This window comes from Arcicella sp. GW822-FHT02H01 (assembly GCF_058802005.1).
Genome location: NZ_JBXANT010000005.1, coordinates 57,672 through 115,342, shown reverse-complemented (window position 1 = coordinate 115,342; position 57,671 = coordinate 57,672). Strand labels below are relative to the sequence as shown.

The following is a 57,671-nucleotide window of genomic DNA, read 5'->3' as shown; positions in this document are numbered from 1 at the left end:
TTTTTGTTAAGATAGGAAAAGCAAGTAGTTTTACTCGATATAATACTATTTGCGAAATGCCTTATGAAATTCGTGGGGGAAAAGGATATTTTAGTCAAATTGGATTTAGAGATGATGGTTTTATTGACATAACTTGTTTTTTATATACAGACGCTTGTTATACAATTAATAACTCACCACTATTTATTGCTAAACAGAATATAGCGATGAATCCACTTTCTCCGGTTCGTGTATATACTCAGGGGGAAGATTCTTATAAAATTTATCCCGCTATTTATGTTCATAAAATGGCTACCGACAAAGCATTTGATACATTCAAACAATCTGCTTTGCTTTCTGTGCAGCTTTTAGGATACTATGGAGCTGCAAAAGTATTATTAGTAGAAGGTGGAGCTATTCTATTAAGATTAGGAGCAACAATTGAACTTGCCAAAGCTCCTTTAGACTTAGTGATGACCGATGATTTTAAAAAAGGCCTTAGAGACACTGGGAATCCATATGCTATTTGGTTTGCTGATAATTGGAAAGAAATTAGTACTTCAGTAGATATTGCCACTCTTTCTCCAAGTATCTTAGAAGCAATTTATAATTTAAAGAATCTTAGAGCATTAGGTAAGTTTTCGTCAAGCCAAATGGATGAGATAGACAAAATGGCAGATGATGCAGCTAAATGTCTTGGCAGATGTTTCCCCGCTCATACTCCTATTATTACAAAAACTGGTTTTAAAACCATTGACAATATCACTGTAAATGATGAAGTAAAGGCTTACGACCAAACTACTAAACAGTATTCATGGAAAAGGGTTCTCAGTAAGTTTGTTAGACAAGCTACAGTTCTTGCCAGTATTTATGCTGGAGGAAATTTAGTAGCCAGTGCCACACCTAACCATTTATTTTATGAAAACAGTAAAAAACAATATATTGCAGCTGAAAACCTAAAGGCAGATGATAAATTATTAGTCTATCAAAACCTTTATGCTGGGAATACCAATATTAGTGTTCCTAATAATGAAATAAGTATTGATAGTGTAGTTATTAAAGACACCACCCTTACTGTTTATAATTTTGAAGTTGAAGATCTTCATAATTATTTGGTAGGAGAGCAAGGAATTCTTGTGCATAACGATTGCCCTTTGGTTTCTTTCATTGCTAAGTTAGAGGCATTAGCAGAATATACAGAAGTAGTGAACTGGCTAAAAAGGACAGATTTGCCAGCAATTATTAAAGATAAAATTGTAAGTGGTTGGGATATTAAAGACCTTGCTATATTAGAGAAGCGTTTTAAATCTATCAGTGCCCTTAAAACAGATTTATATGATGCTGATGCCTTAGATTTAGCCTATTTACTAATTAAAAAAAGTGATGAATCTCTGGATTGGGCTTCTGCTGATTATAAATATTTTAAATCACTTATTGAAGAAGCTGGAGATAATTATTCAGCTGCTTTACAAAGGCTGGGAAACAGCCAATTTTTTAGTAAAATTAACACATTAGGGAAGGGTTTTGAAGATGTCATTATTACTAGTTTTACAGACGCTGCTAAAATTTCCTCAACAAAAAAGCTATTTTTAGACGCTGGTATCAACTTAGATGATTATGTAGTATTTAATCAAATACAACTCAAAACAGGCAAAAAGATAAAAGAGATAAAAAATGGTATAGATGTGGAAAGAGACGAATATATGATTGCTGATTTTTTATTAGTGAAAGCAGATAAAAATACCAATGGTATTATCACTGATATTGATTTTGATAACTCTATCATCTTAGAAGCTAAAGCCTCACGTAGTACAAGCTTGACGGATGCACAAAAAAGTGGACTTACACTTACAGGAAAAGGGGAAATGACAGTAAGGTCAACGATACAAGAATCTATTTATTCACCCAATAATCAGATATTTAGGCTACCTCAAACTCAAATTATTAAACATCAACAATTCTACAAAATTTGGAGTGTTGATGGATTTGGCAAAGCAATGGATAACTTACAAAATATTACTCGAAAATGACAAACAAAACACTTTTCAAGAAAAAATGCCGTAAATACTTTTCCTTTTTTGAAGAAACGGAAGGCTTCGAGGCCTTGATACACGATAATGGTATTATCTATACAAGAATGAAAGAAGAAGTATTAATAACAGCTTTGTTGTTTTTTGATACTCATCACATGCCATTTAAAATCAGTAGCTTGTGGTTTGAAAAAAAAATCACATTGGTAGAAAAGATAGTTCAGGAAGTAGTAGAAAAGAAGCCTGCAATGGAGCACCATACTATCAGAACTCATTTTGTAAGCTCAACTAAAAGCTCTCCTTTTTTGGCACTCCCAAAAGAAATGCTTGATGTTGCAAATGAAGTAATAGTTCTACAAGAATCTGATATTGAAGTGGCAGCGACAATCATCAAAGAATACTTTTATAGTAAAGAGATACAAGATTTTTTAAGCTTAACTATTGAAGACCTTAATCAACAATTATTGGAATGTGAAGACCTTGATAATTATATTGCAGGAATTTTTTGTGTTGATGGTAATGGATACTTACGCACATATATAGTTGCTAAATACTTTAATAATCAACGAGTTTTCGACTGGTTTGATTCCTTTATAATACCATGGCTAAATACTAATAAAGCGAGTGAAAAGCAAAAACGCCTTTTAGGTTATATTGAAAAAGTAAATCAACTATTTAATACAGAAAAATGAACAAGACAGGATTTGTATGTACCCATGTTTATGGGAGTGAAAAAGAGTTAGTAAATGATTTTTTCGGAGCAGATTTTGATGAGGATTGTGTAGAAATCATTTTTCAAACAAACGGTGCAGTAGTATTTGTAGAAGAAGAGGATTTAGACAGCATAGATACTACTAAAGATGGGCAAACCATTATTATTTTTAGAGTTTATGAAACTTCGATGGCTTTTAGTATTTCATGTTATAAAGATGGAAAAATGCTTTATGAGATGTCAAGCCATGATGGGCAAGCATTTATTCAGGAAGGGAATTTAGGTAGTCTTCAAGATACAGAATTAGAAACCAGTAGTCTCTTTAGTAAAATTTTGGAAGATACCAGTATAGATGTTTGGGAGGTTTTGTGAAAAATATCCTAAAAAACAAAAAAATGATCCAACCATGAAATCTACGTTCACCAAAATCATCCTTTTCTACCTGCCTATTATGTTAATAGTAATGGCTTGTAATGAAGAAATTATTATCTCAAAAAGTTCGGAAGGAAAATTACTAAATTTAGTTTTTCTGGCTTAAGACTTATGATTAATAAAGTCAGTACCAAAATTACAACTGTTATTAATTCTATAACATTAGCAAAATTTTCACTTGATGTCTATAGTTTTTACAAAATAGAGGAAAATTAAACAGTTAAAACCACCTAAAATTAATTAATGATACTAAAACTACACTTTAGAATATATTTATTTGTATACCTATTGCTACTAATAGGCATACAAAATATATATGCTCATAGAAACAAAGGAGATGAAAAATCTTCTGTCAAATCAAAGACTTCAAAAGTAGTCTCTGTTATCAATCGGACATCATTTGCTGCTAATAGGCACTTAGTATCTCCTGAGAATGATATTGATGCTGCTTATGTAAGTGAAGGAGCCGTTGATGAGCGTTTGAAGGCCACAGGAGTATTTTCTGAATTAGATAAGTCAGGGCGTTATTTAGAAGACCTTTTGGAAAAAGATATGCTTCAACTTCCTATAGGCTTTAAAAAGAAATTGGGCACCTCTGGCAATGTAGAAGTTGCTGTATCTAGAGCAGAGTTTTATGCCCAATATGCCGAACTAACGCTTTATGTAAGAATGTCATTGCCTGCTTCAGGCTCGAACAACAAAGAGAAAATCTTATATTTTGGTGCAGAAAAAGTACGTTTTACGCGTGCAGGAGGTATTAGTTCGTTCAAAGCTGTTTTATTAGGAGATGTTCCGATTGTAGATTCTCAAGATAGTTATACTGTAATTATTAAAGGGGCGAATGGTTTAAATCAAGCAGGGCAAATAACGGATCCTAATCAAACTTATGCTCAAGTAGATTGTGGAAATTTTACGGAGGCTCAAATTATAGCAGAGGTTTTAATCCCTAGAAAAACCATTATTCCACTTACAGAAGCAACACTTGAACCTATTACTGAAGGACGTGTAACTTGTGCATTTAAAGCTAAAATAAAAAATGGCGTTGATAATTTAGTTGGGTCTCTTACTTTTAAAACTCCCTTTGCTAGTCCAAGTGCCTCAGGTTTTGCATTCAAAGTTGTCAATGCGTCTTTTGACCTTAGTAATTCAGATAATCCAGAATTAATGGGTTTTCCAGGTGGGTATAAGGGAGACCAAACCTCTGCATGGCAGGGTGTATACATCCAAAACTTTACGGTTTATTTACCCAAGCAATTTAAAAAGAAAAACTCTAGTGCCAGAACTTCGCTAAGCGTATTTAATGCCTTAATTGACAAGACAGGATTTACTGGAGTTATAGACGCCAATACCCCAATCTTTTCAATCAATGAAGGAAGTGCCTCTGGTTGGGCGATGTCGCTGGATAGGATAAAAGTAGGAATTGTTCAAAATACTTTAACTGAAGGAGCATTCGCTGGTCAATTACGTTTACCAATTTCAAAGAAAACGACTTTATTATATAGTGGATACATAGAAAAAAATGAACCTTTGACTGGGCAAGATCCCAGTATAGTTTCTGGCTTAAAATACGGTGTAAAAGTTGCTAATGCTGAAGATATTGATTTTGATTTATTTAAAGCAAGAGGTACAATATATGAAGGTTCTGAGATTAAACTTGAGGTCGTTAATGATGAGTTTAAACCAGAAGCAAATCTATCAGGAAAATTAACAGTATCTACTAGTCTGGACGGTCAATATACTGCTACGGGTGGGGTAATTAGATTAGAACAAATTGAATTCATCGGTTTGAAGCTAAACACTGGTCCAGATCCAATCTGTGTAAAAAGTTTTGAGCTAAAAGGTAAAGCAGGAGTTGCAAATTTCCCTGTTAGTATAACAAAATTAGGTCTAAAAACCTCCTGTGCAAATGGTGGAAATCAAGCAACTGTAGCAGATTTATATTTAGAAGCGCAAGTATCCTTAGTTGGTGAAAATACTGAGGCGGGTGGATCTAAGGGTGTTGGTGGAACAATTGGAGTAACAGTCAGAGCCCAACAAAACACTGATGGAGATTGGAAATTTAAGGAGATTGCAAAGCCTATTAAAATCGGACTTAAAGGTGATTTATCGGCTTTCGCAATATTGGGAGAGCTAGAACTTTATGATAACGAACCCGTCTTAGGACAATCAGGTATTACCAAAAAAGGGTTTAGGGGTAAAGCAGAATTAGTTTTGAAAAGTCTTGGGGATATGACTGTTTGTGCTGAAGCCGAATTTGGAAGCACTACTTCAAATGATAATTACTTTTATGTTGCCGGTTCAGTAAAGAATTTGCCAACAGTTATTCCAGTTGGTGGGCCTATTGTTATAGATGGTTTTGCAGGGGGTATTTTCTATCATATGAAACCCACCAATGGGTCAGGTAATGGCACAGGTTTTAAAACAAGTTGTTCAACAGGACAAACCTACGTTTATAGTAATACTACAAGTTTTGGCTTTAAGGCAGGTGTAAATTTATCAGTTACAGACCCATTACCCAAAGGTTCATTTGATGGGTATGGCGGTATAGAAATGGTTTTTTCAAGTGGGGGTGGTTTAGCCAGTTTGGGAATTTATGCACAGGCTCAATTAATGGCTGATATTGATAACGATTTAGTAAATATTGCCAATGAGGGAGCAACAAAAAAAGCTGAGGCTAATCATGAGTTTGATAAGGAACCTAATCGTAATGGTATATCTAGTCATACTCAAATGGAAGATAAATTAGTGAAAACGCCAACAACAGAAACTATTTTTGATTCTCCCATGACAGGTCCATTATCGGCACGAGTTGGAATATTATTAAATTTCCAAGAGGGAACCTTTGATGCTCAGGCAGATCTTTATGTAAATATTGGCTATTTAAAAGGTATAAATGATGGGAGTACAGATATTTCTAAAAAGAATTTAGCAGGTCGTATGCTAATCCATGCAGGAAAGGGTTTATGGTATATTCATGTAGGTACCTCAGAAAACCCAGTAGGATTAGCGATAAGAGATTTACCCCAACCATTAGCTCAATCATATATTGAATCTAAGGCTTACTTGATGATTGGGGCAAATATTCCAGCCTACTTACCACCTTTGTCAAATAATGCTGCTGCTTTTTTTGGATTAACGCAAGACGCTAAAGGAATATTGAGATCTTCTAGTTCTAGTGCTACAAAATTAACCGATATAGAATCTGGAAAAGGCTTTGCTTTTGGATTAAACTTCGATGCTAAAATAAGAGTAAGTGCTGGCCCTCTCTATGCTGAAGGTAATGTTGGTGTAGGTTTGGATATTCTTTATACTACTAAAGGGAATTGTGGTGTAGCAACAGCAAAAGGGAGGGCTTATGCGTATGTTAGTGGTGAGATAGGAATTGCAGGTGTACCTATATTAGGAGCAGGTGTTGGCGTATTATTAGAAGGTGGAGCTCCAGCACCAACTTATTTCACTGGTACTGCAGTAGTAGAAGTTACTTTACTTTTTGTTACAATGAGAGAGTCATTAAAAATTAATATTGGAGATGAGAATAATTGTCCTCAACTAGCATCAGGAAATTAAACCGTATAAGTCAATGATAAAAATACACTTAATATTCAGGAAAAAAAGTAAGTTATACATCGGTCTCTTGATTACCTTTTTATTTTTTTTGCAATTTTCAATGAAGGCTCAACAAAGTACAATTTCAGCTAAAGCTCTGGCTGCTCAAGGCGGAAAAATTAAACTTAGATGGGTAATTACTGGTGATACCTCTATTTATAATTCAAATAATGGAAACTATATAGAAAATGTTTGGAAACGTTATCTTGATTATGGGTTCATTGTAGAAAGAAGACGTAGTGGAAGTACAACAGCAGAAAGATATTTTACAGCAAAACCAGATATTAGTAAACTAACAGATGGATCATTAAATTTAAGTACTCCTGTTGAAAGAAGTGCTTGTGTTGCTATGAAAATGGCGATTTTTGGAACAAAAAATGAGTTATATCCAGACCCTAGCATAATCTCTCCCAAAGTAGAAGTTAGTAATCGACATTTTGGTACAATGGTTGCTTCTGCAATTTCATATAAAGGAGCATGTTATGCGGGATTAGGCATCATTGATGATACAGCTGAACCTAACATTGTTTATGATTATATTATTCGAGAAGCAAATCCTCCAGATGCTATAGGCATCTATTCTCTAACTGTTACTGTTGAAAATATTTTCTTGATTGCTCAAACACCAGCCAATATTCAAAAAGCCAAACAGGCTAGAGTAGCTGCTGGCCAACAAATTGCTGCGGTTCTTCAAGCACCCCCTACACCAATAGCGAAATTTGGAAATAAAAAAGTGGAATTAAAATGGCGTTGGAAGAAATCAGGAGCTACTAACGCTTATCAAGACTTATACTATGGATATTACATAGAAAGAGCTTCTCAATTAGATACAACTAATTTTGTAAGATTAAATAACTTACCTTTTATTTCGACTACATCAAAATCAGATACTTTAATATTTATTGATCAAGACACTACACAAGCCAATACCATTTTACAAAATGGTAAAAAATACATATATAGATTAATTGGTAAGACATATTTTGATGATGAAATTGCAGCACTTCAAACTGTAAGTGGGAAATGCGAAGATGATTCAAGATACTTTCCTACGATTATTAGCAATACGTTACTTGCTAATAATCAAGTAGAGTTAAAATGGAGCCTTCCTTCAAAAGCTTTACCAAATCACTTTAAATCATTTTCTGTAGGTCGTGCAGAGACATTAACTCAAAATGTTACATATCAAAAAGTGCCAACAATCGCTGGAATTCAGAGCTTAGACTCGACAAAAAGAACAGCAATTGTAAATAATAATACCAGTGCAAGTAATACTACAAAATCTGCCTATTATGTTATAATTGGGAAAACTAAAACAGGAGAAGAGTTTACATCATTCCCTGTCTTAATTCAAGGAGTAGATACACTTGCTCCGAACATCCCTGTTAATGTTAAAGCCATTTGGGATGATACTAGGAAAACAGCAACAGTTACTTGGAATGCTAATACTGAAACAGATTTACTAGGATATAAAATTTTCCGCTCAATACCTGGCAGTGTTCCTGTTGTTATTTCAGATACTACCATTTCAAAGAAGACTATATTTGTAGATACAATTAAAGTAGAAAACCTGAAAATTTTATACTATATAATGGCTATAGATAAACAATTTAATCCTTCAAAATTATCTTTGCCTGGTGTTTTACAGAGACCCGATAGAACACCCCCTATTAAGCCTTCATTTAGTAACTATAAGGTTAATAATCATGGTAAAGTAGAGTTTTTTATATATAAAAGCCCTAGTGACGATGTTGCTTCTCATGAATTAAGAAGAAAAGTTGATACTATTAATACAAGTTTAACAAAATGGCTGACACCTGACCAACCTACTTCAAATATCTATGTAGATTCAAATCTAAGCAATGGAGGTTTAATAACTTATATTATAGAGGCAATTGATTCAACAGGTAATAAAAACAGCGATACCTTAAAAATCAACGTTCCATCTGTATTGGTTGCCAAGCCTCAATTCACCATTTTTAATGGGAGTTTGTCGAGGATTGACCCTAGTGTTAATTTAAAGTGGGACTATAATGTAATTTCAGCCTCAAATGAAGTACTTGAATTTGTGATTTTAAAATCAGACGTAAGTGTTGATCCTACGGGAAAATTAGGAACATGGAAAACCGTAAGTGGCGATACTAGAGAACTATCCGATTATGATGTTATTTATGAAAGAAGCTATAAATATGGTATTAAGGCAATTTTTAAAGATGGTAGTACTTCAACATGGCTTTACACAAATTTAACAATGCCAACAGTTTGTGGTGCAGTAAGATATTTAGAAGAAAGTGGTCAAATTGAATCTGGAAGTACAGTCATAAAAGAAGCCTGTGATTCTATTATATTATTACCAGGTTTTGAGGCAAAAAGGAATTCGGTTTTTGAAGCAAAAATTAAAGCTAAATAATTCTAAAAAATGAGAATACATTTAGATAATTAATACTATTTATGGCAATGGTATAATTTATAAGAAAAAGCCCCTGTAAAAATATGTATCAATTATAAATAAATTAAGGACATATTTTTCAAAATAATAAAAAGATTAAATGCTCTTTTATGTCAAACCTAAAGGCTGTTGTAAGTAAGCATAAGGCTTTTTGAAACAAGGGTTACCCCCAACTTTAGTAAACGGCGATAATTTCATCCTAATACATCAAACTGAAATGGTTAATACTGTTTTATTAAAAAAGGAATTAGTAATGCAAATCTTTTATCGAAATAAAGACATTATTTTATATAATATATGAAAACTAGAATGAATTAAACAATTAACAAAATACACAAATGAAAAAAATATACACCTTGGTTATTTTGATACTATTAATGCAGCAATCATTTGGTCAAAATACTTTTCCTACAACAGGAAATGTTGGTATAGGAACTACTAGCCCCTCAACAAAACTAGAAGTTAATGGTATTATTAAACAAGTCTTTGGAAATTATTTTTATAAGGTCAGTGATACTACAGATGTTATTATCAGAACTTCAAGAAGTGATAATAATCAAGTAGGATATTTTAAAACCAATGGCTGGGGAAAGTTTTCTTTTAGTGGTGGACTAGCTGTTGGACTTGATTTTCCAGCCAGTAACTATTCTGGATTATTAGTCAATGGGAATGTAGGTCTTAATACAACTTCTCCTTCAGAAATACTAGATGTAGTAGGAAGTATCAAATACTCACAATTATTAAAACCTAATGGCATTATAGGAACTGACAAACAAGTCTTAATGAATATCAATGGAACTTATAATGCTTGGACAACTCTAGCAACTACCCATTTGTCAGATTTTTCTACAGAGATGGCAAAGTATCTTAAAGCGAATGGAGGAACACTAACTGGAAATATAGGGCTACCCTCAGATAAAACGATTACTTTTAACGATAAAACTGCTACTTATCCAACAGCCCAAGGTGGCCTTGTTTGGGATTTGAATGGTGCAGACAAAGCTTCAATTTATGCTTATCAACCAACAGCAGATGTAACTAATTTTGTTTTTCAAGTAGCGGATGATGGTCTTGACAGATTTGTCTTTAAACGTAAAGATTGGAATGGAGCTATTAATGATGTTTATCATCTTTATATGGATGATTATAAGGTAGTATTTAATTATCCTGATTTAGACGGAACTACTGGTACTTCTAAAAATATGGATTTTTATATCATGGGAAATGGACAACCAAACAAGAATTTAAGTAGTCCTATTTTTAAAACGGTTGCCTCAACTAATAGAGTAGGGATAAATACAGGAAGTCCACAAGAAACGCTTGATATAAATGGAGGCTTGAGACTAAACGGTAAATTAAAGTATGGGACTAATGACTCTAGAACAGAAACAAGAGATAATGCGGGATTAAGAGGAGATGCAGGAGCTCAATCTGGATTTTATATGACATCAAGTCCTGTTAACTATCCCAAAAATGCTGCTGGTTTCTGGCACTTAATTGATGTTAGACACAATAATTTAACGGATAATTATGCTATGCAATTGGCAGGTTCATTTGGAGACCAAAGGTTATACTTTAGAAAAACGAATAATAGTCCAACACAAGCATGGAGAGAAATACCAACCTTAGATACTACAGGAGCTTTAACCCTTACTGGTGCCCTGACACTTAATGGTAAATTTAAATATGGTGCAAATGATTCAAGAACTGAAATCAGAGATAATGCAGGATTAAGAGGGGATGCAGGAGCTCAATCTGGATTTTTTATAACACAATCACCTGTTAATTATCCTAAAAATGCTAGTAGTTGGTGGCATTTATTAGATGTTCGTAGTACAGGTACTGGTAATAATTACGCTATGCAGTTTTCTGGTTCATTTTTTGACCAAAAACTATATTTTAGAAAAGTTAACGATAACCCTGCGCAAGCTTGGATTGAAGTTCCTACTATAGATACAACAGGCAGAATAAAATTTGATAATGATTTGGCATCTAGTAAGAAATCAGTGATCTTGGGTGGTTACACTTATGGTGGAGCCATTAAATTTAGTGCTAATAGTACGACAGCAAACAATAGAAATCTTGAATTAGGGAATATCAATAATAGCGGTGTTTTTTCTTCAAGTGTAACAATTGGTGCTGAAAATGGGAATGTGAGCATTGGAACCAATACTATTCAAAGTGCGTATAAATTGGCTATTGCTGGAGACATGATAGCTGAAAGAGTAGTGGTGAAGTTAAAAACAGCATGGCCAGATTATGTTTTTGCCCCTTCTTATCAGCTTCCTTCTTTGAACGAAGTTGAAAAATATATTACCAATAATGCTCATCTTCCTGGTATTCCATCAGCAAAAGATATTGAAGAAAAAGGAATTGACGTAGGAGATACCAATGCTAAACTTCTAAGAAAAATAGAAGAACTTACTCTTTATATGATTCAAATGCAAAAAACGAATGAAGCACAAAATGCTGAAATAGCATTGCTAAAAAATGAAATATTAAAGTCGAAAAAATAATGAGATAGTCTTTGAAGGGGTACATTTGCTTGATTATATGGCAAGATATGCTAGCGGATTTGGGGAAATTGTTCTGTAAAAGATCATGACCATTCAATAGAAGGGGGGTGACTGAACGAAAAGTATAAAGACGTAGAACGTGATGCGAAATAATACTCAACCAGCGATAAGAATCATTCCCCTATTGCTGAAGGCAAACGAACAGGTTAAATTATACATTTCAGGATTATTTACTAGCTAAAAAAGTCTAATAAATAACCCTGAAATGTATAAAAAATAAAAATGGTAATGTTTTAATTGAGTGCTCTATTGATTAACTCAATTGAAGTTAGCCTATCAGATGGTTTCATGGCAACGTTCATAAAAATCATTTCATCAATACCATAGTTTTCTTGGAAAGACAAAATGGTTTCTTGAAAGAGGTTTTTACAACCTACTAAATTGATATCATATCCTAATTTTAGATCTTTGATTACCCTTTTTGCTTTTTGAGTAGTTTCGTGACATGCCCCTGAAAATACCATATTGACTTGTGGTTTTCTATGATGTTTTTGATAAAAAAGCTCTCTAAATTCGCTTAATTTCTCTTTTTGATAGTTTAGGTCAGAGCCAAAATGAAATATTGAACGAGAAAGATTAGAACCTGTTTCAATGGCACGGGTCATGCTACTGCCATAGCCAACGCCTAAAGACCATATTTGAGGTACCACCCCTTTGAAAGGAGGAATTACAATTTGGTCATTCTCAAAAAGAGTATCTTCTTCTTGTAATAAATGCACCACTTCTTTGTATTTACGCTCAAAAGAGAGATGCACTTCTTTCTTGTCTGCCTTGATCGTATTATTGGCTACTGCTTGGCTAACGCCACCATTTGCCATGCCTAAATCAATTCTATCACCATAAAGATTATTGTATAATTTGAAGCTACAAGCCACATGATAAGGGTCATGAATACCTATAAGAATACCCGCAACACCAATCCTTATTTTTTCGGTCATTCCTGCTACAATAGGCACAAGTGAATCAGGACAATTCCACGTGAGGGTCGGGTCGCCAATATGGTGTTCGGCAAGCCATATTCTTGAATAATCTAAAGCTTCTGCATGAATAGCATATTCGATTAGGTCTTGAACTCTGAGAAGGCTATTCATTTTATTTTCCCTGATGCCAAAGTCAAGTAAACCTATTTTTATTTTTTTCATCGTGATAAAGGTTTAAGAAAGTAAAAATATAGCATCCCATTCCTGAGAACTATCTGCGTGTAATTCAGCGATTAATACTAAAGCTGTTGCTCCAAAACCTTCTAATAACTCTCCAGCTTTAGTGGTGTTGTAATACAAAAGCTCTTTTTCAAGATGTTTTAGCGTTTCGGCATACCAAAATTGAGCAGTCTCTTGATAAACAGGCAATCCCGTGATAGCATATAGCGCTTTGAAAGATTGCACCAAACCAGAAGTTCCATGACAAAAATGAGAATCTTTCATATCTGAACTTGCTTGCGTCCGTCTTTGACTTATTGACAGTCCGATTTCATCCGCTAAATCTATCCATGCATGATTATTAAGCAATTGTCCAGCTCGATACAATAAGATTACTTGATTCAAATCACCATAACACCAGCCTAATCTGTTGCCATAAAAACCTTGATTTACGATAGCATCCGAAGGCTGACTATCATCGAATTTTAGAGGGAAGTACGAATATTTTTTTTGCTCAAAATCAATAGGCATCATCGTACTCAACAGAAATTCTATTCCACCTTCTACCAACACCTTAATTTTATCTTGAGCAATACCCTTTTCATAGATTTTTAATAAAGAAAGCAATATGCCACATTGCCCATGAGATAAACTTAAGTCAATTTCATAGTTATCAGCATGCATGACTTTCAAATGAGCATTGGGAAATGTTATTCCCTTTTGTCTGATTTCAGCAAGGCTTTGTATTTTATCGACTGTATCTTCTAAGCAGATTTTTACAGCGTCGATGTGTGTTCTTTGGCATAAATAATTAACTGCTCCGCTTGATCCATATAAGTAATCTGTGGATTTATTATCGAGTAGTTTAATGATACCATCACAGACTAATTCATCAAAAAACGACAGATATTCATTAAAATCTATTTCAATGGTCTCATTGTTTTTCAAAATATTCATCACCATCCCTAATCCTGAAGCACCATAAGCCAATGGTGCTGTCAGTAAGTGTGGCGTTGCAACATCATTGATTTCAGTAATAATCGTTTCTAAAATATCTATTAATCTATCTCCCCATCGTTCTTCGTATTGATATTTATATAGATACGATGCATACAAAAGGCTCCCTATCGAACCCGATAAAAGGGAATGGTTGCTAAAAGTAGTATGATACAGCGCTTCTGAAACTCGATTAAGTAAAGATTCTTCTACCGTTAGCTCTTTTTCTATGGGTAATTCAACTAAATCTATCATCGGATGAGGGGTTAATTCAAATGAAATAATTCACTAATAAATTGTAGTGACTCAATTCTATCAGTAAGATTATGAGAGGGATTCATCAAAATAATTTCATCAATACCAAACATTTCGTGTTGCTTAGATATTTCATCAAAAAACTTATTCGGACAGCCTATTGTGTGCCTTTCTGGCGTCATGTTCTGTGCCTTGATGATTTTCTGCGCTTTGTGTGATGTCTTCGAGCAAAAACCAGAAATAGAGAGGTTTATTTTGGGTAAACGACCATGTTTTGCTAAATACTGCTCTCTGAAAATGTGTAACTCGTCTAGTCTCGATTCTTTATCAGACCCCGGATGGAATATGGACCTAGAAAAATTTGCGCCTAATTCTAACGCTTTATCAAGGCTTTTATACGACGAACCTAGCATCCATAAATCGGGAATGGCTCCTTTGTAAGGAGGAATAACAACGCCTGTTCCGTTCTTAAAAATTTCATCTTCATCAACGAGGTAATGAAAGAGATTTTTTATTTTCTCAGGAATCGTTTCCAACATCGTATTATTATCAACGTCTTCGCGTTGTTCGACACACTGTATGGCAAAAGGATTGACTACGCTTCTGGCAACGCCTAAATCTATTCTTCCAGGAAAAAGATTAGATAATAATTTAAACTGCGTAGCTACATGATAAGGATTGTGAATACCAATCAATACGCCCGCAGCACCTATTTTAATATTTTTGGTAATACCTGCCAAAATGGGTATCATCGGTTGCGGATTGCTCCACGCCAACAATGCATTTGGGTCGTGATGTTCAGAAATCCAGAACCTAGAAAAACCCAAATCATCGGCTGAAGAGGCATATTCAATAACATCTTCAATGATTGAAAGGCTGTTGATATTCTTGGCTCTATACCCGAAGTCGAGCACGCCAAATGATATTTTTTTTGTGGTGGTCATAATAGTAAGAGATTATCCCATTTCAATTCTTCTTCTGAAATATGCGATAGTAAGGTAAGGGCAATTCCCATGGCACCATCAATCAAATGTCCTGCACTTTCAACATAATCATTATTGGTTTGGGCTTCGGTAATGTAATCGAATGTCTGCTGAATCCAATAGTTGTGGGCGCTTAAATAGGCATCATTACCTGAGCGTTCAGCTATTCGCTTATAGATATGAGCCACTCCTGATGTGCCATGACAGAAATAAGGATTCCTTAATTTAGTCTGCTCAGGTGTTTTTCTGAGCATGGATGCCAATCCAACTTCTTCAGCGATATTGATATAAGATTGATTCTTAAATACTTTGCCTGCGGTGTATAGTAATAATATTTGGTTTAAATCACCGTTGCACCAACCCAAAATAGCATGATAGTATTGCTGATTTTTTTCTGAATCAATAGGGGATTTCTCATCGATACAGGTTGGGAAGAAACTATAATGTCCTTTTGCAAAATCAATAGGTCTTTTGCATGACAAAAGGAAATGGATACCTTCATTAACGAGCGTATAAATCTTTGCCTGACATATTCCTAAACGGTAGATTTCTAATAAAACCAGGGCAATGCCACAAAAACCATGATTAAGGTTAAGCACAGTATCATCTAAACGAGGTTTGGCAGTAGAACTAAAAGTATTGATATAACGCAAACCTTTATCGTCTCGGATAGCCACTTTCCAGAGGGCATCCACGATGACTTCAAGGTACTTTTCGATTGCAGGGTTTATCAATGTGCGTTGTGAAAGATAATAAACGGCTGCCATTGGTCCTAGCATAAACCCGACGTTCCCTTGTCGTATTTCCTGCAAAGCAGTATTATACAAGACGTTGTCGAAAGCGATAAGTTCTTTTTCAAGTTCTAAATCAAAGATTTCATCTCGCTTTAATTGATTAACTACTAACCCAAAACCTGTAAAGCCTGTCGATAATAAATGAATGTTTTGAGCTCTTATTTGACCTGTCAATAAATGGTTGGCAGATTTTTCAATCAACTTAATAGCTTTCTGTCCATGATTGATATCATTAGTATATTTAAAAGCATAAGAATAGAAAAGGGCTTTTCCGATATTGCCTCTGAAAAGTGAAAACTTATCACTTTTGTCTGCTTCAATAAGCCCCAAAATATCTTCTAAATGATGTTCAATAAGGTCAATATCTGTCTCTATTTCAAATGAGGTATTCATGTTTGTGGAGTGTTTAGAGTAACCAAATTAATTTATCCATTTTGGGGGAATCGTCACAGACGGTTTGAATAAAAGCACAACCAATGCCTGCTATTCCTTGTAGAAAACCAACGTTGGTAGCAAGGTACATCCTATTCAAGTGGGGTAAAAAGCCTGCTGTTGAATCCGTAGCATCTTGTCCGTATTCAATGGCTCTTTGTTGCCAATAATGAGCAGTCGCTAGAAAAACGTTATCCCCTGTAAGCCTGAATATCTTATTATAAATCATACCATTACCAGATGCACCATACAATAAGCCAGCATCCCGAACGCCTGTTTGTTCAAGTGAACTTCGCAAGATGGAATTTCTTAAAATGCTGATTGCTTTGGTATAAATAACATCGTTGTTTAATGTTTGACCAACTCTTAGAAGTCCGTAAGATACACCTAAGTCGCCGTAGCATAAACTCAGTCTCGAAACACCATTTGTTTGCCCAACAATATCGTCGAAATAATAACCATGTTGTTCAAATTCTTTTGCTTGGGTCAGTAGGAAATGACTTCCTTTTAACATCATTTCAGCACACAAAGAAGGCAAAATATTATGTTCATACAAATTGGCTAAAAGTGCTAAAATAGCGCCAATTCCGTGACTAATGCCTGTATAAACTACTCCGTTTGCGTCTGTTAACTTAGATTTCCAGAACCAGTTTCCGTCAGCATCAATGTTCTTTTTTTGATAAAGACCATGTACCAACTTTTCAAGATAGGGTATAACTTTATCGGTATTCTCTAAGCGAAAACTATAATAGTTTCCTGCCACTAATGCCCCAGAAAAAGGATCAAAATCTTCTCTTACTATAGCGTGTTGAAGGTGATTAAGAAGGACCTCATCAATACTTTCAAGGATTTCCTCTGCTTCAAAATCAAACCAATTGGCCGTTTGAGTAAACTCTATAAACATACCAAACTCAGCTAAATCCTTTTCAAAGAAATGACCTTCAAATTTTTCGTTCCTTAACTCATCAAAGGCTTTTGAGAATAACTCTTCGGCTTTTTCAGCATAAGTATTGTCGGCTGTTAAATGTCCATAATAAAGATAGAAGAGTGCTATGCCAAGCCTTCCGTTTCCATAACCAAATCCTTTAATTTGATTGTCGTCTAAAGCTAAACATGTGGCGATATCTTCTATTTTTTGCTTTACGGAATATCTTTTTACTGGTTCCATCGCTTAGTCTTTTATATTCACTCGTCCTTGTTCTTCTTGTGTTACAGTGCTTCTTTGGCGAGCAGCTTTTATTTTGTTACTACCAAACTTGTAAGTAAAGGAAGCCCTAACAATTTGGCTTTGCCAGTGGTTAGTACTGCTTGAGGCAAGCCCAGGTAGACGGGAAGTATAATATCCGCGTGCAGTTCTGAATATATCGTCAAAGCCGATTTTCAAAATGGCTTTTTTCTCTAAAAAGCTTTTGCTTAATCCCATATCTGCTTGATATTGAGAGTTCTGAACCATTACACCGTAAGCAAGAGCCGACAGGTAATTGCCTGATAATCTAAATGTCCAGTTATTAGGCAAAGTAAAACTATTGTAGATAGTTGCCATATAATAAGGTTTTGCATTACTAATTTCTTGTCCTGCTAACGTGGTTTTGTATGACCCATAGAATCCACCTGCGTAGGTATCGATGGTCCACCAACTTGTGATACTTTGTGAGGCACTAAAATTTACACCGTAGAAGTTTCCCGAAGCAATGTTTTCCATCCTGTTTAATACAATTCTATTGTCGGCATTTTCTCTTCTCATTACTTCAAGGGGTAAATCAACGGTATTTTCATAGGTAATGCTAGTAGTATAAGTCCCTTTGAAGGTATGGCTTAATTCTACAGCAGTAGTATAAGATGGTTTCAAGTATGGATTGCCTTGTTGGTAACTATAACGATCAGAAATAAAAATAAAAGGGTTTAAATCTTCATAACTTGGGCGACCGATTCTGCGACTGTAAGAAAGCGATAGACTATGGTTATCGTTGATGGCATCCATGATTGAAAAACTAGGGAAAAACTGGGTATAATTTCTATCAACCACAGTATTGGTTGTGATAGAATTACCCGAAGAAATAGTTTGTTCTACCCTTAGGCCTGCTTGAAGCTGATATTTACTGAAAGATGTTGAATAATTTACATAGCCCGCATGGATGCGTTCGCTGTATTTAAAATGATTCGACCGACTAACATCATTTTGCCAAGTTTGGTTAGTATTAATCTCAAATTGGGCATTGTTGTCCGTTACTACATCACTAATTTTAATACCTGTTTCCAGTTTAGCAGTTTGACTTAAAGGATGAATATAGTCTACTTTCCCAGCTATGATATCTACATTGATAGGTAATGTATTACGCAGGAGCAAAGGGCTGTAGATTTCACCTTCATTGCTTTTTAGATAATTATTGATGCTACTGTTGGCCTCTCTCGCGAAAGTAGAATAGTCAAAATCTGCCGAAATTTCCTGACCAGTCTTGGCATCAAAGATATGCTTGAAGTTGGTGTTAAAATTGAGTCTATGATTCTTACTAGTTTCGTCTTGACTATTTAAATTGGTGACTTCCAACGTTTTCCCTTCTTTTAAAATCAAGGTGTTGGCATCGTCATGATCTGTACGGGCCGACATAAAGCCATTGGTCAAAAAGCCTATCGTGGTTTTTTTATTCAAAAACCAATCCATCCCTAATTTGAAACTCTGACTGTTAGATTTATACGTTAGGCGATTCTGATTTTCATGGCGATAGTTAAGGATTTTATCACTACTATCATAATACTCGTCAAAACCAGTATTTTCTGAAAATGAATGATTCGTAGAGGCTGCTAATGAACCATATAAATTGACTTTCTCCGTTCTATTATTCAATACAAGGCTTGTATTGCCTCGTCCGTAATCATTTTCATGATACCAACCGCTATATCCACCACCGATGGAGAACGAGCCGTTTGTGCCTAAAGTTTGCCCTTTTTTAGTAATGATATTGATAATTCCTGAGGTACCTGCAGCATCATATTTAGCAGAGGGATTGGTGATAATTTCAATCTTAGAAATCTCGTCAGCGGGCATACTTTTTAATAATGCGTTAGCATCAGACTGAGATAGATTAGTCATTCTGCCGTCAATCATAATCTTTACGCCAGATCTACCTTTGAGTAAAATATTTTCGTTAGCAGGGTCCAAAAAAATCATCGGTGCTTTTCCTAGCAACTCAAGCGTATTATTACCAGCTGTTAGACCGCTGTTTTCGACATTGAATATCATTTTATCAGATTGTTGTTCGATTAGTGGCTTTTTAGATTTTACTACCACCTCGTTTAACAACTTGCTATCCAGCTTCATTTCAATAGGCGTCAATTTTATGTCTGAGTTATTTTCATCAATATTGAAGGCTACAGCTGTTTGTTGATAACCAATCATAGAGATTGAAACTAAATATTGGTTCAATGGAAGGCTTTCTACATTAAATGCACCATCAGAAGCTGTCACTACTCCTTTTACAAAGGTTGAGTCTTTAGCTTTACAAATTTTAATCGTAGCAAAAGGGATAGGTTGTTTTTTTTCATCTAATAAAATCCCAGATGCTTTGCCAACCCCAACGATAGGGGTAGAAGTAGCCAAGTTTGCTTTTGTAGTATTATATGAAATTTCTGTCTGAGAATACAGTTCATTACAACTCATGAGGGCTATAATGATTAGCCGTTTTGAATACCTGATGTTCCTTTTCATAATCTGTTTTATTTAAGAGTTCCTAATTATCAACCTGTATAGATAAATTTTTCTTTTGTTGATTTTGATACATCAAAGCAAGTAATAGTAGAGCGGTATAAGAATTTTTTTAGACCAATTAGGCTAAGACTTTAGACGAAGAAGAGATTATAGGGAGAAAACAAGACGAAATATGTTTTAGCAACTGACTATTGCCTAAAATGCCTTGATTTATAAAAGATTCGTCGGAATAAATGATGCTTTAGTCGAATTAGTTTTCGATAGCCCATTCAAGTATTCAATTTTGACTCAACGATGTCGACAGTCGTCTTATTTATTTCTAATCTTTTAATTATTCAAACAGCATGAAAAAGAAACAAATTTCAACAGGAAAGAAGTTAAACCTCGACAAAGAAACTCTTTCAAAATTGAGTGATGACCAATTGAACAAAATCGACGGTGGTGTTACTATCGGGAGTTTAACTTGTGGTAAGTCTGAACAAGATGATGATGAAATGTCATGTCTTGCTTGTTCTTGTAACGGAGCTGCCGCACCTGCACAAGCTGCCCAAGCATAGTTTAAAGCATTGTATAAGCAATATCCAGATTATAGGGTATTGCTTATACTGCTAATGTTTCACCCCAAAACGTTCAATCATCATGAAAAAGAAGCAAATCACATTTGAGAGAAAGCTATCGTTAGACAAAAGCATTATTAGTAAGCTTGATGCCACGCAAATGGATGCCCTTGTAGGTGGAAGTGTAAACACTGCTACCTGTGTGGATGCCGTTGCTGAAGAACTCGAAGCAAAATCTTGTAAGGCTTGTTCATGTAACAGTCCTACGAAATATTAAAAAATACCTGAGTATCTAAACAAAATTCGTTTGCTGTTAAGAATAAAACATTGAAAATCAATGCAGTGCATTTGATTTCAACCTTAGGTAACTGTCTAAACCAACACTGTTTGGATACTTTTTTATTGATTCTAACAACATTTAACATTGAAAATCATGAAAAAGAAACAAATAACCTTCGATAAAAAATTATCGCTTGATAAAAGCATCATTGGCAAGCTAGACATTCAACAAATGGATGCGATTGTGGGTGGTAGCGAAAACACTGCCACGTGTGTTTACAAAGAAGCTGCAGAAGACAACGAGTTGGCTGCACAATCTTGTAAGGCTTGTTCTTGTAACGGACCAAAACCATAATACCACTACTGTATATGTAGACTAAATTCTATTTAACTATTTCAAACAAAAAAATCATGAAAAAGAAGCAAATAACTTTTGATAAAAAATTATCTCTTGATAGAGAAATTGTGGGCAAATTAGACGCTCAACAAATGGATGCAATTGCAGGCGGAAGTGTAAACACTGCTACTTGTATCGGGCACCCACCAAAAGAAGCATTGGAAGCTGAGGGTTCAAAATCTTGTGATGCTTGTTCTTGTAATCACTAAAAAAGATTGGTTTTATCTGATAGCTACTATTCGGTAAATATTCAGGATAGTAGCTACTCAAAAGCCACTTAAACATCATTCTTCAATTTTATAAACAAAAATCACTATGAAAAAGAAACAAATAACCTTCGACAAAAAATTATCACTTGATCGTCAAATCGTAAGCAAATTAGATGCTCAGCAAATGGACGCTATCGCAGGCGGAAGTGTAAACACTGCTACTTGTATTCATACACCAAAGCCAAAGGATACTTTTGAAGAGATAAACGAGAGCAAATCTTGTGATGCCTGTTCTTGTAATTAAGCCTTATTCATTATCCGAAAAACCTATTTAACAATGGAATTATAAAATCACGAAGAAGAACCTATTTAAAATAAAAACCTCTAAATATAAAAAAGCCAAACCTTTTGGAGAAGGCCTGGCTTAGAATAACGAATGTTGGTTATCGGCTATCTCGACAATGCCAATAACAGGAGTCGTCTTTCTTTTAATTATTCAAGCGTAATGTTACCTATTTTTCTTATAAAAACAAATTATAAACGCGCAGTATTATGCAGAATTTTGAAGCACACGACTTTTATTTACTCCGAACTCCACTATTGTCGGTAGATAAATTGATGGAATTCAATGATAAAATTATTCATGGGAGCAAGGAAGCCCTTGAAGAAAACCTACGTGAGTTATTCTCAGAGGCTATTCTGCAAGAAGCCATCTATATTGCCTCGCCAGATTTTTATGCTGAATTCAAAAAATGGTTTGATGGTGTAAATCAAAATCCGAGTGACGTTCGTAAAATTCTGTTGTCACTTTACAAATATTATGTGCGCATGAGTACCCGTTGTACGCCCTATGGCTTATTTGCAGGTTGTACGATTGGCGATATTCAAGACTCGACTGATATTCGGTTTGCCGCAAACGCTAAGTTTAGGAAAAGCTCAAGATTAGACATGAATTATGTGGAAGAAGTAGCAAAGTTGATTGTTAATCGTGAAGAGATTCGCCATCAACTTTTGTTCTTCACCAATAGCAGTATCTATCAAGTGGCTGATGCCTATCGTTATGCTGAATGTCGAGTACAACATAAAAAACGTTCTTGTTTCCTAACGTCTGTAGCTTTTTCGGAATACTTGGAGAGCATACTGGAACAAGCAAAAAGTGGGGCTAGATTATCAGATTTAGCACGAAGCATTGTTTCAAGCGAAGTAAATTATCATGAAGCAATTGCCTTTGTAGAAGATATGATTGATGCTCAAATATTAGTAAGTGAATTGGAACCTACCACTACAGGAGATGAATTCTTCGATGTTTTGATGGCCCGTATGGCCACTTTACAAGGCACAGCGGAAATATCGAAGCATCTTCAGGAAATAAAAAAATTATTATTAGTCCAAGATAATTCTGTTACGAAATACCATGAAATCGAAAGAATTATTTCGGATAATTTTGTAAAAACATCTAGCAAGGATTTAATACAGACTGATTTATTTTACGAAACTGTCAATAATTCAATCGGTAAAACTGTAACGAATCAACTATCAAGTTCCCTGGAGAAGTTGTTTTTGTGGACTCGAAAAAATAATGGAGCAGATTTAGAAAGTTTCAAAAAACGTTTTTATGCCCGTTATGAAGAAGAAGAAGTCCCTTTGTTATTGGCACTAGATGGCGAAACTGGGGTAGGGTATGGTGCTGTTTTTGGAGGACAAGCCGACAATGCACCCTTGGTGGATGATTTACGAATTCAGGGAAGAGCAAAGGAACAAACCACTAATTGGGAAGACATTGATAGAATAAAATTTAGCAAATTTTTGCAAGCAAAGCACGAGGGAAGCAATACCATAACGCTTACTGACAAGGATTTTGAGCCTTTTTTAGCCCTAAAAGATAGTATAAAGCTACCTGACAGCTTTTATGCTTTTGGTTCTGTATTGGCTCCATCAGCAGAGGCAATTGATGCAGGAAATTTCAAGTTTTTGATGTCTGTAGCTTCTGGGCCATCGGCTGGAAATCTTTTTGCTCGTTTTTGTCATGGGGATGAAAAAATTACGGCTAAAGTAAAAGAGTGTCTGGAATACGAAGAACAACATAATCCAGATGCCATTTATGCGGAAGTTGTACACCTGCCAGAAGCTAGAATAGGAAATATTTTGATGAGGCCTGCTATTCGGAAATATGAAATTCCGTTCTTGGGCAATGCATCTGTAGAAAAACCATTTCAAATTTCATTAGATGATTTGATGGTGTCAGTGCCTTATGGCAGAAAAGTAGTTTTGCGTTCAAAAAAATTGAATAAGGAAGTAATTCCACGCCTTACTACGGCACATAACTATTCACGAGGTTTAGGGATTTATAAGTTTCTATGTGACTTACAAGGGTATGGGCTAAATAGTACTGTTAGTTGGGACTGGGGAATATTAAATGAACAAACATTTCTACCGCGTGTAGAATATAAAAATATAATCGTTAGCAAGGCTAAATGGAAACTATATGCAGCATTGCATCCAGCATTAGCAGGAAAGAATCTGCCTGATAGAACTTTTTGGAACAACCTGCAAAAAGACCTTAATATTCCTCGCTACGTAGTTTTGACTGAAGGAGATAATGAGCTTTTGATAGATTTTGAGAGTGAAACATCACTACAAATTCTGCATCATAAGATTTTAAAGAAAGGAATGGCTACGTTAAGTGAGTTTCTGTCTAGTCCTGACAATTGTTTTGTTCAAGATCAAAGCGGAAGATATACTAACGAAATGTTGCTCGCCTTCAAAACGCTTCATGTCAAAAAGAGAGAAATGACGCCAAGGCGTATAGATAGTAGCGTTCGAAGAGTTTTTATGCCGGGAAGCGAATGGTTTTATGTTAAAATATATACTGGAACAAAGTCAATAGAGAAAATTTTAACAAAAATTGTTAAACCGCTTTGTGAAGAATTGGTGCATGATGGCGTAATAGACAAATGGTTTTTTCTCAGATTTAAAGATACTGACGAACACCTTCGTTTGAGATTTCATAATGGCAAAAATGCACAATTTTGGCAATATGTCCTTACGCTTTTACATGAAAAACTAGCGCCATATATCGATCAAAAGATAGTAAGCAGTATTCAGATTGATACGTATAAGCGTGAAATTGAACGGTACGGAGATACGACGATTGAACAATGTGAACAGCTTTTCTATCATGATAGCCAAGCCATCGTCAATTTTATAGATTTATTGGATGGAAGCGATGAAGGAGAAAAATACCGCTATTTGTTTGGGTTATACGGCGTAAATGCCCTGTTGGATGATTTTGAATTTAGCCTTACGCAAAAAGCTGAATTACTCAAGAATCTACAAGCGGGTTTCTTTCAAGAATTTAATGGAAACAATGCTTTAAATGTTCAGTTGAACGATAAATATAGGTTTCAAACTTCAGCAATTAACCAGTTGATGAATGGGAATGAATATGATGAAGGAGTAGCGGATGCGATAGCATTTTTTAAAGAACGCTCTGTTGAAAACAGAAAAATTGTAGCAGAAATAAGGGAGATTCAAGCAACGCAAACGGGTGTTATGACTTTTCAGGAGATGTTGCCTAGCCTAATACACATGTATTTGAATCGCTTGTTTATTTCCAAACAACGCCTGCACGAACTAGTAATTTATCATTATTTAGATAAGTATTATAAATCCCAGATTGCTCGGAAAAAACAGCATACTGTATTGATTAATAGCTAATTGTATCACTAAATTGTTAGAACAATGAAAAAGTTAACCTTAATATTTATCACCATCATTAGTACAATGGTTTGTATGGGGCAGGAGAGCGTATATCAGCACCCCCCGCAAGCTATTGAAGATTTATTGTTAGGTAAGATTACCCCAACAGTTAGAACAAACTCTAAGGGGAACGTTTTGCTTATTTTAGAAAACAACGCCTTGCCCACTGTTGCAGAATTGGCGGAGCCTGAAATCAGGGTGGCTGGGATGAGGATTAATCCCAAAAGTAATTCACCAAGCAGGATTCGCTTTGCAACGGCGATTAAAATCCTGTTTATTGATACTAAAGTAGAAGTTGAGGTAAAAAACTTACCTAAAAATCCATTGATTGCTAATATCAAATGGTCACCTGATGAAACAAAATTTGCATTTACCCATAACAGACCCGACGGAGTAGAGCTTTGGTATGTGGATATGCAAACATTGGATGCTCACAGGATTGAAAAAATCACGGTTAATTCAGTGTTTGATTCGCCGTATGAGTGGTTGAATGACAGCAAAAATATTATGGTCCTGACGGTTCCTTCAAGGATGGACCCACCGACAAAACTGAACATTGTGAAAGGGCCAGTGGTACAAGAAAGCAACGGACAAAAAAATGCTTCGCGTACTTATCAAGATTTACTAAAAAGCCCATACGACCAAGCAGTATTTGATTATTATGGTGAATCTCAGATTGTTAAGACAGACCTAGTAAAGGGAAAGATATTGAAAATAGGAAGGGTAGCTGTTTATAAAAACATCAGCGTATCACCCGATGGCACTTGCCTAATGACCAAAAAAGTGCAACGTCCGTACTCTTATACGTTACCGATGTACAGATTCCCTGAGAAAGTAGATATATGGCTTACGAAAGACGGCAGTTTTTTGAAAACTATCGCAGATATTCCTTTGCAAGAAAATATTCCTATCGGGTATGATGCTGTAACAGAGCTACCCAGAGGTCATGCTTGGCGACCAGACGTGAAGGCTTCGTTGTGGTGGTTGGAAGCGCAGGATGGGGGAGACCCAAAACGAGTAACAGATGTCAGGGATAAAATGTATTCGTGGAATTATCCTTTTGAGGGTAATCCTGATGAAGTGTTGACATCAAAATACAGGGTTAGTTATATGTCGTGGGGTAACGAAAAATTTGCGATGACCTCGGAATATTGGAACACTACTCGTCGATACATTAGTCGAGTGATTGATCCATCTCTTAAAAAAGAACCTCGTCTTTTGTATGATATTTCTGCGGAAGATATTTATAATCAACCTGGTAATCCAGAAGTACTGCGAAATAAATTTGGCAAATTCACAATGGCCATCTCAGACAATGATGAGATGTTGACCTTCGGAGCAGGAGCAACGCCAGAAGGAAACAGACCATTTATTGATCAGGTAAACTTAGCGACTGGTGAAACCAAAAGACTATGGCAATGCGATAAAAATCATTATGAATATGCCATTTCTGTGTTGAATAGAGACAAAATGCAATTTCTTACTAGACGAGAATCCCTTACTGAAAACCCTAATTATTACATCCGAGATTTGTCGACAGATTCATCTTTTATTACACCATTAACCAACTTTGAACATCCATATCCACAGCTTAAAAATGTACAAAAAAAGGTATTAAAATATAAACGTTCCGACGGTATAGATTTGACTGCTGAACTTTATTTACCTGCTGACTATACGCCTGCACGTGGGCCTCTGCCTACGCTTATGTGGGCTTATCCCGAGGAATATAAATCCAAGGAGGGAGCAAGTCAGCAAAATATTTCGTCTAATGAATTTGTCAGATTACCCATTCTTTCACCTATCTATTTTGTTACGCAGGGGTACGCCGTATTGGACAATGTGAAAATTCCCATCATAGGCGAAGAAGGCAAAGAAGCAAACGATACTTTTATCGAGCAGATTACGGCAAGTGCCAAGGCTGCCATTAACGAAGGAGTACGTTTAGGAGTAGTAGACTCCAGTAAAGTTGCTATTGGTGGGCATTCATATGGAGCTTTTATGACAGCTAATCTATTAACGCATACCAACTTATTCAAAGCAGGTTTTGCTTGTAGTGGTGCTTATAACAGAACGCTTACTCCTTTTGGTTTTCAGACAGAGGAACGCAATTATTGGCAAAGTCCTGCGATGTATAATACTATCTCGCCCTTCCAAAATGCCAATAAAATGAAGCACGCACTATTGCTTTTTCATGGTGATGCTGATAATAATCCAGGGACATTCACCCTACAAAGTGAACGATATTTTTTAGCCTTGAAAGGGCTAGGAGCGACCACAAGATATGTTAATCTGCCCCATGAATCACATGGTTATCGTGGTAAAGAGAACCTTCTTCAAGTGTATGCAGAAATCAATAACTGGTTTCAAAAATATGTAGTAAAAAACGAATTTTCAATTAATAAATAACCGTTTAAACAGGAAATATTATGAGACAAACAGTTGGAAACCTAATAGAGAAGATTCTTAACAGACCGAAAAATGCAGAACCGATTGAGTTCTTGACCGATGAGATGTCGCTACAAGTGCGGGGTGGAGACCGAGAATATACTCCGATGTACGATGATAAATCCAAGGATATTGATTGGGGAAGAGCAGCAATCTTACTCGATAATTTAAAATAAATTATTCACCAAGTTAAATAATATCATACCATGGCAAAGAAAAAATTCTTCATCAAAAAAGATGAAAAAGATGCTAAAAAGAAAGCATTAGAGCATTTTAATACCGAAGAGAATCAGATTATCTCTGAGGATGTTTTAGGTGGGTTTCGCCAATATGGAGGTAAAAACCCAGACCCTACAGAGCCACCACCACCAGCTCCACCAGCAGAATAGTAATTTTTATTAACGTATCAGTTAGTCATGAGAGAGAAATCAATTTGCAAAGTGTTGATTATGAGGGTTGCAAGTCGTTGCAACCTGAATTGTACCTATTGTTATATGTACAATGTGGGAGATGAGTCTTTCAAAAGTCAACCTAAATTCATGAGTATTGATACTGTTGATAAAGTTATTGAGCAAGTCGCATTGCATTGTGAAACAAATAATTTAAAGTCGTTTGAATTTATATTTCATGGTGGCGAGCCTATGCTTATTTCAAAGGAGTTTTATAGATACTTTGTGGAGCAGGCAAAAGACAGGCTTCCGAGTAAAACCAAACTTCTTTTTGCTATTCAAACCAATGGAATATTATTATCCGAAGAATGGTGTAAAGTATTTAGCGAGCTAAAAATTGAGTTAGGTATCAGCATTGATGGTTATCAAGAGAGCCATGATAAGTATAGATTAAACCACCATGGTGGGGGCTCATTTCGGTCAGTCATGCAAGGGTTTAAAATTGCCTCTGAATCGGCTTATCTTCGGAAGACACCAGGGGTTTTGTCAGTCATTAATATTCAGTCAGATGCAGAAAAATTCTTTTATTTTTTGAAAGAATATAAGATTCAATTAATCGATTTTTTATTACCTGACTGCTCTTATGAAAAACTTCCTTTGGGCTACGAGGATGGTATAAACGATAGGACACTGTATGCAGATTGGTTAATTATTCTTTTTGATTATTGGTTTACAGATAAAACCAATAATCCACAGATTATCTTTTTTGAACAACTCGTAAAAATCATCATTGGCATTGATGAGGGCTTTGAATACATTGGAAATAGAAAAGCCGAATTTTTAACCATTGAAACCGATGGTTCTATTGAAGTAACAGGCTCTTTTAAAGTTTGTGGTGATGGCTTTACCAAAAAGGGATATAACATTCATACGAATACGTTAGATGAATCTTTGGAGGATGACCTTGCACAAAGATATATCAATGGCCACGAAAACCTATGTTCAAAATGCCAAGCTTGTCCGATTGTGGAAGTTTGTGGGGGAGGGTTCGTCGCTCATCGCTATAGCAAACATAATGATTTTGATAACCCTTCAGTATACTGTTTGGATTTAATGAAATTGATTACTCATGTTCAGAACAAAGTACTTGATTACCTGCCTAGTGAATTAGTAGAGGAGAACGAGCTTACTTATCTGTCATTTGAAGAATTAAAGCATAATAACATTTAAAAAACTTGAACTTATGATAGCCAGCAGCAAATATAAATTTTATCGTCAGCTCGACTATATGGACTGCGGACCTACTTGCCTCAAGATGATATCAGCTTATTATGGTGTTGATTATCCGCTTGATTTCCTGAGAGCCAACTCTTTTATTACACGCCAAGGAGTGAGTCTCTTAGGAATTAGTGAGGCAGCCGAAAAAATTGGTTTCAAAACCCTCGGAGCTAAACTTTCTTACGAGCAATTGTTTGACGAAGTACCCAAGCCTTGCATCCTTCACTGGAATCAAGAGCATTTTGTAGTACTTTATGATATGAAACGCCCTAATTTTAAATTACCCTTTTCTAAAAATAATTCGGATAGGATTTTATTAGGAGACCCTGCCCATGGCTTGGTGTGGCTTGATAAGGAAAACTTTATGAAATCGTGGGTGAGTACCTCCGATAATAAAGGTGTGAGCTTATTATTAGAACCTACTAACCAATTCTACGAAACTGCTGAGGAAAAACAAAAAGAGTCGATGGGGTTTAAATTCTTGTTTCAATACATGACTCCCTACAAAAAATACTTGGTTCAAATTATCCTTGGAATGCTGTTCGGCAGTTTACTGTCAATGATTTTCCCATTCTTGACACAAAGTATGGTGGATTATGGTATTCAGCGACAAAATCATCAATTTATAAAACTGATATTAATTTCTCAACTACTTCTCTTTCTAGGGGGTATGGCGGTTGATATGATTCGAAATTGGATTTTGTTACACATCAATGCTCGCATGAGTGTGTCTATTATTTCCAATTTTTTATTGAAACTAATGCGATTACCCATTAGTTATTTTGAATCAAAAAATACGGGAGATATTTCTCAGCGGATTAATGACCACCATAGGATAGAGTCTTTCTTGACGGGTTCAACCCTTCAGACATTATTCTCATTCATCAACCTAATCATTTTCTCGATAATATTAGGGATTTATAGTACCGCCATATTAGTTGTCTTTGCGGCAGGTAGTGTTGCTTCAATCATTTGGGTAGTGCTTTTTTTAGAAAAACGCAAAGATTTAGACTATAAACGCTTTCAGAGTTTAAGAGAAAACCAGAATAGTATCTATGAATTGATTACGGGTATGCAGGAAATTAAATTGAATAACTGCGAAAAAGCACGTAGGTGGGAATGGGAAAGAATACAAGCTAAACTATTCAAAATCAATATCAAAAGCTTGTCCCTTGAACAGTATCAAGAAGTAGGTTCAACGTTTTTGACACAGCTCAAAAATATCATTATCTCATATATGGTGGCATCAGAAGTGATGAATAACCATATTACTCTAGGGGTAATGCTGAGTATTTCTTATATCATTGGGCAGTTGAATGCACCCCTTACGCAAATCATTAAATTTATGAGAAGCGTTCAGGATGCCCAAATAAGTTTGGACCGATTGGCAGAAATCCATAATCGCCCAGATGAAGAGGCCGACGAAGAGCAATTAATGGGTAAAGTGTTTTCAAGCGAACTAGATGATAGTTATGAAGACCAAACGTATTTTATAGAAGAAATTAGCGAAGGCAAAATCCTAAATGGAATGATTAACGCCCGAAAAGGGATTACCCTTGAAGATGTTTCATTCAGATATGGTAGTTCGCAAAGTCCATTGATTCTCAAAAACCTTAATTTACATATTCCAGCGGGGAAAGTAACTGCTATCGTTGGCGCAAGTGGTAGTGGAAAGACTACCCTGTTGAAGTTATTATTGAAGTTTTATCCCCCTAATGATGGCAAAATCTTAGTAAATGGCAATGATTTGAACGATTTATCGGCACGTGAATGGAGAAAAAAATGTGGGACTGTTATGCAAGATGGCTATATTTTTTCAGATACCATCACCCGAAACATTGCAGTGGATGGGGAAAAAATTGATGAGAAGAAATTGATAAATGCAGTCAGAGTGGCTAATATTCAAGACTATTTACGCAAACTTCCTTTGGGTTTTACCACCAAAATTGGCAGTACTGGTTCAGGGCTTAGTGGGGGACAAAAACAACGTATTTTCATCGCTAGGGCTGTCTATAAAAATCCCACTTATTTATTTTTTGATGAAGCCACCAGTGCCTTAGATGCTAATAATGAAAATATTATCATGGAAAATCTAGAAAAATTCTTTCATGGTAGAACCGTCGTCGTAATTGCTCATAGACTAAGTACCGTAAAAAATGCCGACCAGATAATTGTGATGGAAAATGGCGAAATCAGAGAAAAAGGTACTCATGTACAACTAGCCTCACAAAAGGGGTATTATTATGAGTTAGTCAAAAATCAATTAGACCTAGAAACAGCATAGCAATAATATTTATCATAAAACTATTCATTAACCATGCCAGAGCAAAGTAGCAGTTTCGAACTCAGGAGCGAAGAGATTCAAGAAATTATTGGTCTTGTTCCACATTGGATTGTTAGATGGGGTATTACTGTCTTATTCTCAATCCTGTTTGTATTCATCCTTACTTCATATTGGGTCAGTTATCCAGATGTTGCTCAGGCAAATGCCCTGATAACGACAACGATACAACCTAAAAAAGTATCATGGATGGCAACGCCACCTTTGGAATATAAATTGACTGTTGTTGATTCGCAGATTGTTAAAAAAGGGGATACCTTGTTCATTGAAAACAATGTACAGACCAATGAAAAATTTTATGAAGTATCTACTGTAGCAGGACGAGTGATCATATTAAGGGCTACTGACAATAATCCTAATAAGTCAACCATCATAGTAACGCCAGCGATGTCTAGTTATCGTGTTCAACTATCGCTACCCATAAAAGGAGTAGGGCAGATTAAGGTAGGGCAACGGGTACAAATAAAATTAGACCCTTATCCTGTTAATGAATTTGGCTATTTAGAAGGAAAAATAACCGCCGTAGTTCCATATGCAATTGATAATAATTATAGGGCATCAGTTGAACTAACGAACGGGATGAATACCACAAATGGCAAAAAAATACCACTTCAATATTACCTTATCGGAACAGCAGAAGTGATGCTGGATGAAAAAAGTTTATTGAGCCGTTTTACTGGAGGAAATTTTAATTGATAACAAGATGACACGCGCATTCTCAATTAATAAAGTATTTTTTGCATTTAACACCTATTATTGTTATATTTGATTATTATTCTATAAATAGTTATGCAAAATTTATTAACCTGTTTAATTGTTGATGACGAGCTCTTGGCACAAGAACTCATTGAAAAATTTGTAAATAGAATCCCCTATTTACAATGTGTAGGAAAGTGTTTTACAGCAATGGATGCACTTGTGATGATTAATGAAAAAAAGCCAGATATTATTTTTTTAGACATTAATATGCCAGAAATGACTGGACTAGAATTTTTAAAATCACTTACCAATACTCGCCCACAAATTATTATTACTACAGCTTACTCTTACCATGCAATAGAAGGTTATGAACACGATGTGGCTGATTTCTTATTAAAACCTTTTCCATTTGATAGATTCTTGAAGGCAATCAATAAGATTCAACAACGGATGATTGATAAGAAAAACAATGCCCCTATTGCTACTGAGCCCAAAGAAACCATTGTCTCTTTGGAAGGAAAAGATATCAATAAAGAAGAGTCGGAAGAAGAAACATACCTTTTAGTAAAACAAGACAAAAAGCTCGTAAAAATTTATCCTCATGAAATTATTTTCATTGAAGGCATGAAGGATTATCTGAAGATACATACCAAAACAAAGTTTATCGTCATATACATGACGATGACGCGTATTGAACAACTATTACCAAAATCAAAATTTTTACGCATCAATCGTTCTTTTATCATTTCGTTAGCAGCTATGAAAAGTATTGAAGGCAATATGATTGAAATGTCCAACGATAGAAAACTAGATATTGGGAGTAGTTATCGGGAGAGTCTGAAAGAATACTTTAAAAGTAAAACCTTGATTTAGCAAAAGGTTTATGATAACTTGGTATTTATCAAGAAAACATTTGACGGTCGATTTTATTAATACAAGCCAGAAGATTATTTTTCTCAACTTGTATTGACGAAATCGACTTGTTTATTTTATATCCATTATACAAGATGAATAAAAGTTTTTTAGACAAGGCAAAAATATATTTTTCAATCTATTCTCCCTCGGCACGTATTTGGACTCATGTAATATTTTGGGCTATCACTGCCCTTATTCTCTCTAGCTTTGGGTTTAATCTTGCTGGATGGGAATATCCTAAAGCAGCCTTAGTACATACTTTTTTCTTGGTTGTTAAATCAATGTTTGCTTATTATATAATTGCCTATTTGTTACTACCCCTTGTTATGAAAGGGAATAGTTGGTTTCTTTTTTTAATAGGAATAGGCATTATGTTTTTTCTAGATTCGGTAATTTCCTATTATATGTTTGAAACCGTTAGTAACAATTTTGATACTTCGCCTTATTATCAACGATATGCCAAAACAATTAATGAAGGTGGATTAATGGGCTCAATCCTTTTCTCTAAATTATTTTTTATTCATATATACAATGAAACATTACCCATCTTGCCCCCACTAATTGTAAAATTCGTAAAAATAATTATTGCTTCTCGTAACAAAACGATTTCCCTACAGCGAGATAACCTTAATCTTGAATTAAACTTCCTAAAATCGCAAGTTAATCCACATTTCCTTTTTAATGTACTTAATAGCATATACTCCCTTATCGTTGAAAAGGACGAGACCGCCGCTAATATTATAGTGAGGTTGTCTGGACTAATGCGCTACACACTTTATGAAACGGAAAGCGAAAAAGTATCTTTAAAGCGAGAGGTAGAATTTATTCAACAATATACCGAGTTAGAGCGAATTCGTTTTCAAAGCAGGGTAAATATCACACTTACGATGGATGATGATTTTGGTAATTATCAAGTTCCCCCACTGATTTTTATTTCTTTTGTAGAAAATGCGTTCAAACACGGCGTGAGTAATACAGGCAAGGCTTCTTGGGTGAAAATTGATTTTAGAATAAAAAAATCGACTGTTATCCTTTGTGTTGAAAATAGTAAACCCACTCATATCATGCATGAAGAAGTACAAGGTGGAATAGGGCTATTTAATGTCAAAAAAAGACTGGAATTACTTTACCCAGACAAGTATAAACTATTAATTGAAAATAAAAAACAAACTTTTTTTGTCGAGTTACAACTAGAGTTGGTCTAGTTTATCTTCCAGTAATACCTACTTTATCTAAGTAAGTCCCTAGTTGCTCTAATTTTTTTCATTGCTGCTGATGGTTTATGTTATTTAGTGTCATCATTAAATATATTTAACCTTTCAAACAGCAAAAACTATGAAAAATTCAAAACTAAATCTTGCAAAAAAAACTGTTTCTACCCTTAACAATAATCATTATTCAAATACCAATTTACATTTTAAGTCAGGAAGTACTACTATTACTATCGTGACAAGATGATAGAAAAATTACTCTTTTAAATTTTAATTACAGAATGGACAGCTACGGAATCCTATACGAAAATACTATTTTAGAAAACCAATTGATAGACTATCTTGACAGGATAACCTTCCTAAAAAGAGAATGGTCTGGTTCATTTGATAATGTAGAGAAATTCCTGCATGAAAAGCCTGTGGATTTATTATTTATTAGTGTTGAAAGTCCCCCTCAAGAGGCGATTGTATTATTAGAAAAATTAGCTTTTTCTAATAATACAATCGTTATTTCATCTCCGAAGGCCTTGCCAAATTTTGAAAAAACGTTAACGCCATGCATTATAGAATATATCATTCGTCCGCTAACTTTTGAATTAGTTGTTAGTGCCATCATGAAATATTCTATGAAATATGACTGATAATTATCTCAACCTCTAGTAATTAGAATCCTAAAATCATTCTCTTTTTCATTGTTGGAAGATTTTAGGGTATTTCCGAATGAAATAAACAGGCGTACAGCTCCAAGCATGACAATAGCTATTTACTAAATAGGCATTATATGGCGAAAGAAAATCGTCTTTAGGGTCATATACTTCCCAGAAAGTATCTGCTCCTCTTTTTACCATATCACCCCAATAGTCTGTTATTGCTGCTTTAGCTTCTTTATCCATCCCAACTTGAATCATTGCTTCTATGACATAATGATATAAATATGGAGCACCTGGTCTAACAACATTTTCCATTTTGGCTACTTGTTCTAAAGCTCTTTTGCCTTCTTCTTTTGAGGCAACACCACTTAAAACCATCCATGCCTGTGAAGAATAGGACACTTGTTTGTCTGTACCACTCACAAAAACACCTCTATCTACATCATATAAATTTTTATGAGAAGCTGCTGTCATTTTCTCAATCAATGCTGGTAGTTCCTTTACTTCTTGTTCTTTGCCAAGCATTTTGGCTAAGTCATAAGTATTTTTATAAGCCCAAATTACTACTCCTTGCAAGCTAGCTTGTTTATCTAACCCATTTCGCCAATCAAAAAATAACCACCATTCTTTACCTGCTTTTTGATAATCCATCATGCCATCCTCCCCGATGTATTTTTTAGGAATCTCAATTTGCTTCTTTACTGTCTTCCATAAATCTAATGCTGTTTGTTTATCGCCCGTAGCTTGTAAATATTCTTTTACAGCCACATTATAAATTAATGCATAATCAAACAATGGATTGATTTGTGGATGAAGAGTTGGTCGTTCGAAAACATTAGAAGGCACCACACCATTTTCATAACTTAGTCCTGCTAGAGTATATAAACAATGCTTGGTAAGATCATGATTTTTGAACGAGTAAATATTTGCCAATGACTCTAAATACAAATCTCCAATCCACAAACGGCGGTCTCTTTTTGGTCCATCCTCATACACAGTTTGCATACATTCTTTCAATGTATTTAGGCCTATCTGGTCTATTTGCTTAATGATTTCAGGTGTGCTACTAGCCAATGGAGCGGCTTTATGAGTAACAGAGGTAGTAGCTTTCACAAAAATATCCGAAACCTTAAAATCTGAATAGACAGAACTTCCTAACAACTCTATTTTTGCGTAACGAAATGCTAGTCTTCTTGGAATGGTAATTACTTTAGGAACTTCCGAGATAGTAATAATCTCATCTTGTAACCAAGCTCTGCTTAATCCCCCTTTGTACGGATCAAAAGGTTCTGTTACTTCTGCGGGTACTTCTCCAAAAGTAAATTTTAAACGAATAGGAGCATCAGCAGCTCTTCCAAAATCTTCAACCTTGAATGTGACAAAACCAGTGAGGTGTTCGCCAAAATCAAGGATAATACCAGTTTGCTTTTTAAACGATTTATTAAATAAAGAATCTGTTGTACCTGTTTTAACGATTTTCCACCCTTGAAAACTAGCAACATCTTTTTCAACTTTTACTACACTGATTGGGCGTTTGATTGTTTCGACTAATTTAGGCGTTGTTTTTTGGGCAACATCCAACCAATGTTTGCGTTCATTTTTGTAATAATCTTGTGCTTTTAGCGATGAACTCCCTAATAAAAGGATGGTAACAGATAACCAAAATGGAATAATTTTCATAGTTTTTATTGTTTATAAGAATCTTCAATAAAGGCAACCCTTTATTAGTAAAGATGTAAAATAAGCTAAAATCATCTTGGAATAAAACAAAAAATTTATATTTTATTCATATCATAGCGTACACGATTGTTACTATAATAAAAACCTCTACTTTAGATTTTTATATAACGATAAACACTATACGTAAATAACTTAAATATCTTGAAATTTAAAACAATACTACTAATTTTTAGTAGCTAGCAATCTATAATTCAAGCGCTTTAATTTATCAAAATATAAATTTGTATAAACTATTTTGCTTTCTTCGGAAAGAAACGAATGTTTAATGAGCTGATGAATAAGTGGATAATCTTTTTGAAAAAAAGCGATAATTTGCTTCGCTCTCTTTTCATTTATTCCAATTTTAATACTGAAATTCATGAAATCATCATACGTATAAAAGGCATTAGCTTTGAAAGACTCTGTCTCAAAATCATCCGAAAATAAACCGTCGGCTGTTGCCATATCATCATCATTCACGTGTAAACGAGTACAGAGCAAATCGTAAGCTGGAGCTAGAATCATATCTCCATTAAGGCTTTCTATTAATGAAAAATTCTTTAAGTGAGCATCCCCATTAGAAAACAGGTAATTAAATAACACTAAGCGAAAAAACTTTTCCATTTCAATTGAATAAGCCACTACATATTTTTTTATGAGTATCGCCATGTCTTCGTAACTACCCTCATATTTCATTGAGCTTCCGCCTTTAATACTTGATTTTCCTGCCAATGTGGCAAAATCTTCTACTATCAATTTTGTAGCATCTGAATGATAATCAAATCGTTTGGTCAGATACGCAGGTTGATTATCAGCAAAAAACATCATCGTATTTTCGGCTGTTCCTATTTTATAAACCTGTCTGGCTATTTGCATTGTCAGGTGTTCATTCGCAGGAATTTCATCAACTGCTTTAAAACGACTACTAGGAATGGGTTTTAAAATATACTCTCCATGCTCATTGACTTCAACCAATCGAAGTTTATTTTTGTCCAACAAGAGAGATACTTTTTCCTGAACTCCCGAAATAGAAATTCGTTGAATTTTAAAGGTACTTTCGGTAGGGTAATTTAAAGAAAATGGAAGATAATGACTTATTTTTCTACCATTAAAAAGGCGTCTTAACGCCAACGGAGAGAAGGATTTAAATCCTTCTTTGAGGGTAGAGGGGCAATATTTTAAATCTAAATTATTCATAAATAGGAATAACAGTTATAGCTCCTATCGTATCATATTGAGCGGTTGCCAATAATAATCCGAAAAAATCATTTTCATCAATCTTTAATAAACGACAAAGTGTTTCTTTGTTTGCTCCTTCGGGTAGCATATTATAGAAAACTGGAAAAAGAGCACGATGGTGATAAACTTGTTGGTTTTTGGGCATAGTCATACTTATAGGTCTGAACGTCGAATGTTGGAAGTAATCATCCTCATATCGAAATACAAAACCGTTTTTATCTTCTGCTAAAATTCCCGCAGGAGTTCCTTTGAAATAAACCTTTGCCTTTCTCATAATTTTACATTCAGTTGTAATTCCATGCCTAATACTTCTGCCAATTTTAGCAATGTTTCTAAAGATGGGTTTCCTTCTCCACGTTCAATTGATACAATTGTTCGTAAAGCAACGCCCGAGATTTCTGCTAAGTCTTCTTGGCGTATCTTCAATACTTTACGCCTGTTTTTTATTTGTTCTCCTAAAGTTTGCTTATCCATTTATGCATCATAATGCGTTTATTAGTATAAATATACAATATGTTTTTTGATTATCTATAAAATATGCGTTTTAATGCATATTATCAAAGAAGATTAAGTATGTAATCTATTCAAGATAACATACTGTTGAAACTACTAACCATTTGCTACAATTAAAAATAGCCAAGACTATACATAGGTTACATAAATAAAGAAGATAAATTTGATGTTCGTACTTGTAATTCATATAATAAGAAATATTGAGTCATATTGCCAAAATCAATGAAACGTATAAAGTAGAAGAAAATATTACGGTTATATCATTAAACAGATTTTTACAGGATATTTTACTCCAACTTTAATAAACATCAATCTCACCTTTTTTGATGTATAATTTTTGTTATGTTAAATAATATTTCTACCTCTTTATTATTTACCCGTCTTTTCATAAGGTGCATCTACAGGTTTAGACTCTGGTGAACCTTTTTGACGCAAATAAATACTCAAAAATACAATAGATAAAACCGCAAGAAATTCACTCTGCCAATTTTGGAATGATTCAAACCAAAAACGACTTCCTATAACATACTTTGAGAATGGAATAGCATCTTCGTGACTTAACAATTGCTGTTGTCTATACACTTCATAACTTCCATAAGCATGGAAGCAAAAAGAAATAGTAAATAATAAAACATACGCTATTGTAAGGGAATTTTGGTAGAACTTCAACCATATTCCTCCTTTCTTAACGGGCCAAGGAGCATTTGGATGAACTTTTGGCGCTTTATCTTCACTGTCTTCTCCTTCTAACGTTTTGGATTCCGCAGAACCTTTTTGTCGGAGGGAAATCGTAAATAATACGTAAACAATCATCTGGAAAAACTCGCTTTCCCAATTTTCAAAAGTGGCCGATAAAAAATGTCCTGTTTGAAGATAAGCTCCAAATGTTAAGCTATAGGCTCCATGTTCGTTTAATTCTTGATTATGTTCTTGCCATCCTGTAAGAGCCTGCCCTCCCCAAAAGAGCAAAAAACACCCCAGTAAGGCTAAAGATAGCCCATTGTTTCTCCAAAAAGAGTTATTTTTCTTCATCACTAGTGTTTATTATTTTATTGATAAGGTTAAAAAAGTATACCACTTATTCTTCACTATATTTTTTACTGGTATAATTTTTTCATACATATACTAAACCATAGTTATTAATACATCCTTATATGAAATCGCAAGCAACAACTAAAGACAATAATCCCGGAATCAATAATAAAAAAACTTCTGAAATGGTATTTATCAGAAATAATTATCGAGGGTCGGGTAAATTGACGAACAAAGTAGCCTTTATTACAGGGGGCGATAGTGGTATTGGTAGAGCCATTGCTATCCATTTTGCTAGAGAGGGTGCTAATATTGCTATTCTTTATCATCCTTCAGAAAACAAAGATGCCAATATCACCAAAGAACTTATTGAAGATGAAGGAAGGGAATGTTTCTTGATAGGTGGGGATTTATTAGACCCATCTACTCCAAGACGAGCTACCCAAGCAGTCATCAAACGTTTTAATAAATTAGATATATTAGTTAACAATGCGGGTATACAACATCCTCAAGAGGATTTTACTAAAGTAAAATCAAAAGATTGGGAAGAAACGTTTAAAATAAATGTCTTCGGGTCTTTCCACATGGTTCAAGAGGCCCTAAAGCATCTCAAAGAAGGTGGTTGTATTATTATCACCGCTTCTGTGGTGGCTTATCAAGGTAATGGACATTTGATTGACTATGCTTCAAGCAAAGGTGCTTTGATAAGTTTCACCAGATCGTTGTCGGCAAGTTTAGCACATAAAAATATTCGGGTAAATGCTGTTGCACCAGGGCCTATCTGGACGCCGTTGGTTGCTTCTACATTTCCAGATCAAAAGAAAGAAGACTTTGGGAAAGATACGCCCATGCAACGGGGAGGACAGCCTTGGGAAGTAGCTACAGCGTTTGTTTTTTTAGCGTCTGAAGATAGCTCTTATATTACTGGTCAAGTTATTCATCCTAATGGTGGAGTCATCATCAATACTTAAGTACAAAAGAATAATCATCTAAAACTAATTTATATGCCTTCTATCCTAGTAACAGAAAGTAGCAAACATTTAGTAGCACACCGCCTAACGATTGCTTTTGCTGAAAGTGCCACGGCAGGAAGAGCAGCTGCTGAGTTCTCGATGGTAGAGGATTCGGGTAAATTACTGAAAGGTGGATTAGTTTGCTATGATGCTTGTCTTAAAGAAACTATTTTGGGTGTACCAGCCGAAATGATTAAAGAATATACTCCCGAATCGGCTGAAGTAACCAAAGAGTTAGCTCACAGATTAAAATCCTTAATAGAGGCTGATGTTCTAGTAGCGATTACGGGGCTTACCAGTAGCGGCGGAAGTGAAACGCCCCAGAAACCCGTTGGTACGATGTTTATTCATCTGGTAACGAAAGACAAATCTATCGGCATTAAAGAAATATTTAAAGGTTCTCCTGAAGAAATTGTATTGCAAACTATAGACAGAGTTGCAAAACTTCTGTTGAGATACGTATAAACTAAGGGTTACTTTCATCTGATTTTCGTAAAAAGTAATTGAAAAAGGGCAAATTAATAGGTGTAGACTTAGCATAAAAAATAGGTAGAGGTTTTATTAGTTTTATAAACCAGCGCTATTTAAGCTGGTACTTTATCTTTCTTTTCTCGTTGCCAAAAACGATGTAGTGCAATAGCATTTATAAAATCACCAGCTAATGCTTCTATCGAATTGTTGATAAATACTCCTTCTAATATCTCAGACACATCCTTATAATTTTCAGGAATTTTTCTTCCAAAATAAGTAGCCTTTAATACTGGCAAGGCCGCAGAATCAGTCGCAATTGCTTTACAATGCTTAAAGGTTTCATTTAGAAAATGAATCGCATCAGCATCTGCTTCTAAATAGGCCACGCTATTGGAACCTCCGGGTACATATACTGCATCATATAGGACTGATGCAGCGGTTAGAAAGCTCTTATCTACTTTTATTTCTTGATCATTTTCTGTCATAACGACTCCTAATTTTGGTGCAATTATTTCTACTACAGCCCCTTGAGCTTGTAAAATGCTCTTCATTGTTTTAAGTGAGTTTTCACTGACTCCATCTGCTACAAGGATGGCTATCTTACGGGTGAGGATAGAATCCTTCACGGTAGATGCCATACTTAGAGCTGCTGATTTTTCCAATGAGCTCTTTACGATAACAGGCTGATACGAAGCCACATCGGCATCGGCAGGATAGCTCTGATTTAAAGGCGTCTCTAAAGCAGAAGGAATCGAGATTCCTAAATTGTAGGCTACTTTTGCAGCTAAACCTTTGTCTATATACCAAAGCATCTTGAGCATTCTTTTACGAATATATTCCGCTTTTACGTTTCCTAATTCGAAGCTCAAAGCATCTACAATATGATTTTTTTCATAATCAGACTGACTATTGAAAAAAAGCGTGGCTTGACTGAAATGGTCAAAAAAGCTTTGACTACGACCTCTAATCTTGTGAGCTTCAATGCGTTCATTATGGCTAGTAAAGCCTCCTTCACTCATTTTAGCTTGAAAAGGGCATCCGCTACTTATCGTGTTAGGGTCATAGCTTGTTTTGCCCTGATTAATTGTCTGCCTCATATGTCCATCTCGCTGATTATTATGCATCGGTGCAATTGGGCGATTAATAGGAATCTCATGAAAATTTGGACTTCCTAAGCGAGTAAGCTGGGTATCAGTATACGAAAACAAACGTCCTTGTAAAAGAGGATCATTCGTAAAGTCAATACCAGGCACAAGGTGCCCAGGGTGAAAAGCTACTTGTTCGGTTTCGGCAAAGAAGTTATCAGGGTTTCTATCCAACGTCATTTTACCAATTTTCATCACTGGCACCAATTCTTCAGGAATTATTTTGGTAGGATCTAGCAAATCAAACTCGAATTTATGTTCGTCTTCTTCAGGAACAATTTGAACACCAAATTCCCATTCGGGGAAATTGCCACTTTCAATTGCTTCCCATAAATCACGACGGTGAAAATCAGGGTCTTTTCCTGAAATCTTTTGCGCTTCATCCCAACTTACCGAATGAACTCCCAATAAAGGTTTCCAGTGAAATTTCACAAAGGATGCCTTACCTTGGTCATTGATAAATTTAAAGGTATGCACGCCAAACCCTTCAATCATGCGTAGGCTTCTAGGAAGGGCACGGTCGCTCATTACCCACATAATCATGTGCATACTTTCGGGTAATAATGAGATAAAGTCCCAGAAAGTATCATGTGCAGAAGCTGCCTGTGGAATTTCATTGTGTGGTTCAGGCTTAACAGCATGAATTAAATCAGGGAATTTGATAGCATCCTGAATAAAAAAAACAGGAACATTATTTCCTACCAAATCATAGTTTCCTTCTTCGGTATAGAATTTAACAGCAAACCCTCTGACATCACGTGCTAAATCGCTTGATCCACGAGAACCCGCAACGGTTGAAAAACGAACAAATACAGGCGTTTTTTGAGCAGGGTCTTGTAGGAACTTAGCTTTGGTATAAGGAGCCATGGATTCATAAACCTGAAAATATCCATGTGCTGCTTCTCCCCTTGCGTGAACAACTCGTTCTGGAATTCTTTCATGGTCAAAGTGAGTAATTTTCTCACGAAGTATAAAATCTTCCAACAAAGAAGGCCCACGTTCTCCAGCTTTCAGTGAGTTTTGGTTGTCATTAATTTTTAAACCCTGGTTGGTAGTCAGGAATTGATTATGACTATCTTCTTTATTGCTGTCAAGGTCAGCTTGTTTTTTATTAGTTGAGTTTTCCATTTTTTTATCTGATGAGATTTTTAGCGAATAAGACACTTATAAATACATGTATTATCAGCAGATTAATTAATGCTGGAGTGCTTACAACAGAACTCTCTTTGAGCATTGATAATATAATATACCAATGCTCAAAGAGAGTCTTGTTATTTTTTACTTCATTTGCAATTGGCTTATACCTCTTCTGCAGCCTCAATATTGATTGAACTTTCTGCAATGTTAGATAATGCGCTATCGGCTTCTTTTTCTTCTTCTAAGGTTTGGCTCAACAAATCCGCCGCCTCTTTTTCTCCTAGCGTATTAGCAAAAGCTACCAATGTGCCATAAGTGGCAATTTCGTAATGTTCTACTTTCTGACTTGCAGCAATAATACCTGCATCACGCACTACGCCTTCCTGCGTGCTTTCCATGATTTCCTCTGCTTCCTTAATCAACCCTTCTATGGCTTCGCATTTCTTGGTTTGTGCTTTTAATCCTAATACCTCAAATACTTTTTCCAAACGATCTACTTGGCCTTCAGTAACCGTGAGATGTTCTTGGATGGCGTCTACTAATTCCTGAGAAGTAGCTTTCTTAGCCATTTTTGGCAAAGCTTTTGTCAATGCTTTTTCAGCATAATAAATGTCTTTTAAGCTGTCTTCAAATAATTCGCTCAGGCCAGTAGCCACATCTGATTTTTTTTGTGTGTTTTTCATTTTTTCTCCAAATTAAGTTTGAATAGATTGCTTATAACACTAGATGCTAACGTTCAAGCATGTGTTTTTTTTTGATAAATAATAAAAAAAATATATACCACTTATTATTTACATTGTATAATGAGTAAGAAGCACCCCCAAACGGATTAGTTATGTATAGAATGTGGTATAACTACCTCATTTATTGTCAATTAATAATATTATTTTAAGCACTATACATAGCGACAAAAGCCTTTAATTTCCATAAAGACTTAGTAGATAGCTCTTTATCGAAAGCATCACTTATATTTTACAAGACTACTTTTACTTACATTTGTACATAACGACATAGCAATTAAGTATATCCAGTTTTTTGGATAAAGTAACTTCATAAATGGTTATACGATAACCTAGCCTAATCACTGGTATATAAATATTATATGTAACCTTAAAACCTTGGTAAAAAATGACAAATGAGCAGAAGGCAATAAGAACAACTTATTTTAGTATAATAGGAAATATAGCCTTGGCTACGATAAAGGGACTTGCTGGATTTTTTGGAAACTCATATGCACTCATAGCAGATGTGATTGAATCTACTGCAGATATTTTTTCTTCTATCTTAGTCTTATTTGGACTTAAATATGCCAACAGACCTCCTGACAAAAATCATCCTTATGGACACGGTCGAATAGAACCATTAATTACTTTTTTGGTAGTTGGCTTTTTAATAACCTCTGCCGTAATTATCGCTTATGAAAGTATACAAAATATAGGTACTCCTCACGAACTGCCAAAAGCGTGGACGTTCATAATTTTAGGAATAATAATTATTTGGAAGGAAATATCTTATCAAATAGTCATTAAGAAGAGTAAAGAAATGAATAGCTCTTCATTAAAAGCAGATGCTTGGCACCACCGAAGCGATGCAATCACTTCGGTTTCTGCATTCATTGGCATTTCTATTGCCTTGTATTTCGGCAAAGGTTTTGAATCAGCCGATGATTGGGTCGCCCTATTTGCGTCAGTATTTATATTATACAATAGTTATTTAATCTTTAGACCAGCATTGGGTGAAGTCATGGACGAGAACGTTTATGATGATTTAATCGCTGAAATCAGAATAGTTGCCCTAACTGTAAATGGCGTGGTTGGTACTGAAAAATGCTTTATCCGTAAAGCAGGAATGAAATACCATGTTGACTTACACGCCACAGTAGATGGAAACTTAACCGTCAAGCAGGGACACGACATTGCTCATCATCTAAAAGACACATTACAACAAAAATTGCCTCAGCTTGGACAAATTTTGATACATATTGAGCCTAATTATATATAGAGAAAGCTACGCATATCTCAGAATATGTCAACGATATCAATGCAAACGCTAGTTATTTATTGGTTATCTACAGGAAGAGCTTGAGTATAACGTTCCAAATCTTTTACGGCAGGTCCCGTTAATACTTCACCTTTACAATTATATCTAGCGCCATGACAGGGGCAATCCCAGCTTTTTTCCTCGTTGTTCCACCCTACTGTGCATCCTAGATGGGTACAGGTTGGATTTACCATGTATAAATGTCCTTTTTCATCACGATAAGCAGCAATGGTATTACCATCATAATTGATAATTTTTGCTTCATCATTCCCGATTTCGTCTAAGCCCTTTATTTTTTCTGCGGGCAAAATAGTTTTAAGTAGGTTCAATGTTACATCCGCACCTTCCTTTACTACATTACTAAAACTTGCTATCGGTTTTACTCTTGCTGGATTGAATAAATCTACATGTCGACTAGATTTTCCAGTAATCATTCCAGTAAGGATTTTAGCCGCTATATGGCTATACATCATTCCATTACCACCATAGCCCGTAGCAGTATATACGTGTTTTTTATAGCCAGGTAATATTCCAATATATGGTAGACCATCGGCAGGCTCAAAATATTGTGATGACCATTTATAGGAAATTCTTTCAATCGCAAAATTTTCACGCAAGTACTTCTCTAAATTCTCGAAACATTTTGCAGTATTTTCTTCATGACCCGTTTTATGATCTTCACCCCCAGCTATCATATATTTTTGTCCATCTATCTCTTGCGTACGGAAATAATGATAAGGATTGTATAAATCATATACTAGACCACTAGGATAATTTTCGTCTGAAAGTTTTACAGCCATAACGTAACTACGATATGGGGCAGACATGAAATGTAACACATTTGTACCGGGTGGGATATGAGTACAGTATATAAAATCTTTTGCTATAAAAGTTTTATCAAGAGACGTTTTGACAGTAACAGTTTTATCATTTTCTTCCAAATCTATGATACGACAGTCTTCTAAAATAATTCCTCCTGCTTTTGAAAAAATATCTGCCAAGTGGAATAAATATGTCAATGGATGAAAACTTGCTTGTCCTGAGAATTTTGCTGCTGATAAGAATTTAATGGGGACAGGTATATTTTCACAAGGTGACACCTCAACACCAACCTTTTTGCAAGATGCTATAATTTTTTGTAATTCTTCTTCTTGCTTTTCATCTTGTGCATATAAATAACCATCTTGTTCAATGTATTCGCAATTAATATTAAATTGGTTTACATTTTGTTTAATCAAAGCCAATGCGTTTGCTACCGCCTTTGCTACTTCTGTCGCTACCTCTTCATTAAAGTTTTTCGCTATTTGATAATAAGGTACATCTAAGAAAGTATTGATATGAGCCGTAGTACCTCCTGTCGTACCAAAACCAATGGTATGAGCTTCGGCAATCATTACATTTTTACCTGCAAGCTGAAGTAATAAACCTGTAACAATTCCAGTAATACCTGCACCAGCAATTACTACGTCATATTTGTTATTAGCACTAAGGTTATGATTATCTATTTGAACAATTGAAGGCTTAACAGTTGCCTGCCAAATACTGGTTCGTTGTCCGTCTCTTTCCATATACAAAATGTTTAAAAGAGATGTTTAAAAAACTATACCAGAAAGAATTGCCATTTAAAGTAGCTCATAAATTTCTTTTCTGTCCCATCGCTTCTAAATAGCGATACACTCCAACTGTTTAAAGAGCTTGGAGAGGCTTTTATAAATCAAGAAATTCATTAAGCAAATATTGAGCATTTTAGGAAATCATGGTAAAATTATCTTAACAATATAAATGAAAGTAAGAGATTATTTTATTATTTCGAGTTATATAGAGAAGCATAAAAAAACTTACTATTTATGCCTCTCTAACTAAACCCTTATTTGTTGAATAAAAAATAAGCAATTAATAATGTAATAAACACATTAAATAATTGAGCTATTAAGAAAGCATAGAGTGGCTTTTTGCCCTCTTCATTAAACAAATCTGAGAACTTTGTTTCTAGTCCAATGCTTGTAAATGCTAAGGCAAACCATAAGCCTTGCAAAGATTTGAATGTACCTTTTACTTGATCAAATGTTTCTGTTGAAATAAAAAATGAAAATAGCAACGAAGCAGCTATAAAGCCAATCACGAATTTTGGAAAACGTTCCCAAATAATTCCTATTGTAGGTTTGGATTCTTGGACTGTTTCAGATTGATTATTGGTATAAGTCCAATAAATAGAAATGGCAAAAGCTGCTAAACCTAATAATACATTTTGAGAAAACTTAACAATGGTACTAATTTTTAGGGCAGTTTCGCCCACTAATGTTCCCGAGGCGATAACGGCGCCTGTTGTATCAATGGTTCCTCCTAACCAAGCACCTGTTACTTCTTCAGATAAATGAAGAGCTTTGGCAATAAATGGCAAAAAGATAATCATTGGTATGGCCGTAATCAGCACGATAGAAATAACATAAGAAAGCTTCTTGGCATCTCCTTTTATAGCGCCAGCAGTAGCAATGGCCGCCGAGACACCACAAATAGAAACAGCACTTGATATGATAATGGCTAGCTCTTCGTCAATGCCCATTTTCTTGGAAATCCAGAAGGCAAAGTACCATACAGAAATAACAACTACCAAAGCTTGAATTAGACCTAAAGAACCTGCCTTTAGAATATCAGAAAAGATAACACTTGTTCCTAGAAGAACTAAGCCGATTTTTACGTAAAGTTCAGTAGAAAGAGAATCTTTAAGCCAAGCAGGTACAGTAAAAAAATTACTGATAAGTAATCCAATAGATAAACTAAAGATTACAGCTTCTAAATTCCAATTTTTAAGAAAAGAGTTCCCTGCCAATATCAAAGCTAATGTAGTTAACACAAACACGATAGGAAAGCCTTTTATAGTGGCACTAACATTTTTTCCTAGGGTTAGTGTCGATAAGATAGCAATGACATAAACCAATACGAAGACAAACAGAATATTAACTATGTTTGTTGGTATAAGTACTTTTTCAAACAGTTCAGTAGTATCTTTCCAACCAAAGGTTGGAGTAGGAATTTTTAGCCCTAGCAGGACTAAACCAATAATTAGAAAGCCGTAGAGAACGACTGTCCAATCTTCGGTAAGTGAAAATTTTGTTTCTTTAGTTGACATAATATATAATTGGAGATTGATTGATTTGCCCTTATTTTTATTAATTTGTGTTCTTCCTTCAGGAAAAAGAATCTGCGTAGTGATGGTGATTATTTCTCAAATATATCTTTCCAAGCCCTTTCAGAAGCATGAAAACCACACATCCCATGCACACCACCACCTGGAGGTGTTGAGGATGAACAGATATATAACCCTTTTTCTGATGTCCTATACGGAGAATATCTGAGAGCTGGCCGAGTAAATAATTGTGTGATATCAATAATTCCTCCATTGATGTCACCACCGATATAGTTAGGGTTATATTCCTCTAGTTGTGCGGTATTGAAAGTATGCCTTGCCAAAATTCTTTCTCTAAAACCTGGGGCAAATCGCTCTACCTGTTTTTCAATAGCTTCTGTCATGTCTTTCGTCGAACCGTTGGGTACATGACAATAACCCCATACAGCATGTTTTCCTGCTGGAGCACGCGAATCATCGAAAACACTTTGCTGAGCCAATAATACAAATGGTTTTTCAGGATGTTTACCTTCAGATGTTGCTAGTTCGGCAGAGGCAATCTCTGCAAGGGTATTACCAAGATGCAACGTCCCTGCTTCTCTAGCTTTGCTTGATGTAAAAGGTACAACGCCATCTAATGCCCAATCTACCTTAAAAACGCCCATTCCATAGCGGTATCTTTCAAGTTGCCATTTGTAGATAGTTGAAAAACGATGCCCTGCAATTTGTAGTAATTGTCTAGGAGTAATATCAAATAATATTGCTTTTGATGATGGTAATTGCTCAAGTGATTTTACGTGAAAACCTGTTTCAATTTTTCCTCCAATGGAAACAAAATAGGAAGCTAAAGCATTTGCCAAAGACTGCGAACCTCCTTTGGGAATTGGCCATCCTTTGGCATGTGCAGAGGCCATCAAGACTAAACCAATGGCTGAGGTGGCCAAGTTGTTTAGTGGCTGAATAGCATGTGCTGCCATTCCTGCCCACAATGCTTTTGCTTCTAACGATTCAAATCTCTTTGCCAGTAATGTTGCAGGTAAAAATGCTTTTAGTCCAAATTGTGCAAAATTGATTGGGCGGTTCGGAAAATGTAAAGGTGCTAATAAATCATCAAGCAGACTTTCCCAATGTTTCGTAATAGGCTCAATGAGGTTTAAATAATTTTTTCTGTCGGCTCCTAAGTATACTGCTGTTTCTAAAATAGAATTCGTCAGGATTGCTGACGTACCATCGTCTAATGGATGTGCTGCTACAAGGCGTGGATGAATATACGTTAAACCATGTTCTTGCAAAGGCAAAGTATTAAAAAATGGCGAAGCCGCAGCCAAAGGATGAATGGCTGAACAAATATCATGTTGAAAACCGGGTAAGGTAAGTTCAGCAGTACGCAGACCACCACCAATAGTGTTTTTTGCTTCTAGTATTAATACTGAAAGACCTTTTTGCTGTAAGTTTATGGCTGCTGCTAATCCGTTAGGGCCTGAGCCTATCACAATAGCATCAAAATCTGTTTTTGACATTATTTATCTAAATTTTCTTTTCCGACCTGAATGTCCCAATGGGCATCCAAAATCTCAAAACGTCTTGATTCTTCCTTTTTAAAGGTAGTTTGGTCTGGATACAGAGCCTTTTTATAAGGTTCCGTAAGGTTTGGATCAAATGCCGCTTGTACGTTCTTAAAAACTAATGTTACACGATAATCCCAACGACCATCTTCTGTGCCATGCTGCAAAGTTTTTTCGAGTTTTATACTTAATAAATCACCTTTTTCAATTGCTTTTTTAAGTAATGGGTAGTGATTTTTCTTGTACAATTCCAAAAACTCTTGTTGATGCCCCCATTTTACTTTATAATAACCTTCGATGGTAAAAGACTCATCTTTTGAAGATGCAGATTGTGCAAAATTGGGAAAACTGGTTATTAGTAACAATACTAATAATGCCGTAATATTTATTTTTTTCATGATGATTCAAAGGATTTAAGATTTGATAGATTATTTTTAGCGGAATGATTCTGGTTTAAATAAAACCCTTCCATCTTTTTTAATTTGCCACGCTGTTATGGGATTCAAGTGGTAACCACCCATATCGCTTCCTCGTGCTTCTACTAGTTGCTTCAAAGTAGGTTGCGTATAGCCTGTTTCGTCAGTGACTCTGCTTAATAGCTCGGTTTCTTCGCCTTTCCATTGCCATAAGTGCCTAAACTGCACATGGGCTTTATCCAAAATAGGCTCATTTAGTTGGGCTATTTGCCAGTTTTTCCCTGCATCTGTACTTACTTCTACCTTGACTACTTTTCCTCTCCCTGACCATGCCAACCCTCTAATGTCAATCCAACCTTTTTCAACATGCTGTGGAAAAGAAGGGAAAGTAATAATAGAACGGGCGTCAATATCAAAACTGAACATTCTAATTTTTCCATCTTTAATCCCTTCAGTATACTTAGATGTTTCTTCCCGTGTCATATAAGGTTGGTCAGATAATTCTAATCTTCTCAACCATTTTACACTGGTGTTTCCTTCCCAACCGGGAAGAAATAGCCTGATAGGAAAACCCTGTTCTGGTCGAATGGCTTCACCGTTCTGTGCATAAGCAATGATTGCATCGTCCCAACCTTTTTGTACGGGAATACTTCTAGTCATGACGGCGGCATCGCCACCTTCTGCTAAAAACCACGTTGCATTAGGTTTTACACCGACTTCTCTGAAAATGGTAGAAAGTTTTACGCCTGTCCATTCGCTCTGACTTGTTAAGCCACAAATTTCTTGTGGGCTCATTTCTTCTTTACCAGTTCTGAAATTACCTGAGCATTCAATAAAAGCAATTCTTGACACAGCAGGGAATCGCTTTAAATCAGCTACTTTTAAAATTAATGGTTTTTCAACTAAACCATGTATCAATAATTCATGTGTATTGGGGTCAATGGCAGGAACACCTGCATGATGGCGTTCAAAATGTAAATCTGAAGGAGTAATCATACCATAAAAATCTTGAAGAGGCGACCTTGATGAAATATCAGAAGGCTTTTTGATAGATTTTACAAAAGGTGACCTCGTTCCGATTTCTCCTGCTAAGTTACCTACCTGTTTGGTTGGATCTTCAACAATTGCCTTTTGAATGGTTTTACCACTGGCAGATTGAACGATAGCCACTGCAATGGTGGCAGCACCACCCAAAAGCGTTCTTCTTGATATTTTTTTTTGGCTATTTTGAGTAATCTCAATAATTTTTTCCATGTTTATTTTATTTCAGCTCCTCCTTTTCTATCATCTGGTACATACAATTTTTGTGCAGGCATAATCACTTTAGGTAATGTTTGCGCATTGATTACATACTTTTCATCAATGATTTCATTAGCATTCAGTAAGTAAGCTGTTAAATGATATACCTCTTCGTTTGTCAAAGAACCAGGGGCATTAAAAGGCATTGCTCTTCGTACATAGTCAAAAACTGTCGTAGCGTATGGCCAGTAATTTCCAATGGTTTTTTCTTTCTTTTTATCAGCAGGATTTTTGTTTGTCACCAAAGAACCATTGATGCCTCCAATGCCTCCAACACCATGACAAGCCACACATTTTGTTTCAAAAATCACTTTGCCTTTACTAACTAATCCAACTCCAGCAGGTAATCCTTTTCCGTCTGGTCGAACGTCAATATCTATTCGTTCTATTTCAGCTTTAGTGGGAGTCCGCCCCCAACCAAAATGCTGTGGTGTTTCACTAGAATCTTTTTTGCTTTGATATACTAAAGAGCTACTTTCTGTTGAATGATTAGAAGATTGAAAAGCACTTAGTGCAATACCAAAACCTATCAAAGTCAGTAGTTTATATCTGTAATAATGGATTGCCATTGTTGAAATTTATAATGATTTTGAAATAAAAAGTAATATAATTTAATTTAAAAAAGTCGCACTTTTTTCTCAACCAAAGGATAGTGCTTTTCAATTTTTTGAAGGATTACAAAAAGCGAATCTCCACCTTCATTGATACCTTTTAAAATAAATTGTTTGTTATCAATATGCTTATATTTTAAAAGTATCTTTTTGGTAGTATCTGCTCTATTCCATAATGTAAGACTTTGTTTGAGCGAATCTATTTCATAGCCATAATACAATCGACCTACGTTGCCATAATACTCTGTCGTTCTGGCTTTATTGTCGGTATTTAGTTGTGTTTGACTACCCACTTTGATACTGAAAGTATTGAATTTTTCAAAAACTACATTTTGCCAGCGAGTAGTATCAGTGCTTGAATAAGGAATAATATTGTTATTAATTTTAAATGCTGAAACATCATAGAATCCTGCAAACTCCTTAACACCGTCAGTTAAAGGCAATTTAAAGGTCTTATCTGACGCATAAACTCTGCCGTATTCAAAGCCTCGATACACCAAAAAGATTAGAATAAACCCCCACTTTAGTACTAGTCGAATATTATTTTGCCATTGTTTCAAGAAATCAGGTGAAACAAAAGCAGGAATGTTAGACGGTTTATGTAAGATGAGTAAGTCCCAGAAGGGCTTTACATCTTTAACCAATAATAGAATAGCCAATGTTAAAATATGCAAGCTCGTAAGTTCAACGCCTGCATCATAACCAATATTCACAAACCAAATTGGGAGAAGAATTGCCACCATCATTAAGGCTCCAAGGGTAGTAGTTCTTCTAAAAAGAACTAATATGGTAGCAGTTAACTCAAATACGCCTGCAAATACTTCAAAGAATGGCGAAACACCAGTAGTCAACCAATAAAGTTTTCCAGGTGTAAATTCGCCTAAATTGGTATTCAATTGACTAATTGTCGGGAAAGGCATTTGTACAGGAAATACTTTGGCAATAGCAAACCATGACATTCTTAAAGCTAAGCCATAGCGAACAATTACAAAAAACCAATAAGATAATTGGTCGTAATTCTTGCGTTTTTTATCGAAAAAGTACCAGATTGTCCCAAAAATGATACTTACTAACAAAGTGATGAGCCAACCTACATAATTTTTACCATCAGCATTATTGAAAAACCACGGATTGTTCTGACTAGCTACATCTATGATTCTAAATGGATGCGATTTTGTCTGAAAACTTTCGCTGTAGTCTTTTAAATAAAAACTAGGGTAAAATGGAATAGCAGTAATGATTACAAAAAGAAAGAAACCACGAAAAATGATGGATTCATAAGGCTTTTTGTAGATATTCTCTGTTTTTGGAGACATAATAATGAATTTTGGCTTTTCTGGTTAGGAATAAAAAGCGTATTGGTAATTAAATGTCCAATACGCTTTAAGGTTTTTAATAACATTAATGATTTCCATATCGTTTTTCGCCTGCCGTAATGGCTACGGCCAACTTGTTTTCTTGGGTAGGTAAAGGACAAGTGGCATAAGGCGTAAAAGCACATGGAGGATTATAAGATTTGTTGAAATCGATATACGTATAGCCATCTGCATCTGGGCCAGGTACATCCAAGAACCTGCCACCACCATAACTATCATGCTTATTGGTTAAATCTCCGAATACAAAATGTAATCTTTCTTTTGTTCCTACAGCATCAAGGTTATATTCTTTTCTATCCACTGAAAAAACTAATTTTCCCGGAGATTCTTGCTCATAAGTACGCCCAGTTATGTCCGTAATTTTAAGTTTTTTACCGACTGAAGGAATAAACTTAGCCTTGATACGCCAAGACTCCGTAATAGGAAAAGTCTCAATGCTTTTAAATCCTTTCAGATAAGGACTTTCTAAGTCCCTTAAGCGAATAGCATATTTATCTCCTCTTTGAATAATGAACCATCTTAAAGATTTATGCTTTAAAACAGTGGGTTTACCAGCATAAGGAAATAGTGCTACTTGATTGACCAACTGGTCTTCAAGATAAACAGCGCCATTTTTTGTTGATTCAAACGACACTTTTCCATCCTTCAAAATAATTTTCCCAAGTGTTGCATCGCTATGCTCAGTAGGAAAAACAATGGAATTTTTGGCATCACCACCAATAGTATTTACGCCTTCTTGCAACCAAATCAGGCCTGCAAGATTTAGCCAACCGTCTTCTTTTTTAAGGTCTTCAATACGTTTTTGATGCCAACTTTTAATATCCTCTTGATAAGGAGTATCTGCTTTAAAAGCAACTATCAGGATTGATAGCAACATAAATACGAGAGATTTAACTGGTTTTTGCATGGTATTAAAGGATTGATAATTTTTAGTTGATTGATTAATGCGATTCAAAAAAACGTATTGATGATGAGTGTTTGTTGTTCTTAAAGTGGAAATAGCGATTTGTCTCCAAATTCTATTACCTCTGCTAGGCGTTTAGCATTTTCATTTGCTTTGGTGGTATCGCCTTTCTTAGTATAAACTTTGTATAAACCCCAATAGGCATTGGCGGTATTAGGATGGCGCTTTAATAATTCTTGATAAGCTTCAATGGCTTGGGGAAAATTACCAGCTTTCAAATGTGCTTCGGCCAAACTGATTAATACTGGTCGGGCATAAGTAGGCGGTTCGCTATAGCCTAAATCCTCTTCCTTTTCTTGGGCTTTTTGTAAGATGGCAATTGCCTCTTTGTGTTTGTTTTCAGCACTTTTAATAACCCCTTGGAATTCTAAAGAAGCGACATTCAAATCTGCTAAGCGTTTGGTAGAAATAGCATCTTTAGTGCTGTGTTGATTGCTATTTCGCCAAAGCAACGCATCCAATGCATCTGCATAATGTTTGGCATCGCTGATTTTATTGTTTTTAGCAGCATCCATGCCTAGGGCAAAAAAGGAAAGGCCTTCTTTATAGGCAATGGCTTTTTGAGTAAAGAGACTATCTTTATCTACTTGTATAGTAGCGAGTCGGTCGGCTGCTTTTTTATAGAAACCAAAACAAAGCTCCATTTTAGCAGGTGCAATCACCCCTTGATAAAAGAAACGCCCTTCATATTTACGTTTTCTTTCCTTCGTGGCAGGCATATTTTTTAGCTTTTCAGCATAGTATAAAGCCGTTGAATAGCGTCCGTCTTCAGCACAGTTTGAAAGTAAGTAATTGATATTATGGATATAATTCCAAGTATCTACTTCTGGCATATTGAATTGCTTCATATAGGCAGAATCTACTTTTACGGCTGTTACAAATGCATTGAAAGCCTTTTTATAATCGCCCAATTTATAATATACGTGCCCTGGCATGTGCACCATGTGTCCAGAATTATTGGCCAACTTTGGTAATTTTTCCGTGCTTTCAAGTGCTTGTTCTGGACAGCAATTTTCTTTTAAATGAATCCAATAATGATGAGCTGCCGCATTGTCAGGATGAGTTCTTAAAATATCTTTAAGGAGGTATTCAGCATATAACTGTCCTTCGCGAGGCACCATTTTTGAATCATATCCGCCCATTTTACTCAAAGCCAAAAACAGTTTGGTATCCAAATCATCAGGATATTTATCAATGATGTATTCTAGTTTTTTCTGATAGACGGCTTTGCCTCCATCAGCTTCCGAATCTCTTGCTAAAATTGCTTCTGCATAACTGCGTTCTCTTTCACTTGCTTTGTTTTTCAACTGTTTTAATTTTTGCAAAGCAAGTTTTTGATCGTATTTGAATTCATCTCCTTCAATGGCACCAATCGCACTGTACAAACCATAGTAAGGCATAATGGCCGTTGAATCATAGCGAATAGCTTCTTTAAAAGCTCGGTAGGCTTCAAAATCCCAAAAGCAATGCAAGAGGGCAATGCCTTGGTTAAAGAATTCCTGTGTTTTATTAGCTTGCGTCGTAATCTTGAAATCTACCTTCCCGATACCTTGCAAAAGCTGAGCAGGGGGTAGGTTGGGAACATAGGCCGTTTCTTTGCGGTAATCTAAAATATGTTCGAGGTGACTATGGCTATCGTGACTTTCGCCATCATGCACTTCATGTTGTGTACTATTATGCTGAGCATGTCCAGCAGTGTCCGACTGACGAACTCGCTGGGCGGTCATTTCAAAGCTTATCAAGCATAATAATAATAGAAAGTACTTCATTGATTTAGGATGTTATAAAGCTCAAGCAGTCAAGTAAAACTTGCCTACTTGAGCCAGTAATAAGCTTATTCTAATAATAATTTGTTCGTTACAATTTCTACATTTGGCAAAGGAAAAATATAGTTAGCTTGTGACGGTTCAACAGCAGGAGCACTCAATGAACTGCTTGATTTAGCGGGTAATGGCAACAAATTGCGAAGCAAGTCGTTCGAGCGGAAACCTTCACCCAATAACTCAATACGTCTTTCTTTTAAAATAGTATTTACCAAAGCTGTTTGTGTACCTACACTACTTTCTGGAAAAATATACGTAGCATCCGAACGATTACGTACTGCTTTCAATAATTCAATCGATTTTACTAAATCTCCTGTACGAGCCGCCGCTTCTGAATAATTCAGTAATACCTCAGAATAACGAATGATTGGGAGATAGTCTAAGAAAGGAGAAGGTTTATTGTATTTAGTTAGGAATTGAACCCCAGAAGCAGTACGAGCAAACGTTCTTCTCAAATCAGTAGATTTCCATTCTGTTTCACCCCAAATACCACTTGGATTCAAGTTATATTCTGAGTTGGCATTAAACACATAAGGGAAAGACGTTTGCCCCGTTACATTATCCAAATCTGTCATCGGCACAGAAAGGATAGACTCTGTACTGGTATAATTGGTCGTGAAAATTTCTACAATATTTTGTAGTTTATGGTTTACACCTGTAGCAGCCGAGAAAGGAGCCGATGTTGACACAATCTTTTTAGCCTCTTCAATCACCTTTGCATAATTACCAGCATTAAGATATACCCTTGTTTTTAAGGCAATAGCCGTATTTTTATGCGCTCTCGTGGTATTCAGCAAACCCGAAGCATAATTTGTAGGTAAGTCAGCTTCAGCTTCACTCAAATCTTTGATGATTTGCGTATATACCTCTGCGACAGTGCTTCTTTTTAAGTCATTGTTTGCAGTATTTGTTTCTGCCTGTAAACGCAAAGGCAACCCTGGCGACGCTCCGTTGTTTTCA

48 protein-coding genes (2 of these 48 cut by a window edge) are annotated in these 57,671 nt (G+C 35.5%); 25 read left to right on the top strand and 23 right to left on the bottom strand.

Features of this window, described 5'->3' with window-relative positions; all coding sequences use genetic code 11:
* From AC1RNE_RS22885 to AC1RNE_RS22860, 6 genes are all read left to right on the top strand, one after another.
* Positions 1-2,009, top strand: the 3' portion of a protein-coding gene (locus AC1RNE_RS22885) for a Hint domain-containing protein (protein ID WP_492804487.1). Its footprint begins 1,318 nt before the window's first position; the window shows 2,009 of its 3,327 coding nt (coding positions 1,319-3,327); its start codon lies off the left edge, out of view; it ends in the stop codon at positions 2,007-2,009.
* Positions 2,010-2,116: 107 nt separating this feature from the next.
* Positions 2,117-2,701: a hypothetical protein gene (locus AC1RNE_RS22880; protein WP_492804486.1), complete on the top strand. Its 585-nt coding sequence runs from the start codon at positions 2,117-2,119 to the stop codon at positions 2,699-2,701.
* A complete protein-coding gene (locus tag AC1RNE_RS22875) occupies positions 2,698-3,093 on the top strand; it encodes a hypothetical protein (protein WP_492804484.1) in 396 nt (131 codons plus the stop codon). Before AC1RNE_RS22880 ends, AC1RNE_RS22875 begins: the two co-directional genes overlap by 4 nt.
* A 303-nt stretch (positions 3,094-3,396) precedes the next feature.
* Positions 3,397-6,720, top strand: coding sequence for a hypothetical protein (locus AC1RNE_RS22870; protein WP_492804482.1), 3,324 nt, complete (start codon positions 3,397-3,399; stop codon positions 6,718-6,720).
* A 13-nt stretch (positions 6,721-6,733) separates the two neighbouring features.
* Positions 6,734-9,169: a fibronectin type III domain-containing protein gene (locus tag AC1RNE_RS22865; RefSeq protein WP_492804481.1), complete on the top strand. Its 2,436-nt coding sequence runs from the start codon at positions 6,734-6,736 to the stop codon at positions 9,167-9,169.
* A 377-nt stretch (positions 9,170-9,546) separates the two neighbouring features.
* The gene (locus AC1RNE_RS22860) at positions 9,547-11,724 is read left to right on the top strand and encodes a hypothetical protein (RefSeq protein ID WP_492804480.1); all 2,178 of its coding nucleotides are present in this window, start codon (positions 9,547-9,549) and stop codon (positions 11,722-11,724) included.
* A gap of 293 nt (positions 11,725-12,017) precedes the next feature.
* Here the strand turns inward: AC1RNE_RS22860 and AC1RNE_RS22855 are convergent, their stop codons facing one another.
* Genes AC1RNE_RS22855 through AC1RNE_RS22830 form a run of 6 tightly spaced genes read right to left on the bottom strand, consistent with a single transcriptional unit; the run spans position 12,018 to position 20,089 of the window.
* The gene (locus AC1RNE_RS22855) at positions 12,018-12,926 is read right to left on the bottom strand and encodes an LLM class flavin-dependent oxidoreductase (protein ID WP_492804478.1); all 909 of its coding nucleotides are present in this window, start codon (positions 12,924-12,926) and stop codon (positions 12,018-12,020) included.
* Between the two features lie 12 nt (positions 12,927-12,938).
* The gene (locus tag AC1RNE_RS22850) at positions 12,939-14,174 is read right to left on the bottom strand and encodes a lanthionine synthetase LanC family protein (RefSeq protein WP_492804477.1); all 1,236 of its coding nucleotides are present in this window, start codon (positions 14,172-14,174) and stop codon (positions 12,939-12,941) included.
* A gap of 11 nt (positions 14,175-14,185) precedes the next feature.
* A complete protein-coding gene (locus AC1RNE_RS22845; RefSeq protein ID WP_492804475.1) occupies positions 14,186-15,118 on the bottom strand; it encodes an LLM class flavin-dependent oxidoreductase in 933 nt (310 codons plus the stop codon).
* Positions 15,115-16,344: a lanthionine synthetase LanC family protein gene (locus tag AC1RNE_RS22840; protein ID WP_492804473.1), complete on the bottom strand. Its 1,230-nt coding sequence runs from the start codon at positions 16,342-16,344 to the stop codon at positions 15,115-15,117. The genes AC1RNE_RS22845 and AC1RNE_RS22840 overlap by 4 nt, the downstream gene beginning before the upstream one ends.
* 13 nt (positions 16,345-16,357) lie before the next feature.
* The gene (locus AC1RNE_RS22835) at positions 16,358-17,551 is read right to left on the bottom strand and encodes a lanthionine synthetase LanC family protein (protein ID WP_492804472.1); all 1,194 of its coding nucleotides are present in this window, start codon (positions 17,549-17,551) and stop codon (positions 16,358-16,360) included.
* A 3-nt stretch (positions 17,552-17,554) separates the two neighbouring features.
* The gene (locus AC1RNE_RS22830) at positions 17,555-20,089 is read right to left on the bottom strand and encodes a TonB-dependent receptor (protein WP_492804470.1); all 2,535 of its coding nucleotides are present in this window, start codon (positions 20,087-20,089) and stop codon (positions 17,555-17,557) included.
* A gap of 344 nt (positions 20,090-20,433) precedes the next feature.
* Here AC1RNE_RS22830 and AC1RNE_RS22825 point away from each other — a divergent pair, with 344 nt between their 5' ends.
* From AC1RNE_RS22825 to AC1RNE_RS22750, 16 genes are all read left to right on the top strand, one after another.
* Positions 20,434-20,646 (top strand): class I lanthipeptide, encoded by a 213-nt coding sequence (locus AC1RNE_RS22825; RefSeq protein WP_492804469.1) that lies wholly within the window; start codon positions 20,434-20,436, stop codon positions 20,644-20,646.
* Positions 20,647-20,728: 82 nt separating this feature from the next.
* Positions 20,729-20,923 (top strand): class I lanthipeptide, encoded by a 195-nt coding sequence (locus tag AC1RNE_RS22820; RefSeq protein ID WP_309917650.1) that lies wholly within the window; start codon positions 20,729-20,731, stop codon positions 20,921-20,923.
* A gap of 156 nt (positions 20,924-21,079) precedes the next feature.
* Entirely contained in the window at positions 21,080-21,280 is a 201-nt protein-coding gene (locus tag AC1RNE_RS22815) for a class I lanthipeptide (protein ID WP_492804467.1), read from the top strand.
* Positions 21,281-21,336: 56 nt separating this feature from the next.
* Entirely contained in the window at positions 21,337-21,531 is a 195-nt protein-coding gene (locus AC1RNE_RS22810) for a class I lanthipeptide (RefSeq protein WP_492804466.1), read from the top strand.
* 106 nt (positions 21,532-21,637) lie between these two features.
* Complete coding sequence (locus tag AC1RNE_RS22805) at positions 21,638-21,835, top strand: class I lanthipeptide (protein WP_492804465.1); 198 nt, start codon at positions 21,638-21,640, stop codon at positions 21,833-21,835.
* Between the two features lie 248 nt (positions 21,836-22,083).
* A complete protein-coding gene (locus AC1RNE_RS22800; protein ID WP_492804463.1) occupies positions 22,084-25,248 on the top strand; it encodes a lantibiotic dehydratase in 3,165 nt (1,054 codons plus the stop codon).
* A gap of 24 nt (positions 25,249-25,272) precedes the next feature.
* On the top strand, positions 25,273-27,699 hold the full coding sequence (locus AC1RNE_RS22795; RefSeq protein ID WP_492804461.1) for an alpha/beta hydrolase family protein: 2,427 nt from the start codon (positions 25,273-25,275) through the stop codon (positions 27,697-27,699).
* Between the two features lie 20 nt (positions 27,700-27,719).
* Positions 27,720-27,914 (top strand): hypothetical protein, encoded by a 195-nt coding sequence (locus AC1RNE_RS22790; protein ID WP_323248688.1) that lies wholly within the window; start codon positions 27,720-27,722, stop codon positions 27,912-27,914.
* Between the two features lie 30 nt (positions 27,915-27,944).
* The gene (locus AC1RNE_RS22785; protein ID WP_323248690.1) at positions 27,945-28,127 is read left to right on the top strand and encodes a hypothetical protein; all 183 of its coding nucleotides are present in this window, start codon (positions 27,945-27,947) and stop codon (positions 28,125-28,127) included.
* Between the two features lie 27 nt (positions 28,128-28,154).
* The gene (locus tag AC1RNE_RS22780; RefSeq protein ID WP_492804458.1) at positions 28,155-29,357 is read left to right on the top strand and encodes a radical SAM protein; all 1,203 of its coding nucleotides are present in this window, start codon (positions 28,155-28,157) and stop codon (positions 29,355-29,357) included.
* Positions 29,358-29,370: 13 nt separating this feature from the next.
* Entirely contained in the window at positions 29,371-31,689 is a 2,319-nt protein-coding gene (locus AC1RNE_RS22775) for a peptidase domain-containing ABC transporter (protein WP_492804456.1), read from the top strand.
* A 33-nt stretch (positions 31,690-31,722) separates the two neighbouring features.
* Complete coding sequence (locus tag AC1RNE_RS22770; protein WP_492804454.1) at positions 31,723-32,442, top strand: hypothetical protein; 720 nt, start codon at positions 31,723-31,725, stop codon at positions 32,440-32,442.
* Positions 32,443-32,535: 93 nt separating this feature from the next.
* Positions 32,536-33,318, top strand: a complete 783-nt coding sequence (locus tag AC1RNE_RS22765; RefSeq protein ID WP_492804452.1) for a LytR/AlgR family response regulator transcription factor — start codon at positions 32,536-32,538, stop codon at positions 33,316-33,318.
* A gap of 134 nt (positions 33,319-33,452) precedes the next feature.
* Complete coding sequence (locus AC1RNE_RS22760) at positions 33,453-34,565, top strand: sensor histidine kinase (protein ID WP_492804450.1); 1,113 nt, start codon at positions 33,453-33,455, stop codon at positions 34,563-34,565.
* Between the two features lie 130 nt (positions 34,566-34,695).
* Positions 34,696-34,818: a hypothetical protein gene (locus AC1RNE_RS22755; protein ID WP_492804449.1), complete on the top strand. Its 123-nt coding sequence runs from the start codon at positions 34,696-34,698 to the stop codon at positions 34,816-34,818.
* A 34-nt stretch (positions 34,819-34,852) separates the two neighbouring features.
* The gene (locus AC1RNE_RS22750; RefSeq protein WP_492804448.1) at positions 34,853-35,212 is read left to right on the top strand and encodes a response regulator; all 360 of its coding nucleotides are present in this window, start codon (positions 34,853-34,855) and stop codon (positions 35,210-35,212) included.
* A 48-nt stretch (positions 35,213-35,260) separates the two neighbouring features.
* Here AC1RNE_RS22750 and AC1RNE_RS22745 read toward each other — a convergent pair whose 3' ends face one another.
* The 5 genes from AC1RNE_RS22745 to AC1RNE_RS22725 all read right to left on the bottom strand — a co-directional run bounded on the left by AC1RNE_RS22745 (position 35,261) and on the right by AC1RNE_RS22725 (position 39,724).
* The gene (locus AC1RNE_RS22745; RefSeq protein WP_492804447.1) at positions 35,261-36,901 is read right to left on the bottom strand and encodes an alpha-L-rhamnosidase-related protein; all 1,641 of its coding nucleotides are present in this window, start codon (positions 36,899-36,901) and stop codon (positions 35,261-35,263) included.
* Between the two features lie 222 nt (positions 36,902-37,123).
* Positions 37,124-38,137: a type II toxin-antitoxin system HipA family toxin gene (locus AC1RNE_RS22740; protein WP_492804445.1), complete on the bottom strand. Its 1,014-nt coding sequence runs from the start codon at positions 38,135-38,137 to the stop codon at positions 37,124-37,126.
* Entirely contained in the window at positions 38,130-38,453 is a 324-nt protein-coding gene (locus AC1RNE_RS22735) for a HipA N-terminal domain-containing protein (protein WP_492804443.1), read from the bottom strand. Before AC1RNE_RS22735 ends, AC1RNE_RS22740 begins: the two co-directional genes overlap by 8 nt.
* A complete protein-coding gene (locus AC1RNE_RS22730) occupies positions 38,450-38,653 on the bottom strand; it encodes a helix-turn-helix domain-containing protein (RefSeq protein WP_492804441.1) in 204 nt (67 codons plus the stop codon). The genes AC1RNE_RS22735 and AC1RNE_RS22730 overlap by 4 nt, the downstream gene beginning before the upstream one ends.
* A 408-nt stretch (positions 38,654-39,061) precedes the next feature.
* Positions 39,062-39,724: a DUF6766 family protein gene (locus tag AC1RNE_RS22725; RefSeq protein WP_492804440.1), complete on the bottom strand. Its 663-nt coding sequence runs from the start codon at positions 39,722-39,724 to the stop codon at positions 39,062-39,064.
* 122 nt (positions 39,725-39,846) lie between these two features.
* Between AC1RNE_RS22725 and AC1RNE_RS22720 the strand changes: the two genes are divergently transcribed.
* Positions 39,847-40,695 carry an SDR family oxidoreductase gene (locus AC1RNE_RS22720; RefSeq protein ID WP_492804439.1) on the top strand — a complete coding sequence of 283 codons (849 nt, stop codon included), beginning with the start codon at positions 39,847-39,849 and terminating at the stop codon, positions 40,693-40,695.
* A gap of 33 nt (positions 40,696-40,728) precedes the next feature.
* Positions 40,729-41,202: a CinA family protein gene (locus AC1RNE_RS22715; RefSeq protein WP_492804438.1), complete on the top strand. Its 474-nt coding sequence runs from the start codon at positions 40,729-40,731 to the stop codon at positions 41,200-41,202.
* Positions 41,203-41,321: 119 nt separating this feature from the next.
* Here AC1RNE_RS22715 and AC1RNE_RS22710 read toward each other — a convergent pair whose 3' ends face one another.
* The gene (locus AC1RNE_RS22710) at positions 41,322-43,481 is read right to left on the bottom strand and encodes a catalase (protein WP_492804436.1); all 2,160 of its coding nucleotides are present in this window, start codon (positions 43,479-43,481) and stop codon (positions 41,322-41,324) included.
* A gap of 170 nt (positions 43,482-43,651) precedes the next feature.
* The gene (locus tag AC1RNE_RS22705) at positions 43,652-44,173 is read right to left on the bottom strand and encodes a YciE/YciF ferroxidase family protein (protein ID WP_492804435.1); all 522 of its coding nucleotides are present in this window, start codon (positions 44,171-44,173) and stop codon (positions 43,652-43,654) included.
* A 445-nt stretch (positions 44,174-44,618) separates the two neighbouring features.
* On the opposite strand from AC1RNE_RS22705, the gene AC1RNE_RS22700 reads away from it, so the two are divergent.
* Entirely contained in the window at positions 44,619-45,491 is an 873-nt protein-coding gene (locus AC1RNE_RS22700) for a cation diffusion facilitator family transporter (protein WP_492804433.1), read from the top strand.
* Between the two features lie 56 nt (positions 45,492-45,547).
* Here the strand turns inward: AC1RNE_RS22700 and AC1RNE_RS22695 are convergent, their stop codons facing one another.
* From AC1RNE_RS22695 to AC1RNE_RS22650, 10 genes are all read right to left on the bottom strand, one after another.
* A complete protein-coding gene (locus AC1RNE_RS22695; protein WP_492804431.1) occupies positions 45,548-47,098 on the bottom strand; it encodes an FAD-dependent oxidoreductase in 1,551 nt (516 codons plus the stop codon).
* 299 nt (positions 47,099-47,397) lie between these two features.
* The gene (locus tag AC1RNE_RS22690) at positions 47,398-48,660 is read right to left on the bottom strand and encodes a YeiH family protein (protein WP_492804429.1); all 1,263 of its coding nucleotides are present in this window, start codon (positions 48,658-48,660) and stop codon (positions 47,398-47,400) included.
* Positions 48,661-48,749: 89 nt separating this feature from the next.
* Entirely contained in the window at positions 48,750-50,177 is a 1,428-nt protein-coding gene (locus tag AC1RNE_RS22685) for a phytoene desaturase family protein (RefSeq protein WP_492804427.1), read from the bottom strand.
* Positions 50,177-50,620: a hypothetical protein gene (locus tag AC1RNE_RS22680; protein WP_492804426.1), complete on the bottom strand. Its 444-nt coding sequence runs from the start codon at positions 50,618-50,620 to the stop codon at positions 50,177-50,179. Before AC1RNE_RS22680 ends, AC1RNE_RS22685 begins: the two co-directional genes overlap by 1 nt.
* Positions 50,621-50,656: 36 nt before the next feature.
* Positions 50,657-51,892, bottom strand: coding sequence for a sulfite dehydrogenase (gene soxC, locus AC1RNE_RS22675; protein WP_492804424.1), 1,236 nt, complete (start codon positions 51,890-51,892; stop codon positions 50,657-50,659).
* Positions 51,893-51,894: 2 nt separating this feature from the next.
* Positions 51,895-52,506 carry a c-type cytochrome gene (locus tag AC1RNE_RS22670; protein WP_492804422.1) on the bottom strand — a complete coding sequence of 204 codons (612 nt, stop codon included), beginning with the start codon at positions 52,504-52,506 and terminating at the stop codon, positions 51,895-51,897.
* Positions 52,507-52,553: 47 nt separating this feature from the next.
* Entirely contained in the window at positions 52,554-53,864 is a 1,311-nt protein-coding gene (locus AC1RNE_RS22665) for a hypothetical protein (RefSeq protein WP_492804420.1), read from the bottom strand.
* An 85-nt stretch (positions 53,865-53,949) separates the two neighbouring features.
* Entirely contained in the window at positions 53,950-54,831 is an 882-nt protein-coding gene (locus AC1RNE_RS22660) for a DUF1684 domain-containing protein (protein ID WP_492804419.1), read from the bottom strand.
* 80 nt (positions 54,832-54,911) lie between these two features.
* Positions 54,912-56,657: a tetratricopeptide repeat protein gene (locus tag AC1RNE_RS22655; RefSeq protein ID WP_492804417.1), complete on the bottom strand. Its 1,746-nt coding sequence runs from the start codon at positions 56,655-56,657 to the stop codon at positions 54,912-54,914.
* 65 nt (positions 56,658-56,722) lie between these two features.
* Positions 56,723-57,671: the 3' portion of a RagB/SusD family nutrient uptake outer membrane protein gene (locus tag AC1RNE_RS22650; protein WP_492804415.1), read on the bottom strand. The gene runs 512 nt beyond the window's last position; only the last 949 of its 1,461 coding nucleotides appear in the window; the start codon falls outside the window, past its right edge; it ends in the stop codon at positions 56,723-56,725.

Excerpts from the sequence above, each read along its gene's own strand:
- AC1RNE_RS22880 (WP_492804486.1), top strand. The coding sequence starts at position 2,117 with ATGAAAGAAGAAGTATTAATAACAGCTTTGTTGTTTTTTGATACTCAT.
- AC1RNE_RS22875 (WP_492804484.1), top strand. The coding sequence starts at position 2,698 with ATGAACAAGACAGGATTTGTATGTACCCATGTTTATGGGAGTGAAAAA.
- AC1RNE_RS22870 (WP_492804482.1), top strand. The coding sequence starts at position 3,397 with ATGATACTAAAACTACACTTTAGAATATATTTATTTGTATACCTATTG.
- AC1RNE_RS22865 (WP_492804481.1), top strand. The coding sequence starts at position 6,734 with ATGATAAAAATACACTTAATATTCAGGAAAAAAAGTAAGTTATACATC.
- AC1RNE_RS22860 (WP_492804480.1), top strand. The coding sequence starts at position 9,547 with ATGAAAAAAATATACACCTTGGTTATTTTGATACTATTAATGCAGCAA.
- AC1RNE_RS22855 (WP_492804478.1), bottom strand. The coding sequence starts at position 12,926 with ATGAAAAAAATAAAAATAGGTTTACTTGACTTTGGCATCAGGGAAAAT.
- AC1RNE_RS22850 (WP_492804477.1), bottom strand. The coding sequence starts at position 14,174 with ATGATAGATTTAGTTGAATTACCCATAGAAAAAGAGCTAACGGTAGAA.
- AC1RNE_RS22845 (WP_492804475.1), bottom strand. The coding sequence starts at position 15,118 with ATGACCACCACAAAAAAAATATCATTTGGCGTGCTCGACTTCGGGTAT.
- AC1RNE_RS22840 (WP_492804473.1), bottom strand. The coding sequence starts at position 16,344 with ATGAATACCTCATTTGAAATAGAGACAGATATTGACCTTATTGAACAT.
- AC1RNE_RS22835 (WP_492804472.1), bottom strand. The coding sequence starts at position 17,551 with ATGGAACCAGTAAAAAGATATTCCGTAAAGCAAAAAATAGAAGATATC.
- AC1RNE_RS22830 (WP_492804470.1), bottom strand. The coding sequence starts at position 20,089 with ATGAAAAGGAACATCAGGTATTCAAAACGGCTAATCATTATAGCCCTC.
- AC1RNE_RS22825 (WP_492804469.1), top strand. The coding sequence starts at position 20,434 with ATGAAAAAGAAACAAATTTCAACAGGAAAGAAGTTAAACCTCGACAAA.
- AC1RNE_RS22820 (WP_309917650.1), top strand. The coding sequence starts at position 20,729 with ATGAAAAAGAAGCAAATCACATTTGAGAGAAAGCTATCGTTAGACAAA.
- AC1RNE_RS22815 (WP_492804467.1), top strand. The coding sequence starts at position 21,080 with ATGAAAAAGAAACAAATAACCTTCGATAAAAAATTATCGCTTGATAAA.
- AC1RNE_RS22810 (WP_492804466.1), top strand. The coding sequence starts at position 21,337 with ATGAAAAAGAAGCAAATAACTTTTGATAAAAAATTATCTCTTGATAGA.
- AC1RNE_RS22805 (WP_492804465.1), top strand. The coding sequence starts at position 21,638 with ATGAAAAAGAAACAAATAACCTTCGACAAAAAATTATCACTTGATCGT.
- AC1RNE_RS22800 (WP_492804463.1), top strand. The coding sequence starts at position 22,084 with ATGCAGAATTTTGAAGCACACGACTTTTATTTACTCCGAACTCCACTA.
- AC1RNE_RS22795 (WP_492804461.1), top strand. The coding sequence starts at position 25,273 with ATGAAAAAGTTAACCTTAATATTTATCACCATCATTAGTACAATGGTT.
- AC1RNE_RS22790 (WP_323248688.1), top strand. The coding sequence starts at position 27,720 with ATGAGACAAACAGTTGGAAACCTAATAGAGAAGATTCTTAACAGACCG.
- AC1RNE_RS22785 (WP_323248690.1), top strand. The coding sequence starts at position 27,945 with ATGGCAAAGAAAAAATTCTTCATCAAAAAAGATGAAAAAGATGCTAAA.
- AC1RNE_RS22780 (WP_492804458.1), top strand. The coding sequence starts at position 28,155 with ATGAGAGAGAAATCAATTTGCAAAGTGTTGATTATGAGGGTTGCAAGT.
- AC1RNE_RS22775 (WP_492804456.1), top strand. The coding sequence starts at position 29,371 with ATGATAGCCAGCAGCAAATATAAATTTTATCGTCAGCTCGACTATATG.
- AC1RNE_RS22770 (WP_492804454.1), top strand. The coding sequence starts at position 31,723 with ATGCCAGAGCAAAGTAGCAGTTTCGAACTCAGGAGCGAAGAGATTCAA.
- AC1RNE_RS22765 (WP_492804452.1), top strand. The coding sequence starts at position 32,536 with ATGCAAAATTTATTAACCTGTTTAATTGTTGATGACGAGCTCTTGGCA.
- AC1RNE_RS22760 (WP_492804450.1), top strand. The coding sequence starts at position 33,453 with ATGAATAAAAGTTTTTTAGACAAGGCAAAAATATATTTTTCAATCTAT.
- AC1RNE_RS22755 (WP_492804449.1), top strand. The coding sequence starts at position 34,696 with ATGAAAAATTCAAAACTAAATCTTGCAAAAAAAACTGTTTCTACCCTT.
- AC1RNE_RS22750 (WP_492804448.1), top strand. The coding sequence starts at position 34,853 with ATGGACAGCTACGGAATCCTATACGAAAATACTATTTTAGAAAACCAA.
- AC1RNE_RS22745 (WP_492804447.1), bottom strand. The coding sequence starts at position 36,901 with ATGAAAATTATTCCATTTTGGTTATCTGTTACCATCCTTTTATTAGGG.
- AC1RNE_RS22740 (WP_492804445.1), bottom strand. The coding sequence starts at position 38,137 with ATGAATAATTTAGATTTAAAATATTGCCCCTCTACCCTCAAAGAAGGA.
- AC1RNE_RS22735 (WP_492804443.1), bottom strand. The coding sequence starts at position 38,453 with ATGAGAAAGGCAAAGGTTTATTTCAAAGGAACTCCTGCGGGAATTTTA.
- AC1RNE_RS22730 (WP_492804441.1), bottom strand. The coding sequence starts at position 38,653 with ATGGATAAGCAAACTTTAGGAGAACAAATAAAAAACAGGCGTAAAGTA.
- AC1RNE_RS22725 (WP_492804440.1), bottom strand. The coding sequence starts at position 39,724 with ATGAAGAAAAATAACTCTTTTTGGAGAAACAATGGGCTATCTTTAGCC.
- AC1RNE_RS22720 (WP_492804439.1), top strand. The coding sequence starts at position 39,847 with ATGAAATCGCAAGCAACAACTAAAGACAATAATCCCGGAATCAATAAT.
- AC1RNE_RS22715 (WP_492804438.1), top strand. The coding sequence starts at position 40,729 with ATGCCTTCTATCCTAGTAACAGAAAGTAGCAAACATTTAGTAGCACAC.
- AC1RNE_RS22710 (WP_492804436.1), bottom strand. The coding sequence starts at position 43,481 with ATGGAAAACTCAACTAATAAAAAACAAGCTGACCTTGACAGCAATAAA.
- AC1RNE_RS22705 (WP_492804435.1), bottom strand. The coding sequence starts at position 44,173 with ATGAAAAACACACAAAAAAAATCAGATGTGGCTACTGGCCTGAGCGAA.
- AC1RNE_RS22700 (WP_492804433.1), top strand. The coding sequence starts at position 44,619 with ATGACAAATGAGCAGAAGGCAATAAGAACAACTTATTTTAGTATAATA.
- AC1RNE_RS22695 (WP_492804431.1), bottom strand. The coding sequence starts at position 47,098 with ATGGAAAGAGACGGACAACGAACCAGTATTTGGCAGGCAACTGTTAAG.
- AC1RNE_RS22690 (WP_492804429.1), bottom strand. The coding sequence starts at position 48,660 with ATGTCAACTAAAGAAACAAAATTTTCACTTACCGAAGATTGGACAGTC.
- AC1RNE_RS22685 (WP_492804427.1), bottom strand. The coding sequence starts at position 50,177 with ATGTCAAAAACAGATTTTGATGCTATTGTGATAGGCTCAGGCCCTAAC.
- AC1RNE_RS22680 (WP_492804426.1), bottom strand. The coding sequence starts at position 50,620 with ATGAAAAAAATAAATATTACGGCATTATTAGTATTGTTACTAATAACC.
- soxC (WP_492804424.1), bottom strand. The coding sequence starts at position 51,892 with ATGGAAAAAATTATTGAGATTACTCAAAATAGCCAAAAAAAAATATCA.
- AC1RNE_RS22670 (WP_492804422.1), bottom strand. The coding sequence starts at position 52,506 with ATGGCAATCCATTATTACAGATATAAACTACTGACTTTGATAGGTTTT.
- AC1RNE_RS22665 (WP_492804420.1), bottom strand. The coding sequence starts at position 53,864 with ATGTCTCCAAAAACAGAGAATATCTACAAAAAGCCTTATGAATCCATC.
- AC1RNE_RS22660 (WP_492804419.1), bottom strand. The coding sequence starts at position 54,831 with ATGCAAAAACCAGTTAAATCTCTCGTATTTATGTTGCTATCAATCCTG.
- AC1RNE_RS22655 (WP_492804417.1), bottom strand. The coding sequence starts at position 56,657 with ATGAAGTACTTTCTATTATTATTATGCTTGATAAGCTTTGAAATGACC.